Raw genomic sequence first — 56,903 nt, 5'->3', positions numbered from 1 at the left:
CCGTATCGAAGCGCCTCATTGATCTTTCCCTCCCCCGCTTGCGGTGGAGGTGGCGCGGTAATCCGCGACGGAGGGGGCGTGACGCACCATCTCCGTTGCCTTCCCCCTCCGTCAGCGTAAGACGCTGACACCTCCCCCGCGAACGGGGGAGGGACGGATCCAAGGCGATGGTCCCGCTCATTGCTGACGCCGGCCCATCTGGCTCGCGATGAAATCGGCGATGGCACTGATGTCGTTGCGGGCGAACCACGGCAGCGTGCTGTCTGGCGGGCGCTGGTCGGAGGCGATCGCGATGACACCATGCGCGACAACATCCATCGGTCGCGTATGGTCGGCCCGGACCTCGATCTTGGGATGGGAATCGCCCTTGAAGCCTTCGATCAGCACGAGGTCGGCCGGCGCGAGCCGCGGCAGCACGTCGGCCAGGGTGGGCTCGGGCTGCTCGCGCATGATGGCGTAGCGCTGGCCGCCGACCAGCGCGACCTCACTGGCGCCGGCCGCACGATGGCGCCAGGAATCGGTGCCGGGCCGGTCGATGTCGACGGCGTGGTGGGCATGCTTGATCGTGGCGATGCGCCAGCCGCGCCGCACGAACTCCGCGACCAGCCGCTCCGTAAGCGTCGTCTTGCCCGCGTTCTTCCACCCGGTGATGCCGAAAACGGCCTGCTCGCTCACGCCTCGATCCGCTCGCCGTGGGCATAGACGGTGAGCCGGTTGTCGCGCACGAAGGCGACCAGCGCCAGACCGGCCTGCTCGGCGGTCTCGATCGCGAGCGAGGTCGGCGCCGACACCGCAGCAATCGCCGCCGCGTCGATGGCCGCGGCCTTCTGCACCATCTCGTAGGAGCAGCGGCTTGTCACGACAACGAAGCCGCCCCTGCCCTCGAGATCGAGCTTGGCCAGCGCGCCGGCCAGCTTGTCGAGCGCGTTGTGCCGGCCGACATCCTCGCGCACCGCCAGCAAGGTGCCGTCGAGTGTTGCCCAGCCGGCGGCATGGGTGGCGCCGTTTTCGCGATTGATGTGCTGCTCGGGCGGCAGCGCAGCCATGGCGCGCACGATGGCTGCCCGCGACACTGCCGCGGTCGAGCGCGTCGCCGGCACCGGGCGCAACGCCGCGTCCAGGCTGTCGACGCCGCACAGGCCGCAGCCGGTGCGGCCCGCGAGCGTGCGCCGCCGCTCCTGGAGGGCGGCCATGCGCTGACCGGCGATCCGCAGCTGGACCTCGATGCCGCGGCCCATCGGTTCGGCCTCGATGTCGAAGATTTCCGACGGCTTGTCGACGATGTGCTCCGTCAGGGTAAAGCCGCGCGCAAAGTCCTCGATGTCACAGGGCGTCGCCATCATCACGGCATGGCTGATGCCGTTGTAGACAAGCGCCACTGCGACCTCTTCGGCGACGACTTCGTCTCGCGTCTCGGCGCCGGCCGGCGTGAGCCGGCGCGCGGCCCGGCGCACCGAGCCGCGCTTTTCCGGGCCGCCGTCGGGCACTTTACTTGACGAGCTTCAACGTTACCGCGGCCACGCCAGCGGCAACGTTCAGGCCGACACTGCCCTCGACGCTGACCGGCTGCAGGGCAACCTGCTTGTTGGAGCCGCCAACCAGCACGTTGGCGCCGAGACCGACGCCGAACGACGCACCCGCCGTTACGCCGCCGTAGTCACCGGCCAGCGCGCCGGGGCCGATGGCACCCGGTGCGAAGACCAGCCACACGATATGCGCTTCCTTGGTGAAGCCGATATCGACGCCGTAACGATTGATCGAGCCGGAATAGTGCTCGGCCTTGCCGTCGGTGCGCACCAGGAGGCAATCGAGATCCTTTGACGAGCCGAATATGAAGCCCATGCCGCCGGCCACCTTGCACTGCAGGGAGCCGACATTTACGCCGGACTGGTTCGCCGCCGGCGTTTGAGCCAGAGCGAGGGTCGAGATTGCCGTCAATGCCGTTGCGCCGAGAATGGCCATTACAATACGCCGCATGGATATGCTCCTTTCCTCATTCGAGGGAGGCGGACTTTATCGGCTGGGAAACAAAGGGCAACCCACGACGATCCTGGCGTCCTTATGGGGTAACAAGCATTGGCGTGGGCCCTTTGCCGCAGTGGTGGAAGGGCATATGGGCAGTCGCGACAAACACCCTAAGCCTTTGAAATATATACCCGTTTCAGTTTATCGGCACGCGGAGCCGCCGACGAAACCAACGATACGCGGCGGAAGCGCCCGATACCTGATAAAGTTGGTTGAGGTGCCACCAATCAGCTACATGTTCCGAACCTGAATTAGCGGAGCCTTTTGGCCAATGTCCGTCGAAGCCGAGCAAAAGACCGCCGTGGATCAAGGTCTTGCCGCCTTCGTCATGCTTGTGCGCTTTCAGGGCATGGCGGCAGATCCCGAGCAAATTCGCCACCGCATCGGCAGATCGTCGATGGCGGTGCCGGAAATGCTCCGGTGCGCCAAGGATCTGGGTCTCAGAGCACGGGCCTACAACTCGAATTGGCGGCGCCTGGTCAGCACGCCCTTGCCGGCGATCGCCCGCCTCAAGGACGGGGGCTTTCTCATTCTCGGCAAACTGGGCGACGACAAAATTCTCGTTCAGCCGCCTCTGGGAAACCGGCCTGCGCAGATGACGCGCGCGGAGTTCGAAGCCGTCTGGGACGGACACATCGTTCTCCTGACGCGCCGTGCCGGCCTGACCGACCTTTCACGCCGCTTCGATATCTCCTGGTTTCTCGGCGCCATTCACAAATATCGCCACATGCTCAGCGAGGTGCTGATCGCCTCGTTCTTCCTGCAGGTCTTCGCCCTCGTCTCCCCGCTGTTCTTCCAGATCGTGATCGACAAGGTGCTCGTGCATCGCAGCATGAGCACGCTGGACGTCCTGCTCATCGGCCTGGTGACCATCGCCGTCTTTGAAACGGTACTGGGAATCCTCCGGACCTACCTGTTCTCGCATACCACCAACCGGATCGACGTCGAATTGGGGGCACGCCTCTTCCGGCACCTTCTCGCGCTGCCGATCGCCTACTTCCAGTCGCGCCGCGTCGGCGATTCCGTCGCGCGAGTCCGCGAACTGGAGAATATCCGCAACTTCCTGACCAGCTCGGCGCTGACGCTCGCCATAGACTTGTTCTTCACGTCGGTCTTCCTGGCTGTGATGTTCCTCTACTCGCCGTTCCTGACGTGGATCGTGCTGGCTTCCTTTCCTTTCTACATCGGCATCTCTGCAGCGGCGACGCCCCTGTTCCGCAAGCGCCTCGACGAGAAGTTCCGGCGCGGTGCCGAGAATCAGGCCTTCCTGGTCGAGAGTGTGTCGGGCGTCGAGACGCTGAAGGCGATGGCCGTCGAGCCGCAGATGCAGCGCCGGTGGGAGGAGCAGCTCGCCGGCTACGTTGCCGCGAGCTTTCGCGTGCTCAATCTGGGCAATACGACGAGCCAGTGCGTCCAGCTCGTCAGCAAGCTGGTGACGGCGGCGATCCTGTTCTTCGGCGCCAAGGCGGTTATCGAAGGCAACCTCAGCATCGGCGAGCTCGTGGCTTTCAATATCTTCGCCGGCCGGGTGAGCCAGCCGGTCCTGCGGCTGGCCCAGGTCTGGCAGGACTTCCATCAGGCCCGGCTGTCGGTGGCGCGCCTGGGCGACATCCTCAACACCACTCCCGAGCCGACGTTCAACTCCGCCCGCACCGGGCTTCCGCCGATCCGCGGGGATGTCGCCTTCGAGCATGTGACGTTTCGCTACCGCATCGACGGGCCTGAAATCCTCCATGACGTCAATTTGCGGGTATCCGCGGGTCAGACCGTCGGGATCGTCGGCCAATCGGGTTCGGGCAAGAGCACGATCGCCAAGATCGTGCAGCGGCTCTACGTGCCGGAAAGCGGACGGGTGCTCATCGACGGCGTCGATATCGCCGTCTCCGATCCGACCTGGCTGCGGCGCCAGATCGGCGTAGTGCTTCAGGAGAACGTGCTCTTCAACACCTCGGTCCGCGAGAACATCGCGCTCGCCGATCCGTCGATGCCGATCGAGCGAGTCATGGCTGCAGCCGCGCTTGCAGGGGCGCATGATTTCATCCTCGAGCTGCCGGAAGGCTACGACACCGTCGTCCACGAACGCGGCAGCAGCCTGTCGGGCGGGCAGCGGCAGCGCATCGCCATCGCACGCGCCCTGGTCACCAATCCACGCATCCTGATCTTCGACGAGGCGACCAGTGCGCTCGACTATGAAAGCGAGCGGGTGATCCAGAAGAACATGCGGCAAATCTGCAAGGGTCGTACGGTCATCATCATCGCCCATCGGCTCTCGACGGTGCGCCATGCCGACCGCATCGTGACGGTCGAACGCGGCCGGATCATCGAGGACGGCACGCACGATACGCTGGTCGGCACCGGTGGCCGCTACGCAAGTCTCTGGCGGATGCAGGCTGGAATTCATGAAGTCGGTTAGTCCTGCCGTGGCGGTTCCCGCACCAACTCCGGCTCCGTCTCCCGCTCCCGCTCCGGCGCAGCCCCCCGGCCAGCCTCCCAAGAAGCCCAAGAGGAGCGCCGACGAGCTGGCGTTCCTGCCGGCGGCGCTCGAGATCGTCGAGACCCCGCCGTCGCCCATCGGACGGTCGATCGGCGCAACGATCATCCTGCTGTTCGTCCTGGCCCTCACCTGGGCATGCCTGGGTGAAATCGATATCGTCGCGTCGGCTCAGGGGAAGATCGTGCCCTCGGGTCGGACCAAGGTCATTCAGCCCCTCGAGATCGCGGTCGTTCGCGCCATTCGGGTCCAGGATGGACAAGCTGTGAAGGCCGGGGATGTGCTCATCGAGCTCGATCCGACCATCAACGCAGCGGAAGCCTCTCGCCTGAAGAGCGAGCTCATCGCGGCCCAAGTCAATGTTGCCCGCTTGAAGGCGGCCCTGGTCGAGAGCGACACGTTCCAGGCTCCGCCGGGAGCAAGCCAGGAATTGATCGCCACACAACGCAATTTCCTGCTGAGCCAGGTCGGCGAACACCGGGCGAAGCTGGGGCAATTGAGCCGTCAGGCGGAGCAGAAGGAAGCCGAAGCCGCGACATCGGCGGCGATGGTGGCCAAGCTGGAGGCGATCATTCCGGTGCTAAAGCAGCGGTTCGAGATTCGCCGCACGCTGGCCAACGCCGAGATCGGGTCGAAGCTGCAGTATCTCGAGATGCTCCAGGCCGTGACCGAGCAGGAACAGGAGCTTGCCGTGCAGAAGAGCCGGCTGCGCGAGGCCCAGGCGGCGGTCCGCACGCTGGTCGAGTCGCAAAAGCAGGTGAAGGCCGAGTATCAGAAGACGGTCCTCGACGACCTCAGCAAGAACGAACCGAGGGCGACCAGTCTCGAGCAGGAGCTGATCAAGGCCGAGCAGAAAACCAAGCTGCAGCTGCTGACGGCGCCCGTCGATGGCGTCGTCCAGCAGCTCGCGGTCCATACCGCCGGCGGTGTCGTGACGCCGGCACAGGCCCTGCTCGTCGTCGTGCCGACCGACAGTCGTCTGGAAGTCGAGGCGATGATATCCAATCGCGACATCGGCTTCATCGAGCCGGGGCAGCCAGCCGAGATCAAGGTCGACACCTTCAGCTTCACGAAATATGGGCTCATCCCGGGGCGCGTCGTCAGCATTTCGCAAGACTCCATCTCGCGCAACAAACAGGAGAGGCCGGGCGATAAAGCGCAAGGGGCCGAGATGAGCAGCAGCGAACCGAGCGGCCAGGAGTTGAACTATTCAGCACGTGTGGCGCTGGACCGAACCCAGATCCAGGTCGAGAACAAGCTGGTGAACCTGTCGCCCGGCATGGCCGTGACGGTCGAGATCAAGACGGGTTCCCGGACGGTGTTGAGCTATCTGCTGTCGCCCCTCCTCCGGTTCAAGCAGGAGAGCCTTCGGGAGAGATAGGGCGAGTGTTGCCGATCGCATTGGACAGGGCGATTGGCGGAAGAGAGTGGGAGTCGAACCCACTAAGAGCCGTCTGGCGACCCTCTCTGGCTTTGAAGGCCAGCCGCCCCACCGGGAGCGCTTCCCCTCCACGGGTGACTCTACCCGAATTCACTCACCGATGAAGCCCATTTGCCGCGCATGCGGAACGCGCCGGATCGCGCGATCAGCCATCGGTCGCTGCCGTGGATGGCGCGGGGCCATACTGACCCAGTTTTCGAGGCACCGTCCGCCGCAAGTCCCCGCGGCGGACGGTGATGCCGTGCCGGTCGAAGAATTCCAGAATCAGGATCGCGAGCTTGCGGCCGTTGTCGAGTTGGTCGCGGAACTGCGCCGCGGTGAAGTCGTCGCCCAGCCCATGCGCGAGGGCGATCATCTCGGCCACGACCGGCCGCAGGAAGAACTGATCGGGTGCGACCTCGACGAGGCGTCCCAGCCGCGCAAGCTGCCGCAGCAGCTTGCGCACGTTCGCTTCCGGCGTCGCATAGGCCTGGGCGAAGTCGCGCACCCGTGGCGGCTTGAAGCGGTCGCGAGCGAGGTCGCTCGATATTTTCTTCCACAGCGCCTCATCCTTTGTGCCGAGGGTCAGTGAATGTCCCGGCAAGCGCAGGAGCGATCCATCGATCGTAACGCTCTTGGCCGCCACCTCGAGATCGAGCAGGGCCGCAAACACTGCCGGCGGCCAGCGCTTCTTCAGCGTTATGCGTAGCCGTTCGGGAGGCAGGCCGAGCGCATCGGCATTTCCCTCGTGGAACGCCTTGAGGGTGCCCACGATGTCGGTGCGTGACACCGCAAGCGTTTCGGCGAGGAAGCCGAAGCCTGCCACCTTGGCGCCGCCGGCCTCGGCCAACAACCGCTCCACTTCGGCCGGACGGAGGTTCCGCGCGATGCCGAAACGCGCGAGATCGACGAAGCCGGTCTCTTCGCGCAGCAGGGCCGGCAGCACGCTGTCGTTCGGCTCGCGCAGCGCACGCAGCTCCGCGAGGCGCCGCGGCAGGCGCCGGTTGCGCGGCGGCCCGAACGGATCGACGATCCGCGCGCCTGCGATCGTGCGCGTGGCCGAGGGATCGCGCAGTATCACCCGGTCGCCCGCCAGGGCCCCAACTTTCTCCTCGAGAACGAGCTGCGCCAGGCTACTGCCGCCCGGCGCCAGCCTGTCGCCTTCCAGCAGCGCGACCCGGCCCATGACATGCGCCGCGCCGAGATGGATATGGACCGGCGCCCAGTGCCTGAGCGGGTCCTTCTCCGAGGCCAGCACCTTCAGCTCGACATCGATCCGGTCGGTCGGCGCCTGCAACTCCGGACTCACCACCCAGTCGCCGCGCTTAACGGCATCCTTCGACAGCCGCGCGCCGCTGAGATTGAGCGCGCAGCGTTCGCCGGCATGGCCGACCTCCGCCGCGCGATTCTGCGCGTGCAGCGAGCGCACCCGCGCCTCGAGCCCCGATGGCGCCAGCAGCAGGTGGTCACCGACCCTGATCTCGCCGGCATGCACCGTACCCGTGACAACGACGCCGGCGCCCGATAGCAGGAAGCTGCGGTCGACGGCGAGCCGCGCGTAGCCCGAGGCGCCCTTGCCGCTCTCGCCCAGCGCCAGCAGCTTGGCCTTGAGCTCGTCGACCCCGGCGCCGGTCATCGCCGAGACGGGAATGATCTCCGCGCCCTTGAGCGAAGTCGAGGACAACAACGTCTCGACCTCGGCCATGCGTTCGAGCAGCTCGTCGTCGTTCACGAGGTCGGATTTGGTGAGCGCCACGAGGCCGCGATCGAGGCCGAGCAGGTCCATGATCTGCAGATGCTCGACGGTCTGCGGCTTGATGCCTTCCGCCGCCGACACCACGAGCAGCGCCGCATCGATGCCGGTCGCGCCGGCCAGCATGTTGTGCACGAAGCGCTCGTGACCCGGGACGTCGACGAATCCGAGCTGGCGGCCGTCGCCCAGGTCGCTGTAGGCATAGCCGAGATCGATCGTGATACCGCGCGCCTTCTCCTCCTTCAGGCGGTCGGCATCGACGCCGGTCAGCGCCTTCACCAGCGCCGTCTTGCCGTGATCGATATGGCCCGCGGTACCGACGATCATCGCTCGAGCTCCGGCAATTGCGCGACGAAGGCAGCCTCGTCATCGAGCGTCCGGAGGTCGAACAGCAGCATGCCGTCCTGGATGCGGCCGATCACCGGGATCGGCAGGCTGCGGAACGCATCGGCCAGCCGGTCGAGGCCCTTGCCCGTTACCGCCACCGCGAATGACGGCAGAAGGTCGACCGGCAGCGCGCCCGAGCCGATCTGGCCGCGCACCGATTCGATGCCGACCTGCCAATTCGATCCAAGAGCGTGGGCGAAGGCCGGCATGAGACGCTCCGCCTGCGCCCGGATCTCGGCCGGCGTGCGCGCCAGCATGCGAATGGTCGGCAGGCGCTTCACCAGCTTCTCCGGATCGGCATAGAGCCGGAGCGTCGCTTCGAGTGCCGCGAGGCGCACCTTGTCGAGGCGCAGCGCGCGCTTCATCGGGTTCTTCGCGATGCGCTCGATGAAGGCCTTCTTGCCGACCAGCAGGCCGGCCTGCGGGCCGCCCAGCAGCTTGTCGCCGGAGAAGGTCACGACATCGATGCCGGCCGCAATCGCCTCGCGCGCCGTGGGTTCATGCGGCAGGCCCCAGGTCTCGAGATCGACCAAGGTGCCGCTGCCGAGATCCTCGATCACCGGCAGGCCCTTCTCCCGCGCCAGCGGCACCAGCTCGGCGGCGGACACGGTGCTGGTGAAGCCCTGCACGGCGTAGTTCGACGGATGGACCTTCATGATCGCCGCGGTGTCGGGGCCGATCGCGGCGGCATAGTCCTTGAGATGGGTGCGGTTGGTGGTCCCGACCTCGACCAGCCGGCAGCCGGCGCGCGCCATGATGTCGGGGATACGGAACGCGCCGCCGATCTCGATCAGCTCGCCACGCGAGACAATGACCTCGCGGCCCGCCGCCAGCGCGCTCAGCGCCAGCAGGACCGCGCCGGCATTATTGTTCACCGCGGTCGCCGCCTCCGCGCCGGTCAGGCGGCAGAGCCACGGCGCGATATGGTCGTCGCGCTCGCCGCGCGCGCCGCCCTCGAGATCGTACTCCAATGCCGCGGGCGAGCGCATGGCGGTGACCGCCGCCTCGATCGCCTCTTCCGCCATCAGCGCGCGGCCGAGATTGGTATGCAGGACGGTGCCGGTCAGGTTGAAAACACGGCGTAGCGACGAAGTTGCGAGGGGCGCCAGATGTTGCTCGCACCACGCGGCGCAGGCTGCGGGATCGGCGACCTCCGGCGTACCGCGCCTTGCCTCTACCCAGGCACGCAGCGTCTCGACCACGAGAGGCCGGCCAGCGCGCCCGATCAGCGATGCGAGGTTCGGCCAGTTGGCCATGCGGTCGATGGATGGCGGGCGGGAGTCTGGAGCGCGTTCAGCGCGGTCGGCACGCGACACTGTTTTTGTCCTGAGGCTGAAACTAGAGACTCGCAGGATGGCCCAGCCGATGCTCGCAATCAAACGGCGTGCTTCATCCCGCGCACTACTTCGCCTTCAGGTCCCAGGTCTTGGCGAGGTCGTCGGCGACGATCCTGGCCATCATCCGGTAGCCCTTGCTGTCGCCCTTTGCGTCGCGGATGAAATGGATGTCGTCGGCGTAGATCGTCTCCGGCACGTCCTTCAGCATGTCGCCGAGGTCGAAGACGGCCATGCCGCGGTCGCGCAGGGTCAGCATGCCGTCGACCATGCGCCGGTAGAGGACAGGGTCAGCGAGATTCCCGCCGGCTGCCCGCTTCTCCTCTTCCGTCAGCGTCTTGCCCCAGCTCGGGACGGGTTGAAGGAAGTAGGCGGTCTTGACGTTGTTGTCCTTCGCCACCGCCTCGATCGCCCGCGTATACTTCTGATAGAGCATCAGCTGCGTGGCGAACACCTTCTCGCCGTTGCCCTTGATGTCGGCCGGCAGGGCGAAAATGCTGTTCAGAGTCGTCTTCTTGTTCTTATCGGCCTTGAAGACGTCCTTGCCTTTGGCAGCCGCCTCGATGCCGCGCACGACCATGTATGCGGCATGGCTGTGACCGAGCAGCGGCATCTGCGCCAGGGTGCCGGCGATCCGGCCCATCACCCAGCCGATCGCAGCGTCGCCGAAGTTCTCGTCGGCGACGAACGGGTTGACGTCGGTGAAGTTGCTGAGCGGCCGCTCCAGCCGCTCCTCTGTGTAGGAGCGGAACAGGTAGTGCTCGTTGTAGCCGTCGAGGGTGAGCACCGCGTCGACCGATGTGGCGTACATCGAGAACAGGATGAAGGATTGCGGCTCCTTCCACGCGCCGTCGCCGCCGTTCAGCACCAGGAACGGCTTGCCGTTGGGGCTGACGAACCGCTTGTTCAGCTCCTCCTCGAGGAAGCGCGGCGCGGGCGCGGGCCAGTTCTGCGCGAGCTGGGATGAGACCGAGCCGCCGGTGATCAGCACGACATAGCGATCGGTCGGCTTGATCGTCGGAAAGTCGGTGTTCAGCAGGCCGATATTGTTGATGTTGGGCAGGCCGCACGGCGGATTTCCGTGATGCACGAACGCCAGGTAGGGGTGCGGGTAGAGCGTGTCGACGTAGCGGCAGTTCGTGCCCTTGGTCGCGTCGCGCACGTAGGTGTTCTGCGTGCGCTGGAACAGCGCCTCGGCCGAGACGTAGCGCCCCTCCTCGAGATAGAGCCAGGCGATGGCCGTCAGCTCGATGGCGGCGAGCGCCATCACGATACCAATGACGAGCGAGATCAGACCGAAGATGCGTTGCTTCATTGCTATGCCGCTTGCTTGCGGGCCTCCTGGATCGCCGTCCATACGCGCAGCGGCGTCGCCGGCATCTGGATGTTGCGGATGCCGAGCGGCCACAGCGCATCCATGATCGCGTTCATCACCGTCGGCGTCGAGCCGACCGCGCCCGACTCGCCCACGCCCTTGGCGCCGAGCGGGTTGGTCTTGGCCGGAACGCTGTCGTCGAGCTGGTTGTTGAAGGTCGGGAACAGCCCTGCACGCGGTATGGCATAATCCATGAACGACCCGGTGATCAGCTGGCCCGATTCCCGGTCGTAGACATTCTCCTCGATCAGCGCCTGGCCGATACCCTGAGCGCAGCCGCCATGGATTTGGCCAAACACGATCGGCCGGTGCAGCGGGCGGCCGACATCGTCGACGGTGGTGTAGCGCTTGAGCGTCACGTCGCCGGTCTCGGGATCGATCTCGACCTCGCCGACATGCGCACCGTTGGGCCAGGCGATGCCGTCGACCGTGTTCACGTTCTCGATGAAGATGCGCTTGTCCGGCTGCTTGGCCGCCAGCTCTCCGAGGCCGATGCCGCGGTCGGTGCCGGTGATCGTGAAGCGGCCACCGGCATAGACGATGTCGGCCGTGCTCGCTTCCAGCGCGTCGGCCGCCAGCTCCTTGCCCTTGTCGACCAGCTTCTCGCTACCGCTCAGCACCGCCGAGCCGCCGATATAGGCCGAGCGCGAGCCCATCGAGCCGACGCCGCCCACCTTGTCGGAATCGCCCATCGCGATCTCGATCTGCGAGGCATCGATGCCGAGCAGCTCTGAGGCGAGCTGGGTGAAGCTGGTCTGCAGCCCCTGCCCCATGCCCTGCGTTCCCATCCAGATCACGACCTTCCCATCGGCCTTGACCTCGTAATGGGCCATCTCGTTCATGACCATGGCGCTGGTCCATTCGACGTAGGACGCAAGCCCGCGGCCGTACAGCTTGCCACGCTTCTCGGCCTCGGCCTTACGGGCCGGAAAGCCGTCCCAATCAGCTGCTGCAAGCGTCTTGGTGAGGAACAGGTCGAAGTCGCCGGTGTCGTACTTCTCGCCCATCGCGGTGGTGTAGGGCATCTGCGCCGGGGTCACGAAGTTGCGGCGGCGCAGCTCGGCGGGATCGATGCCGATCTGGCGCGAGGCCGAGTCCATCAGCCGCTCCAGATCGAGCAGGCATTCCGGCCGGCCCGCGCCGCGATAGGCACCGACCGTCGCGGTGTTGGTGAGCACGCAGGTGATCTTGAAATCGACCAGCGACACGACGTAGGTACCGGTCGCGACCTTGGGTCCGACGAACAGCGGAATGGCAATTCCGGCGCCCGACGGATAGGCGCCGACATTGGCGAACGCCTCCATGCGCAGCGCCAGGATCCTGCCGTCCTTGTCGAGCGCCAGCGCCATCTTGTGCAGCTGGTCGCGGCCGGCGGTCGCCGAGGCGAATTCCTCGCTACGCTCGGCGCGCCACTTCACCGGGCGCTTCAGCACCTTGGCGACCCATACCGCGACCGATTCGTCGGGCTGGATGCCGGTCCGCATGCCGAAGCCGCCGCCGATGTCGCGCACCAGCACGCGCACCTTGTCCTTCGGCATCTTGAGGATGACGTCGCACAGGATGTCGCGCGTCGCCGAGGGGTTCTGGCTGCCGATATGCACGACCATGCGGTCGCCGTCCCATTCGGCCATGATCGCGCGCGGCTCCATCGCATTCACGATCAGCCGCTGATGAACGATGTCGATCTCGACCTTGTGAGCGGCGGCGGCGAAGGCGGCATCGGCCTTGGCGGCGTCGCCGAAGCGGTTGAAGCCCACACGGTTGCCCGGGGCGCCCTTCCAGACCTGCGGCGCGTCCGGCTTCAGCGCGTCTTCGATCTCGGTCACCGACGGCAGCTGCTCGTACTCGATGTCGACCAGCTCGGCGGCATCGGCAGCCTGCGCGCGCGTGTCGGCCACGACCGCCACGACCGGCTCACCGACATAGCGCACCACCTCATGGGCCAGCGGGCGGCGCGGCGTCATGTCCGGCTTCGTGCCGTCGGCGTTGGGGAACATCGCGGGCAGCACGAAGTAGCCGCTGCCTTCCTTCTCCATGTCGGCCCAGCTGTAGACGGCGACCACGCCCGGCGCCTTGCGGGCGGCCTCGGCATCGATCTTCACGATGCGTGCATGCGCCTGCGGCGAGCGTACCAGCACGACATGGACCTGGTTGGGCCGCGACAGGTTGTCGGAAAAGCCGCCATTGCCTGTCAGCAGCCGGTCATCCTCGACACGCTTGATGTACTGAGCCTTACCGAACACCGCCATACGCTACACTCCTCATCCGTCAGGCCTCGCGGCCTCCGGCGGAATATAGCCTTGCTGCGGGTGCGAACAAGGCGACCTGTTGGCCGGGTATGCCCGCGCTCAGTAGAGCTTGACGTTGTAGTTGAGCACGAGCCGGACCTCGTCGGTCGTGGTGCGCACGTTGTTCTGGTCGGTGTCCGAATGGCCGTAGCGCGCACTGAGCCACAATCCCTGGAACGGCTTCCACTCCGGGCGCCATTCGAGCCGGAAGTCCCATTCGCTCTCGACCAGCGGCCTGCCGGCCGCGGGGGCATTGGTCGCTCCGTTATAGTAGAAGACCGAGGCGGCGACGCCGGGCAGCCCGAGCGAGGTCAGCACCGAGGACAAGCCCAGCACCACGGTCTGCTCGCCGGCCCGCTGGAAGCCCTGAATCTGGGCATCGGTGTAAATCGGGTTGGAGCTCCACGGGGTTTGCATCGCGAAGCCGGGATTCACCGCGGAGAAGCCCACGGTCAGGATGGTATGCTGGAGTCCGAGCTGAAGGCGGGTGCCGAGCTGGCCGGTGGACCAATAATTCCCGCCATTCAGAAGGTTGGCGCCGGTGCTCCGCTGGTCGGCATACTGCAACGCCAGCACGGCGCGCAGGCCAAATGGCAACATCGCACCGTAAGTTCCTTCGCCGTAAGCGATATTGATCGTGTCCTGGCTGAAGTAGTTGATCGCCCCGACGGAGATCGGCCCCCATGTCAGCAGGCCTCCAGCCGATCCGACGCCGTTGGGGCGGTTCACGCCGGCGGCCTGCGCCATCGATTGGAAGTCGACGGCATCGCGCGGCTTGATGGCGGCAACATAGCCGCCGCCAAACCGCATCGAGGGCTTGCCGCTGTCCGGATCACCGAACGAGCCTTGCAGCACGTAGCCGTAGAAGGTGTTCGGCGTCATGCGGTTGTCGTGCGGGTTGAGAAAGGGTGTGGTCCAGCTGGTGCGGCCGGCGGTGACATGGATGTCGTCGGTCAACCTGAGGCGTCCGTAGAGCTCGCCCACCACCGTGTAGCCCTGCTGGTCGGGCAGCAGGAGCTGCGTGTTGCCGTACTGGTACGGGGCGTAGATCGGAAACGAGTTGTAGAGCGTGAAGCCGCCGGACACGCGGTCGAACAGCCGGCCGGTCTCGATACTGACCGACCCCGCGCCGCCACCCGCCCACGCCTCGTTGACCGTCGTCTTTGTGGGCGTGGTCTCGACGTTGTCCCGGTAATAACTTCGAACATTGAGGTCGACCTTCGAGTCCCGCAGGAAGGCCGGGGCATCCTTCATCTGCTCGCGCATCTGCGGGAACAGCGCCACGGACGGGGGCACCGGGAGCATGAAGGCCCGCTGGATCGCCGTCAGGCTGTCCTTGGGCGTGGCAGGGATCGGCAGGCCGTCGTTGGGCGATTGCGCATGCGCCTCAACGCCCAGACCTGCGACGCCGATGGCCACGACGCACAAGCCGCGTCTGATCCAAGACTGCACTAGACCTCTGCGACGACACATCGGTTCAACGCTCCGGAACGCGCACGCAAAGATATTGCATTTCAGACGCAAATAAAATGCCTTTGTTGGAGCGAGAAGGTGCCGACCGCGTCGTCACCTTTCGATGTTCGGGATGTTGAGAGCGTAGCGCGTGTGCCGCAGCGTGCCGCTTCGCCGGAGCGCCCCCTTCTCAACGAGATCCCGAAGGTCCCTCGTCGCCGTCGCGCGCGAGGTTCGCGTGATGCTGATGTAATTCTCGGCGCTCAAGCCGCCCTCGAAACCGTTGACGCCCTCCCGGAACAGTCGCGCGATCACCTTGGCCTGCCGTTCGTTCAGACGATCTCGCAAACGGTTATGAAAGCATGCCTTGGCGATGTAGAACTCCACCCTCCGGATCGTGTTGGCTTGCGCCTCCAACAGCACGTCGGCGAAGTAGGTGAGCCAGGCTGATATCTCGTTCCCCTTGTTGGCTCTCTCCAGCGCAAGATAGTAAGCGCGGCGCTTGCGTTCGATCGTGTAGGCGAGGGCGAGCAGGCTGGGCTGGCGCAGGCCCTGCGCCAAGGCCTTTTCGGAGAGCGCACGGGCGATGCGCCCGTTGCCGTCCTCGAACGGGTGAATGGAAACTAAATGGAGATGGACAATGCCCGCGCGGATCAGGCCTGGCAGGGGATGCCGCCCATCCGGGGCCGTGTCGTTGAACCACTTCACGAACACCTTCATCTCGCGCGCCACGGATCGCGACGGCGGCGCTTCGAAATGGATGGTCGGTTTGAGGGTGGAGCCCGACACCACCTGCATCGCCTCGGCATGCGTGCGATAGCCGCCGACGACCTCGATGGTCCGATTGCCGGCCAGCAGCATGCGATGCCAGTCGAATAGCGCTTTCTCGCCGAGCGGCGCGGCAAAGCTGCGATAGAGCTCAACCATCATCTGGGCGATGCCGCGCTCGGCAGCCTCGATGCGTGCACTCGGCCCCGCCAATCCGAACTGATGCAGGAGCGACGCCTGCACGCTCGCCCGATCCAGGATCTCGCCCTCGATCTCGGACGTCTTGAGCGCCTCGTCGCGCAACAGCTCGATCTTCAGGAGATCCCGATCGTCGTCGCCGATGTGGCGAACGGCGCCGAGAAAATCGCCGGATTGCAGCAGGAAGCGCTTTTCCCGCTCGGCAAGTGAACCGGCATCGTAGGTGAAGTCAGGCCAGCCGGGCTGTTGCCAGTTCCATTTCATGAGCTATAGGCATTCCGTCTATAGCTCATGAATGAGCCGATTCATGAGCTATAGCAAGAACGCTATCGCTCAGTGCCGGAGGCTCGGCAGGTCCGGCAGCGGGACGATCTTTATGCCCGCCGCCTCCAGCCCCTCGCGCACGGCCTTCGAGACTGTCACCGCCGTCGGGCCGTCGCCGTGGACGCAGATCGAATCGACCTGGCAGGGGATTCGCTTGCCCGAGGTCGAATAGATCGCCTGCTCGTCGACCATGCGGCGAACGTTGGCCACCGCCTGCGCCGGGTCCTTGATCATCGAGTTGGCTTCCTTGCGCGGCGTCAGCATGCCGGAGTCCGTATAGGTGCGATCGGCGAAGACCTCCTCCGCCGCGCGCAGGCCGTACTTGCGCGCCGCCTTGCCCTGCTCGGTGTTGGCCTGGCACAGGAAGATCAGGTCGCGGTCGACCGCCTTGGTCGCGCGCGCGATCGCCTCGGACATCTCGGCGCTGTCGGCCGACATGTTGGCCATCATGCCGTGCGGCTTCATGTGCGTGACCCTGGCGCCGTGCAGCGCGGCGATCGCCTGCAGCGCGCCGATCTGGTAGGCGATGTTGGCCTCCAGCTCCTTGACCGAGAGGTTGATCACACGGCGGCCGAAGCCCTGCAGGTCGGCGAAGCCCGGATGGGCGCCGATGCTGACGCCGTTGGCGGCGCAGAGCTTGACGGTGTCCATCATCACCACCGGGTCGCTAGCGTGGAACCCGCACGCGACATTGGCCGAGCGCACGATCTTCAGCACCTCGGCGTCGTTGCCCATCACCCACGGGCCGAAGCTCTCGCCGAGATCGGAGTTGATGTTGACCTGTCCGGTATTGGTGCCTGCGGCCATGGGAGACTCCTTGGAATGATGCCGTTATCCTAGCAGACGTGAGCGTTCGGTACCTCTCCTGCGGCGACACCGCCTTCACCGTCGAATTCGGCAACGAAATCTCGCCCCAGATCAACGGCCAGGTCATGGCGCTGCACGCCGCCATCGGCGAGGCCAAGGTGGCAGGTGGGCTCGGCGGCGTGGTCGAGACGGTGCCGACCATGCGGTCCCTCATGGTGACGTACGATCCGGCCAAGGCGACCCGCGCCGAACTGCAGCCGCAGATCGGCGCCCTGATCGCTCGCGGCCTGTCGGCCGATGCCGTCGGCCGGAAGGTCCGCATGCCGTGTTGCTACGACGGCGAGGACTTCGCGCCCGACCTGGTCGAGGTCGCCGAGCGGACGAAAAAGACGCCGGAGCAGGTGATCGCCGCCCACCTCTCCTCGCCCTTCAAGGTCTATGTGCTGGGCTTCATGCCGGGGCTGGCCTACATCGCCGGCCTCGAGCCCTCGCTCTACCTGCCGCGCCGCAGCCAGCCCCGGGTGCGCCTGCCACGCTCGACCGTGGCCATCGCCATGGACATGACGACGATCTATCCGTTCGAGAGCCCGGGCGGCTGGCACCTGATCGGCCGCACCCCGCTCTGGATGTTCGACCAACGCCGCGAGCAGCCGGTTTTCCTGGCGCCCGGCGACCAGCTCACCTTCGAGCGGATCGGCCGCGCCGAGTTCGACGCGATCGCGCGGAAGGTCGAGGCGGGCACCCTCGACTGGTCGGAACTGATCACGCCATGAGCGCCGACCTGAAGGTCGTCCGGGCCGGGCTGTTCGACACGCTGCAGGATCTCGGGCGCATCGGCTTCATGGCGCTCGGCATGCCGACCGCCGGCGCGATGGACCGGATCGGGCTCACGCTCGCCAACGCGCTGGCCGGCAATCCGGCGAACACGGCCGGGCTCGAGATCGGCGTCATGGGTCCCGACCTGCTGGTCGAAACCGACTCCGTGCGCGTGGCACTCGTCGGCCCGCTGTCGCCGTCCCTGATCGAAAGCGAGGGCGCATCGCCCAAGCCGCTCGAGACGGACCGCTCGCACCTGCTGAAGCGCGGACAGGTGCTGCGAGTCGGGATGATCGAGGGCGCGAGCACCGCCTATCTCGCCGTCTCAGGGGGTTTCGCCCTCCTGCCCTTCATGGGCAGCCTCTCGACCTACTCCCGCGCCGGCATCGGCGGCTTCGACGGCCGCAAGCTCGCGGCCGGCGACGCACTGCCGCTCGCGCTCGAGCACGCGCCGGCCGGCGACGACCGCAAGCTCGGCGGTCCGTTCGATTACGGCAGCGGCCCGATCCGCGTCGTGTGGGGACCGCAGGACGATTACTTTACGGAGGCCGGCCGCCAGACCTTCGTGACCGCCGAATACAAGGTCTCCAAGGAAGCCGACCGCATGGGCATCCGCTTCGAGGGCCCGACGATCGAGCATGCGAAGGGCGCCGACATCATCTCCGACGGCATCGGCCCGGGCGCGATCCAGGTACCGGGCGCGGGCCTGCCGATTGTCCTGCTGGCCGACCGCCAGACCGTCGGCGGCTATTCAAAGATCGCCACGGTGGCCTCGGTCGACCTGCCGCGGCTCGGCCGCCTTTTGCCAGGCCGCACGGTCCGCTTCGCCGCCGTCACCGTCGAGGAAGCCGAAGCCCTGCGCCGCGAGCAGGAGACCCGCCTCGCCCGCGCCATCGCCAACTTCCAGGTCGCCCGCCCGGCCGGCGGCATCGACCTCGCACGGCTCTACGAAGAGAACCTGATCGACGGCATCGTATTTGAGTAGCGGCTTGACAGTAACGAGCCGCACGCCACATGCGGCACCGCCATGGGCCAACATTCGACAAGAGAGTGTCCGACGCAAGTTTCGGCCTGTTCTCTCACTCTCACATAGGGTTGGCCCGCTCCCGGCCTCGAGTGATCGTCAGCCACCCGGTGTTGTACCTTGCCGGCACCCGGCCCGTTCGATGTCAGTTTGCCGGCGCCCAATTCACGTCCCGGCAAAGCAATCCGCGCAGGATGCATCCGCGCGTGGTCAAGCTGCCGCGGCCGACAACCACCGTTATGGCATACGTCCTGTCTCGTTTCGGATCATAGGCGGTTCCCGCAAGCTTGGACTCGGACTTGCGATCGAGCGACATGATGAGACGGTCACCAACCTCCTCGCCCTTGCTCGTGTCCTTGATCCATAGATTTGTCGCGCAAAGTTCCGATCCGCACGGCGCAATTTGCACGCGCGCATTTCCATCGTCACGCACCCAAATCCCATCCGGGCTAAGCGCCTGAGCAGCAACGGCACTGCAGCCTGCAATCGAGATTGCATAGATCGCCGCAGCACATCGAATCATAACTCGCGCTCCCGGGAACCATAATTTGTCGATTTCATACGCAGCCCGCGGGTGTCCGGATCACGTTCTACCGGTCGTATCTGTTTCGGAACCCTGGCATTGACATACCCGCGGCAGAGTGATCCGGCCATCTCGCCGGAACGTAATAACTTCAGCGTCGACGCGGGAAAGGAAACTCTTTTGAAAGCCTATGGCGTCGCCTATATCGCGACAGGTCTGGTGTTTCTCGCAATAGACGCGATCTGGCTGACGCTCGCGGCGCCACGGCTTTACCGACCGCTGATGGGCGATATGCTGCTCGAAAGCTTCCGGCTGGTGCCCGCAATGCTCTTCTATCTGATTTACGTTGCGGGAATCGTGGTGTTTGCCGTCGCCCCGGCTCTTGCCAGTGAGCGTTGGACAACGGCCATGCTCTACGGTGCCATTCTCGGATTAGTTGCCTATGCGACCTACGACCTGACGAACCAGGCGACCCTGCGCAACTGGCCCGTGGCCGTGACGATCGCAGATTTATGCTGGGGAACGTTCCTGACGGCCTCTGCCGCAACTGCCGGCTTCATGATCACACGCGCTTTCACATCTGCACGATGACGAGCCTAAGCGCGCCGGCTTAATATTCCCGAGGCGACAAGTCCGACGAATACGGTGAGAGTGCCGGCGCTCAGGGCGTTCAACCGAAGAAAGGCCTGGTGCTCGGAAGCCGAATAAAAGTGTGCCGGGAAGCCATATGCGCCGTCCAGTGCCAGGTAGACTACGATCGCCAACCCGATGATGGCAAAAGAGATCAATCTTTCCGAAGCTCGAAAGAACGTCGCGGCGATCAGCGCGCAGGGGATGAGAAAGATCTCCACGCCCGACGCCTGACCAAATGCCTTAGAGCTCAAAACCGTGTTGGCGATACCAGCAAGGGGAAGAAGCGCACGGCCCGCAGTCGGCGATCGTCTGGCCAACGCGGGCACTGCCAGGAAAACCGGCGTCGACAAGAACGTGAAGAAGGTCGGCCAAATGTGTTCGCTGACGGCCCAATGGACATACAACGGATAGAATGGCTGGTTAAAGGCGACAACAAGCGCGATCAAGTTGCAGGCTGCGACCATCGGATCGTCGTGATGGGCGTAAGCCGCAACTCGCTGCCAGAGTTTTCGAGCCACGGTTACCGACACCTTGCGCTTATGCCGGGCGCAATAGGTAGTGACTCACACCCCATTCCTCGCCGGCGGCATGCCCGAACAGCCCTGCCGTCGCCAGGTAGAAGAGCCGCCAGCGCCGACGCCAGAGCGCCGCGTCCGGTCCGTAGACCTCGCTCAGAATCCGATCGATGTGCGGGCGGTTTGCATCGAAGCGGGCCAGCCAGTGCATCGCTGTCTTCCGATAATGAAGCCCATTCCAGCGCCAGTCCTCTTCGACCGTGAAGCAATCGGGGAAATGTCGGATGAGACCGTGACTCGGCATTATGCCGCCGGTGAAGAAGTGCTGGGCGATCCAGTCGGCCTCGTTCTTGTGATCGAACCGATAGGGACTGCGTTTGTGGCTGAAGACGTGGATGAACACTCTGCCTTGCGGCGCAAGCCATCTCCTGATCCGCCAAAGCAGAGCGCGCCAATTGGACATGTGCTCAAACATTTCGACCGACACGATCCGGTCGTAAGTCCTGTCAGCCTCAAAGGCGTTCATGTCGGCGGTGATGACGCGAATGTTGCTCAAACTAAGGGCGGCGGCCTGTGCCTCGATATGAATCCGCTGCGGCAAAGAATTCGAGATTGCGGTGATTTCCGAACGCGGAAACCGCTGCGCCATGCACAATGTCAGCGATCCCCAGCCGCAGCCCAGCTCGAGGATTCTCTGTCCGTCCGAAAGGCGGGCGTGTGCGACCGTTTCCTCGAGAGCCAGTCGCTCGGCGCCGGCCAACGTTTCGTGACCCGTCGAATAGAAGCAGCAGGAATATTTTCGCTGCGGCCCAAGGGTGAGCGCGAAGAACTCGGGCGGGAGTTCGTAGTGCTGCTCGTTGGCGGTATCGGCATGCTCGGCGATCGGGTGCTCGGTCATGGTGCAAGCGAAATCACCTTCCTCGCAATCCAAGCTCGCACGGAGTTTTCTTCTTGTGCGTCCGACCATGTACTCGATGCCCACGCAAGCCAACGGATCCGGAAGCGGGGTGCGTTCCGCAACACGTATCACCGAGGAAATCAGGCTCATCGCGGATCCTCATTTCGAGCGGCGGCGCTCACGCCGCCCTGCAGGCAGGGCCAGAACGCGTTGACCCGTTGTTGGTACTCTCGGAAATCCTTGCCGCGCGAGCGCAGCATGTGCGCTTCAAGAGGGGGGATGCCGGAGGCGTGGACGAGGAGCCAATACATCAGCAATGGCCCGGCGAGGGCCAGCCAGCCCCATGGATACGAGCCTGTCAGATCGATGGCGATGACGGGGTATGCGAGCCACCCGAGCCATTCGAAGAAATAGTTCGGATGGCGTGACATCGCCCAAAGACCGACGTCGCAGACCAGGCCCTTGTTTTTGGGATCCGAACGAAAGACGGAGAGCTGGCGATCGGCGATCGCTTCTCCGGCGACCGCCGCGATCAGGACGGCGATGCCGAGCCAGTCGAGCGCCGTGAGACCAGGCGCCGGGTTGTGCGCCGCGATCATGATCGAGAGGGCGAGCACCAACGCAGCAAAGGCCTGGACTTGAAGAAACCAGAACAGGCGAGTCTTGAAGGCGCTTCCCCACTGTGTGCGCAATTGCCGGTAGCGAGGATCTTCGCCGCCGCGGGCGGTGCGTGCTGCGATGTGAAGGCCGAGACGCAGCGACCACGAGAGCGCCAGCAATGCCACGAGGATCTGACGTGGCGTGATTTCATCCCCATCGAAGACGAGGAGCGCCCCCGCCGCACCGAAAACGCCGGTGGCGAACGACCAGATCGCGTCGATCCACCCCGATCGGCCCGTCCGGAGCGCGACCAGCCACGCCCCCGCCATGGTCAGTGCAAAGCAGATCGCGAGCACAACGACTGCGACGGCGGGCATCATGCGATCCAACGCCTTCGTCGTGCACCGATGCCAGGGACTCGCAGCGATCGGGCGAAAGCGCAGATCACTTTTCAGTGCTCGAGGCGATGGTAGCGCCTGGCCTCGGCCCGCCTGCCAAGAAATCGCATTTGTCCGGCCGCTTGGACCGCAGTGCCGGCCTTCGGTCAAATGCCAGAGACGCGCCGCTATGGGCCAGTCGCACCCCGATCACGACTCAAAATCCCACGATCGGCCGCAGGAGGCGCCCGAGAATGCCATGAAGGCGCGTGTCACCTTCTAGCGCCGCGAGACAGACGCAGTCCGATTCCTGTCCCACGACCGGCCGGTGATCGACGCCGTCATCGGCTTCGTCGAGATCGCCCGGCAAGTATCGCCCCCGCTCATCCGACAACGATCCCGACAGGATCTGCGTGAACTCCAGGCCGGTATGTCCATGACCCGGCAGATGAAGGCCCGCCTTGCCCTTGAGCAACATGACCTTGGCTTCCGGGCTGCCGGCAATCTTGACCTTGCTCCACTGGAAGCCCGGCCCGAGCCATTTCCAAGGTCCGACTTCACACCCCTGCATCGTTTGTGGAAGTTCTATTCCCAATGCCGGCCGCGGCTTCATGACCGGTCCCCTCGCAGGCAGGGGCTGGGCAACATCAAGGCGTTCCATGGTGCGTCCGAACAAGTCCGGCGCCAGCAGAGACGGTGGCATCTCATCCAGGATGGCGCCACCAACCGCCTCGAAATGGGCCAAATGATCGCGGCAAACGGCACATCCTTCCAGATGGACGGACAAGACCAGAGCCGGCCCGGCGCCCAACACTCCGGCCGCGAGGCGCATCAGCGATTCGTCGCTGGGATGATGGTTGATCGTCATATGTCGCTGTCCAATACGGTCCGCAGACGGCTCAATGCCAGCCGAACACGCGATTTTACGGTACCGAGCGGGATTCCCAGCTCTCGGGCGATCTCCGCATGCGGCTTTTCGGAAAAGAAGGACAGCCTCACGATGGTCGCCTGCTCGTTTGGCAGCGTCGCCAACGCTTTGCGCACCCCTTCTTCACGCTCCGCCATTATCGCAATATCTTCGCCCGACGGTGGGGGGGCGGCTTCGTCGCTCAAATCCACGAGACTGTCCGCTGTTCGGGAGCGTGCACGACGCAACCGGTCGATCCTCTGATTGCGGGCAATCGTGAACACCCATGTCGAGGCGCCCCCGCGGCTCGGATCGAAACAGGACGCCTTTCGCCATACTGCGATCATGACTTCCTGTGTCACTTCCTCGGCAGCGCCGGCGGCGAGGCCGGTCCGAATGAAGAAACTTTTCAGGCGTGGCGCGAAATAGGCGAAGAGCTGTGCGAACGCCTTCCGATCCTGCGCCTGAGCAACGGCATTCAGGAGACGGATCAAGTCTTCCGGAGACGGCGGCACCTCTTTTTGCATGGCCTCATTCAAGACAATGAGCCTCGCTGCCGGACCGACCCGCCACTCGCTGCCACCGGTATGTAAGCTTGCCGCATCCATTTGCCCTTCATACGCTTGGCGCCCGAAATCGGATCACGCCTCGGCTGATCTAGAGCGCGCCGGCTCCCGTAAGTATTGGCAGCTTGGCGTCTGGAGGAAATCCTGTGACGGGAACGATTGCTGCCCGCGATAGAACGAATATTAATAGCCCCATGGTGGCACCCGCGGGAAGCCTCGAGATCGCCGTTGTCGGGAGCGGCATTTCGGGCCTCTCCGCCGCCTGGCTGCTTTCCAAACGGCATCGGGTTGTCCTTTATGAGGCTGATGACCGCCTGGGAGGGCACAGCCACACAGTCGACGCCGCCGGGCTTGCTGTCGATACTGGCTTCATCGTCTTCAACGACGCCACCTATCCAAACCTGACTGCACTCCTCGCGTGCATCGGCGTCGCCACGAAGCGCTCCGATATGTCATTTGCCGTCTCGCTCGACGATGGCAGGCTTGAGTATTCCGGGACCAACCTTCTGGGCCTGTTTGCGCAGGGTCGGAACGCGGTCAGCCCGCGATTCTGGCGAATGCTGCGCGACCTGGTTCGCTTCTATCGCGAGGCGCCGCGCAATGTGGCGGCGTTGGGCATCATAACATTGGACGAATACCTTGATGCCGCCGGCTACGGTGAAGGGTTCCGCAACGACCATCTCTATCCGATGGCAGCGGCCATCTGGTCCACGCCTGCCGCGAAGATCGGAGCCTATCCAGCGGCTTCGTTCATCAAATTCTGCGAAACCCACGGTCTCCTGAAGCTCTCTGGGCGCCCCGCCTGGCAAACCGTGGCCGGCGGCAGCAGGTCCTACGTGCGCCTGCTCGCCGACGCCATACCCGAAGTGGTTTCCGGTTATCCGGTCAAGACGGTCGTTCGCACCAGGAACGGAACCGAAATCGTCGGCCATGACGGTCATCGCCGCCGTTTCGATCAGGTGGTGATCGCCACCCACGCGCGACAGGCCCTGGAAATGCTCGCTGATCCGAGCAGCGAGGAACGGCGACTTCTCGGCGCGTTCGACTATATCGACAACGATGCAGTCCTTCACTCGGATCCCCGCTTGATGCCGCGCCGCCGCCGGGTCTGGTCAAGCTGGAACTACATGACCAGGGACGACGTCGACGGTCGCAAGCTCGCCGTGACCTATTGGATGAACCGCCTTCAAGGCATCGAAAGCGACAGGCCGCTGTTCGTGACGCTCAATCCTCACCGGGAGATCGCGCCTGGCGCAATTCTCAGGCATATGCGCTACAGCCATCCCCGTTTCGATGCCCGGACGACGCAAGCGCAGAAAGAGCTTTGGGCGCTGCAGGGCAGGCAGAACACATGGTTTTGCGGCGCCTATTTCGGCGCCGGCTTTCACGAAGACGGTCTGCAGGCCGGCCTCGCGGTCGCCGAAGCCATCGGCGGGGTGCGGCGGCCCTGGACGGTCGCCGACGAGTCCGGCCGCATCAGTGTTCATGAGACCGCGCCGGCCAGAGCCGAGGCCGAGGCGGCCTGATGTCGGGCTTCCGCTCAGCGCTCTACACCGGCTCGGTGATGCATCACCGGTTGCGGCCCAGAGAGCACCGCCTGCGCTACAGCATCTTCTACCTGCTGCTCGACCTCGACGAAGTCGATGTGCTGGCAGAAAGGTTACGTCTTTTTTCGCACAATCGCCTCAACCTCTTCAGCTTTTACGATCGAGATCACGGCGAGGGAACGAGCACGTCGCCGCGCGAGAGAATCGAGCGGCATTTGCACGAAGCCAGGATCGATTCCGGCGGCCCGATCCGGCTGCTCACAATGCCGCGCATCCTGGGATACGCCTTCAACCCGCTCAGCATCTATTTCTGTCATCGGCGGGACAACTCGCTTTCGGCGATTCTCTATGAGGTCAACAACACGTTCGGCCAGCGTCACAGCTACCTCATTCCCGTCGCCTCCGACGCGAAAGGCGCCATCCGTCAGGAAAGCCGAAAGTCCTTCTACGTCTCCCCCTTCATGAGCACGAACATGGTCTATTCCTTCTCCGTCGTGCCTCCGGGCCAGGATTTGGCGGTTTCGGTCATCGGCCGCGATACGGCGGGGCCGCTGATCATCGCCAAGCTCGCCGCAACCCGCCAGGACCTGTCCGACGCTGCGCTGATGCGCGCCTTTTGCGCCTATCCGTTGCTGACGCTGAAAGTGATCGCCGGCATTTACTGGGAAGCGCTGCTGATCCGGCTCAAGGGTGTCCGCATGCACTATCGGCCGTCTCCGCCCGATCGGCCCGTCACACTCGGCCGCGATATCGCCTGCCGTCCGCTCGCCACCCCGAGCAGCCCGAACGACGACATGGCTTACGAGCGCGACGCCGTCGGGCCATAGGTCTCGATATCGAAGCCCTCGTCCGCCGAGGGCGGCACGAAGTAGCTCGTGAACAGATCGAACTCCGCGTCGGTCGCATTGAAGGCGTGCGTGCCGGCAGCATTACGCGCTCGCAGCCGCGCTTTGCAGATTTCGTCGGGAACGTCGAGGAAGTGAAGCCGGTGACCGACGCCCGCGCGCTCGAACAGGCTGCGCATCCAGTCCCGGCTGGTTGGCGTATTGGCGGGAAAGTCCAGCACAACCGACAGGCCGGCCTGCAGCAACTGCACGATATGATCGCCCATTACCGCGCGCAGTCGACGGGAATTGCGCACATAGTCCTCGATTGTCTTCTGTTCACCCTCATAGAGGCAGGACAGCCAGGCATCCTCGCTGATCCGGATCGTCGCCGGCAGCGCCGCGAGCCCGGCGGCGAGCGTCGACTTCCCGGCGGCGATCTTGCCGCAAATCATGTGGAGCGTCGCACTCGCCCCGCCTGCCGTTTCGTCCATCGGTCAACTCTCCCCACCCGACCGCTTTCAGTGTAGCCGGTCCGGGCCTTGGTTGGTACGAACCGAAGGGCTGGAAACGTTGGAACAACTGACCGGGGATGCACCGAGATGAGCTGGCAACCGGAGATGGACGAGCTGCGGCGGCGCCAGGCGATGACGCGGCAGATGGGCGGCGCCGACAAGGTCAAGCGCCAGCATGACGGCGGCCGCCTCACCGTGCGTGAGCGCATCGACCGGCTGGTCGACAAGGAGTCGTTCCGCGAGATCGGCAGCGTCGCCGGCAAGGCCGAGTATGACGGCAACAACGACCTGGTTCATCTGATGCCGGCCAACGCGGTAATGGGCCGGGCCAAGATCGACGGCCGCAACGTCGCCGTCACCGGCGACGACTTCACGGTGCGCGGCGGCTCGGCCGACGCCACCATCAAGGAGAAGGACCTCTTCATCGAGCGCTACGCCAACCAGTATCGCGTGCCGCTGATCCGCATGATCGAGGGCTCGGGCGGCGGCGGTTCGGTCAAGACGATCGAGACCACCGGCCGCGCCAACGTGCCGGGCGTGCGAGGCTGGGAGATGGTGGTGCAGAACATGGCGACCGTTCCGACGGTCGGGCTGGGCCTTGGCTCGGTCGCCGGCCTCGGTGCGGCGCGGCTTGCCGCCACGCACTACTCGGTGATGGTGAAGGAGGTCTCGGCGATGTTCGTGGCCGGCCCGCCGGTCGTCAATCGGCTGAGCGCCAAGCAATACGACAAGCAGGAGCTGGGCGGCTGGGAGATCCAGCTGCGCGCCGGCGCGATCGACGAGGCGACCGACAGCGAGGACGAGGCGTTCGCCGCGGCCCGACGCTTCCTCTCCTATCTGCCCTCCTCGGTCTACGATGTGCCGGCGCGCGGGCCGATCACCGACTCGGTCGACCGCCGGGAGGAGTCGCTGTTCGACGCCATCCCGCGCGACATCCGCAAGGTCTATCGCATCCGCCCGATCATCGAGAAGATCGTCGACCAGGGCAGCTTCTTCGAGATGGGCCGGCTGTACGGCCGATCGGTGGTCACCGGCTTCGCCCGGGTCGACGGCTGGCCGATCGCGGTGATGGCGAGCGACCCGATGTTCTATGGCGGCGGCTGGACGGCCGATGCCTGCCAGAAGGTGGTGCGCTTCGTCGACATGGCCGAAACCTTCCATATGCCGGTGGTCTATTTCTGCGACTGCCCCGGCTTCCTGATCGGCCTCGAGGCCGAGAAGAGCGGCGTTATCCGCCAGGGCGTGCGCGCCATGTCGGCGATGTTCCAGACCACCGTGCCGTGGTGCAGCTTCATCATCCGCAACGCCTTCGGCGTCGCGGGCGCCGCGCACCAGAATGGCGGGCGGCTGAACTGGCGCTACGCCTGGCCGTCGGGCCGCTGGGGCTCACTGCCGCTCGAGGGCGGCATCGAGGCGGCCTATCGCGCCGACATCGCCGGGGCCGACGATCCCAAGGCCAAGATGGCCGAAATCGAAGACCGGCTGAACAAGCTGCGCTCGCCGTTCCGAAGCGCCGAAACCTTCTGGATCGAGGAGATCATCGACCCGCGCGACACCCGCAGGATCCTATGCGAGTTCGTCGAGCTGGCCGCCCCGGTGCGCGGGTCGGGCCCGAGCCGGTTCGGGATGAGGCCTTAGCGCGCGAGAGCACGCACGGTGCGGAAAGAGCGGCGCCGCTTAACGCCAGCGGAAGCCCACGAGCGCCGGCACTGTGCCGCATGACGGGTCGAACGGTGGATTGGACTTGTAGTCGTTGCGGGTGACGACGATCGCCTGTCCGGGCGCGCTGCGCACGAGCACGCTGAGCGCAGGATAGGTCCAGTCCTGCGCGAACAGGCGTTGGGGCCATTGCCGCATCGGCAGCTCGTCGGCATAGACCAGTCCCGTCCGCGTAGTCACGATGCCGCGAAACCATGCGAGGTAGTCGCTCCAGTAGCGCGACAGAGCAACATCGGGCACGGCGCCGGCGAGCACCAGCACGAACATCGCGGTTGCCAGGCGCCGCGCGACCATCGGCCGATGCAGCATCGCCAGCAATCGCCAGCGCGCCTCCGGCCAGGCGACGTGCAGCCACATCGCCGAGAGCAGGACGGCCAGCAGCCCGCCGGCCGCCGACCGGGCAAGATAATGCGCCGGCGGAAATATCATGGACTCTGGATTGACGAGCTGGCGGAACCACGGTGTGGACACCAGCACCGCGCCGGTGACCAGCGCGGCCACGACCGGACCACGCCCCGCCAGCCACGACGGCGAGACGAGCGCGACAACGGCGATGAGCGCGAATCCGGCCAGCACGACGAGAAATTGCAGGTTCTGCCAGAATTGCCAGACCCTCCCGCGCACCTCGACAAAGTGCTCGTGGTTCCAGTATTCGACGACGGTGCTGCCCGAGACCACGGTCGCACCGAGGAAGGCGAGCGCGGCCGCGACCGCGAGCAGGCGCCCGAACGGCTCGCGGCTGCGGCGCGCGGACCAGGCGATCACGGCGGCGCTGAGCGGCCCGAGGTAGATCATCGCCTCGTAGGAGGCGATGCAGGTCAGGCCGAGCGCCAGCAGCATCGCGCCATCGCGCCAGCTTGTTCTGTCCCCGGTGAGGGCGATGGCGAAGACCGCGGTCACCGCGGCATAGGCGATATTGTATTCGCCGACGATGAAGAATCCGGTCGGCATGTACACTGTCCCGATCACGGCGATCACCGCGGCGAGCAGGGCGCCCTTCTGGCGCACCCTCGCCAGCGAGAGATGGTAGAGCGCGGCCGGTACCGCGAGCAGCGTCGCGGAGAAGACCATCGCCAGCAGATGCGTATCGCGGACCCCGGCGCGGACCAGGAGCAGCACCGGCCATTGCGTCAGCCAGGCGATGTGAGCGCGAGCAGGATAGAAGTCGTGGAAACCCTGCGTCTCCAGCATGTTCGCCAGAAACGAGGCGCCGTCCCAGAACAGGCCGCGGCAGGTGAACGCGTTCCACGCCGCCAGCCCCCATAGCAGCAGCACGGTGCCTCGATAGGCGATGGTCGGCGACATGCCGCGCTAGTCGCGCCAACGGAAGCGGCCCATGTTCGGCAGCTCCTCCGGCGGGAAAGGTACCCATTGGTTCATGTAGGCGCGAGATGGCGCCAGTACGCCGTCGCTCGGCTTGACGCGCAGCACCACGCTCTGGGTGGTGAGCACCCAATCCTCGACGAACAGCGAATAGGGGGGACGCGCGAGCGGCGTATCCTCGACCGGGATGATGCCGCTGCGCGACTGGACGGTGGTGCGGATGGCATCGAGGTAGCCGACCCAGGTCTGGGTGAGGTGCAGGTCGGCGGGAAGCCCCGCCAACAGCATGACGAAGGAAAAGGACAGGAACCGCCGGGCGGCGTCGGGCCGCCGCAGCACCTCGAAAACCGGCAGGCGCAGGGCCGGCGTGGCGCGATAGGCCACGCACACCACGACCATCGTTGCAATGATGAGCCCGCTCACGGTGCGTGCAACGTACTGCGACTTGGCGAGCGGACGAACCAGCCCGTCGGTCAAGGCGAGCAGCGGCGAAAGCGCCAGCAGCGCCAGGAACACCCCGGCGTAGGCATAGGGACGATTGCGCGCCAGATCGGCCGGCTTGACCAGGGCCCAGGCCACGACCACCACCGTCGCGCCGAGGGCGAGGTCGAACTGGAGATTCTGCCAGAAATTGATCGCCCACAGCCAGACTTCCTCGAGATGCGACGGCTGATGGGGATGGGTCACCGAGTAGATCGCGACCGTCATGCCGCGGATCGCGAACGCCGCAGCCAGGAGATAGAGGACCGTTGCAATGACCGGTCGCGACGGGGCTCGCCATACCCTCCACAGCATGATGAGGCAAAGCAGCGGGCCGAGATAGATCATGGTCTCGTAGATGCGGATCGACAGCAGCGCGAGCAGTGCGAGCGCCAGCCCGTCCGGGATCGTCAGGCGTTCGGCGGTGGCAAGCCGGACCCCCATCAGTGTCACGAGGGCGTAGAGCGTATTGTACTCGCCGACGATGAAGAAGGACGTGGTCATGAACACCAGCCCGATCGCGGCAATGACGATCGCCAGCAGGATCGGGTCGTCCTTCGCGCGGTGCAGGGCGAGCGTGTAGAAGAGGGTCGGCAGGCCGAACAGGCCGAGCGACAGCAGGCGTGCGAGCAGTTGCAGGTCCGTGCTGCCCAGCGTCACCGCGATCATGATCGGGATCTGGCCTGCGACCATGGCGTAGCGGCGCGGATCGTAGAAGTCGAAAAAGTCTTCCTGGCGCACGACATGCACCAGGAAATTCGCACCATCGACGAACAGGCCACGGGAAGTCCAGCTATGCCAGAGTGCCAGCGCCCAGATCAGTGCGACGGTCGCCCGATATGCCGTGGTCCTGGAAATCATGCCGCAGCCTCGGCATCTACAGGACCGGTCCGGGGCAAGCAAGCCGAGAGACCTTGCAGCGTCAATACGGCACTGTTAGCAAGGCAGACGATGACGCTCACTTGGCAAAAGGTCGACGCGATACCCGGATGGTTCGGCGCGCATTCGTATGCCCTGTGGCGCAGCCTCCTCGATTTCCAGGCGGAAAACGTGCGGGGCAACCTGTTCGAGATCGGTGTCTGGCGCGGCCGTTCGGCCTCGGTACTGGCCTCTTATTGCCGCGACGACGAGACTCTCTACCTCTGCGATATCCAGGTCGATGCGCCGGCCCTCGGTACGGCGTTCGAGAGCGTTGGGGCAAAGGGCCGGAACATCGTGACCATCGCGGCGCCGTCCAGCGAGCTGCCGGGCCGCCTCGATCTGCGGGCCATGCACCAGACGGTGCGCTGGATGCATATCGACGGCGAGCATACCGGCTCGGCGGTCTATAGCGAGCTCGAGCTCGCCAACCAGATCGTCCGCTCCGATGGCCTGGTCGTGGTCGACGACTTCTTCTCGCCGCGCTACCCGGCCAATACCACCGAGGCGGTGCGTTACCTGGAGAAGAACCCGTTCCACTTCCGGCTCCTGGCGGTAGCCTTCAATCGCGGCTACTTCTGCCGGCCCGAGAGCCTGCCACGCTACATGGACTATATCGCTGGCGGCCTGTCGCGCGCATTGCACGCCTACGACTGTCCCAGCACGATCTTCAAGACCACCGGCCCGTGGGACACCGACGCCGTCGGCATCACCTCGTTCATGCCGGAGGCAGGCTCGATCGCCGGGCCCGACAACCAGCCGCACCGCTGGCACATGATGGGCGCCCGCAACGTCTGGTCGCCATGGCGCCACATCCAGAACGGGTTCAGGATGTTCTTCGGGCGATAGGGCTCTTGTCATAGGAGCGCGCCGCTCCAATGGCGCTCTTTGATCCGCTGGGAGCGCGGCTCTCCAGAGCCGCTCTTCTTCGCGTTGCTACATCCCATGAGCGGCTCTGGAGAGCCGCGCTCCCAGCTAACCGAGCGGACGCTCCTATGATTCTCTAGGCCGGCTTTGCAATTTTCATCTGCTCGTCGAGGTCGTCGGCGATGAAGTGGCGCACGACCTCGTCGAGATCCTTGTCGATCTCGAAGCCGAGCCGCCGCGAGCGCGCCGAGTCGATGCCCTGGGGCCAGCCGTCGCAGATCTTCTGGATCGCGGGATCGTGCTGCCACACGACCTTGCCCACCTTGCGGTTTCCGGCATGGCGACCGACCGCCTGCTCGAGGTCACTGGCCGTCACGTTGATGCCGTTCAGCAGCAGGGTGCGGCCAGGTCCGAAGGCGTCGGGCGGCAGGTCGTGCAAGCGGACGAAGGCCTCTACCGTCTTGCGCGGGCTCAGCACCACCATGATCGTCTCCGGTGTCACCGGGCAGACGACATCGACGCCGGTCAGCGGCTCGCGCACCACCGAGCTCGCCCAGGTCGAGGCCGCCTTGTTGGGCAGGCCGGTGCGCACGCAGATCGTCGGCAGCCTGACGGCCGTTCCGCGCAGGAAGCCCTTGCGGGTGTAGTCCCGGATCAGGAATTCGCCGATCGACTTCTGGGCACCGTAGGAGGTCTGCGGGGTGAGCGGCGTATCGTCGGTGACGGCCGGCGGCAGGTCGCCGCCGTAGGCCGCGAGCGAAGAGGTGAAGACGACACGCGGGTTGGTGCCGAGCGCGCGGCAGGCTTCGAGCACATTCCGCGTACCGTCGAGATTGACCCGGTAGCCCAGGTCGAAGTCGGCCTCGGCGCCGGCGCTGACCACTGCGGCAAAATGGAACACGGTCGAGGCGCCCTGCACGATCGACTGCACCGTGGCGAAATTGGCGATGTCGCCGGCGATTGCCTTGACCCGCGGATCGTCGAGACCGGGGCCGCTCGCCACGCCGACATCGAACAGCAGCAGCTCGTTGACCTTTTGCTGCTTGCCGTCGGCATTCGCCAGGGTGCCCTGCTGCAGGATGCGCCGAGCCAGCTTCTTGCCGAGGAAACCGCCGCCGCCGGTGATCAACACCTTCATGTTCGTTCCGTCCCGAATTTTATGTGGCCCGGAGTGTGCACAGAACGTTGCCTGCAGTCTATGTTGGGCCGGGATGCGGGTGATCAGCTGGAACTTGTTGCGGCTCGAAGGGGCCGCTATAGGGGATGTCGCCGAGCTGCTCGAGCGCGAGCGGCCGGACGTGCTGCTCATGCAGGAAGTGACGCAGCACATGGACATGCTGCCCGCCAGGATGCCCGGCCACTATCATCGCCTGCCCTGGCCCGGCCGCATCCATGGCCTCGCTGTCTGGAGTCGGCACAATTTCGCGACGCCCCAGGTGCTGCCCCTGCCGGCGTCCGCCCTGCCCGGCCGCGTGCCGCGCCGGCGCAGCCAGATCGTGCAGATCGGCGAGATCACCTTCGCCAACGTCCATCTCTCGCACGGCCAGCTCCTGAACCGCCGCCAGCTCCTGCGCATCGCAGCGGCATTGCACGGCAAGCCCTCGGCGATCATCGGCGACTACAATGCGGTGGGACCGAGCCTCATCCCCGGTTTCGCCGATGTCGGCCCGCGCGAAGTGACGCATTTCGGCGGCAACGTCGTGCCCTTTCGCCTGGACCGTTGCCTGGCGCACGGCCTCGCCTGCACCTTCGCAGGCACGCTCGACTTCGGACCGTCCGACCACAGGCCCATCGTGCTCGACCTGCAGGTCGCCGAAGCGCGGGTGAGGCGCCACCCACTGCAGCGCGCCCGCCGCCGCCTGGTGAAGATCCGCGCGGCGTTCCGCTGACTGTTCGCTGGGAGCGCGGCTCTCCAGAGCCGCTCATATGCGTTGGGTGCAACATTCCATGAGCGGCTCAGGAGAGCCGCGCTCCCAGCCTCAGAGATACGGCTGCAGCAGGCGGGCGGCGTTGTCGCGCAGCCTCTGGATCAGGGAAGCGCTTTCGACTTCGGCCAGGGTGAGCAGCCGGCCGTTCGAGGCCACCTCGGCCAAGGTCCGGGCGAAGGCCTCGTCCTGGATCTCGACATTGAGCTCGAAGTTGAGCCGGAAGCTCCGGATATCCCAGTTGGCGCTGCCGATCAGCGACCAGGCTTCGTCGATCATCATCAGCTTGGAATGGTCGAACGGCGCCGGCAGCAGCCAGACACGACAGCCGGCTTCGAGCAGGATGCGCAGCGGAACACCGCGCGCCCAGTCGAGGAGCGTATGGTTGGAATTCTCCGGCACCACGACGTCGACGGTGACGCCGCGCATGGCCGCGAGGCCGAGCGCCGTGGTCAGCATGTCAGGCGGCAGGAAATACGGCGTCACGACGCGGATCGAGCGGCGCGCGCAGCTGATGGCGTGCAGCATCACGAACTCAATCTGCTCGAGGTCCTCGTCGGGGCCGGACGTGACCACGCGCGCGACCGCTGTGCCGACCGGGTGGAGGTCGGGGAACCACGCGTCGTCCAGCAGCCTCTCGCCGGTCTCGTACAGCCAGTCGTCGGCGAAGGCCTCGGTGAGCTGCTCGACGATCGGGCCATCGAGACGGAAATGCGTGTCGCGCACCGGATGCGCCGGATTGGTCGCCAGCAGGTTCTCGTGGCCGATATTGATGCCGCCTGTGAAAGCGGTGCGGCCGTCGACCACCATCAGCTTGCGATGGTTGCGGAGGTTGAGGAACGGTGTCTTCCAGGGCACGTAGGAGTGCAGGAAACGGTCGACCGGCACACCGGCCTCATGCAGGCGGATGTAGGTGCCCGACCGGAAATAGCCGCCGCCGATGCCGTCGATCAGCACCCGCACCTGCACGCCGCGGCGATGGGCGCGGATCAGCGCCTCGATGAAGGGCAACCCCGCCTCGTCGTCGCGGAAGATGTAGCTGCACAGCCCGACGCTTTTTTCCGCCGCGTCGATCGCCGCCAGCATGGCGGGATAGGCGTTGTCGCCGTTGCGGATCAGCTCGATCCTGTTGCCCGGCTCGGCCGACAGGCCGGTGAGCCGGCCGATGGCATATTCCAGCGGCGTCAGCGGCCCGGCCTCGGGCGCGTCGGGCGCCACCTCGTCGACCAGGAACATGTGGGTGCGCTCTCGCCGCAGGCGCAAGGCCCGCCGCTTCACCCGGTTCACGCCGAACGCGTAATAGAGCACGCCACCGACGAACGGCGACAGCCAGGCGATCCCCATCCAGGAGATCGAGGTGCCGACGTTGCGCTTGTTCAGAAGGACATGCACGGTGACGCCGGCCGCGATGACGATATGCGCCAGCGCGGCCAGCTCACCGAGGAACCAGGCGAAGTCTCGAGTGACTGTCACATGCCGCTAGGCGACGGCCTTGATCGTCTGTGCCGTGATGTCGATGATCTCGTCGATCTGGGCCTTCTCGATCACCAGCGGCGGGGACATCGCGATCGCGTCACCCGACTGGCGCACCATCAGACCGAGCTCGAAGGCCTTGGTGAAGGCCTTGAAGCCGCGCGTGCCGGCGACGGCTTCCGGCGCGAGGTCGATGCCGGCCGCGAGGCCGAGGTTACGGATGTCGGTGACGTTGGGCAGGCCCTTCAGCGAGTGCACGCCCTCTTCCCAATAGGTCGACAGCTCTGCCGAGCGCTGGAACAGCGCCTCGTCCTTGTAGATGTCGAGTACGGCCGAGGCCGCGGCGACCGCCAGCGGGTGCGCCGAGTAGGTGTAGCCGTGGAACAGGTCGATCGCGCCCTCCGGCCCCTGCATTAGCCCGTCGAAGACGTGCTTGCGCACGAACACGCCGCCCATCGGCACAGTCGCGTTGGAGATGCCCTTGGCGACGGTCATCAGGTCGGGGATCACGCCGAACTTCTCGGCTGCGAAGCTGGTGCCGAGGCGGCCGAAGCCGGTGATGACCTCGTCGAAGATCAGCAGGATGCCGTGCTTGTCGCAGATCTGGCGCAGCCGCTCGAGATAGCCCTTCGGCGGCGGCAGGTAGCCGGTCGAGCCGGCGCAGGGCTCGACGATGACGGCGGCGATGTTCGAGGCATCATGCAGGCCGACGATGCCCTCAAGCGCGTCGGCAAGATGCGCGCCGTGCTCGGGCTGGCCCTTGGAGAAGGCGTTCTGCGGCAGGTGGGTGTGCGGCAGGTGATCGACACCCGGCAGCATCGCGCCGAACCACTTGCGGTTGTTGACCATGCCGCCGACCGAGATGCCGCCGAAGCCGACCCCATGATAGCCGCGCTCGCGGCCGACGAAGCGGGTGCGCGTGCCCTGGCCGTTGGCGCGGTGATAGGCGAGCGCGATCTTGAGCGCCGAATCGACCGCCTCCGAGCCCGAGTTGCAGTAGAAGGCGTGGTTCAGGTCGCCCGGCAGGAGCGCGGCGTGGCGCGCCGCCAGCTCGAACGCCTTGGGATGACCCATCTGGAAGGACGGCGCGTAGTCCATCTCCTCGAGCTGCTGGGCGATCGCCGCCTTGATCTCCTCGCGGCCATGGCCCGCATTCACGCACCACAGGCCGGCCGTTCCGTCGATGATCTTGCGGCCTTCCGGCGTCCAGTAGTGCACGCCCTTGGCCTTCGCCAGCATGCGCGGGTTGGCCTTGAACTGCCGGTTCGCGGTGAACGGCATGAAGAAGGCGTCGAGGTTATTGGCAACGGGCGCGGATTTCGGCGGGGTCATGAGAGGCAGGTTCCCTGGACGGCGATGAAGTGTGATCACAACCCTATCATTTGTTCACGCCACCAGCCACGCACCTCCGTATCGTTCCCTTGAGGATTTTTTGGGCCGCTGGGAGCGCGGCTCTCCAGAGCCGCTCTTCTTCGCGTCGTCACATCTCATGAGCGGCTCTGGAGAACCGCGCTCCCAGCAAGCCGCCGATGAGTGACGCGCCACGGCGGACTCCCCTCGGGAAGGATCACCGGCTCACGTCGACGACCACGCGGCCGCGAATCTCGCCCTTGAGGATCTTCGGCGCCAACCCCGGCAGGTCGCCCAACCCCGCCTCGCTGACCGTCGAATCGAGCTTGTCGAGTGGCAGATCGGTGCCGAGCCGCTTCCAGGCCTCCTCGCGGGGTGCCTTGGGCAGCATCACCGAATCGATGCCGTAGACCGACACGCTGCGCAGGATGAAGGGCAGGATCGAGCCGGGGAACGCCGGCCCGCCGGCCAGGCCGCACACGGCGGCCGCGCCGCCGTATTTCACCTGGGCGAGGGCGCGGGCGAACATGACACCCGACACGGTATCGACCACGCCGGCATAGCGCTCCGACAGGAGCGGGCGATCTGGGGCCTCGGTGAGCTCCTTGCGGTCGAGGATCGTCGCGGCGCCGAGCCCCTTGAGATACTCGCTTTCCTGCGGCCGGCCGGTGGCGGCAACCACCTGGTAGCCGAGCCGGGCCAGGATCGCGACGGCGACCGAGCCGACACCGCCCGCCGCGCCGGTCACCAGCACCTCGCCCGATTCCGGCCGCACGCCATGCTTCTGCAGCGCCATCACGCAGAGCATCGAGGTGTAGCCCGCGGTGCCGATCGCCATGGCGCGTTTGGTCGAGATCGCGGCCGGCAGCTTGACCAGCCAGTCGCCCTTCACCCGCGCCTTTGTGGCATAGCCACCCCAGTGCAGCTCGCCGACGCGCCAGCCGTTCAGCACGACCTTGTCGCCCGGCTTGAAACTGGGATTGTCCGACGCCTCGACCGTGCCGGCAAAGTCGATGCCGCCGACATGCGGCCAGGCCTTGACCAGCCCGCCGCCGCTCGTCAGCACCAGCCCGTCCTTGTAATTCAGCGTCGAGTATTCGATCGCGACGATGACGTCGCCCGCCGGCAGCTTGCTGTCGTCGAGCGTCTCGACGGTGCCGCTCACCTTGCGGTCGGCTCCTTGGGTCAGCACCAGCGCGCGAAATGACATGATCTCTCCTGTTACCTCTTGGAATCAAGGGCGCTCGATCTTAGCCGCGCGGATTGCGGAAGACGATGCAGGCACCGCCCGCGGCCCGCAGCCTCGCACACAGGGCGTTCGCGTCCGCGCGGCTCTGTTCCGAAACCCGGACGAGGAAGGCGGCCCCCGTGCCCCGGCGTGCGTTGAGCACCAGGGGCAGGCGGTCGCCGAGAACGGCACCGAACTTGCGGCGCAGCCGCTCGTAGCTGGCGAGGACAGCGCCTTCCGACCAATGGCCGGCAAGCTGGACGCCCCACGGCCCCCACGCTGGATTGGACATGAGCGGGAGGCGACGACGCGGATTCTCGCGCATCTGCTTGGCGAGCTCGGCGCAGCGCGCGCCGGTCGGTGCGGTCGAGGATTCCATCTGCGGCAGCGGCTTCAAGGTCCAGGCTTCCGCCGCATAGCCGGTGACGATGCGGACGTAGGCCTGGGTCTCGAACGGCAGGTATTGACGGCCGGCGAGCCAGGCGTCGACCTGGCCGGGGCCGGCATTGTAGGCGGCCGCGGCAAGACCAAGGTTGCCACGGAACGTCATGCGCAGCTCGCGCAGGTAGCTCGCCGATTCGCGCAGCGCCTGCAGCGGCTCGAACGCATTGATGAGCCCGCGCATCGCGGCGGTCTGCGGCATGAACTGCGCGATGCCCTGCGCACCCGCCGGGCTGACCGCCATCGGGTCGAAGCGGCTTTCCTGCCAGATCAGGCGGGTGAAGAATTCCTCGGGGAGGCCGTTGTCGGCCGCCGCCTGCGCCAGCGTGCGGCAGATTTCGCCGACGGCGGGAGGCGAACCCGTCGCCGCCGCCTCGGTCGTCGCGGTTTTCGCAGCCTCGTCGTTCGCGGCGCTGGTCGGTTCGACTTGCGGTTCGGCCCGCACCGGCGCCCATTGCGACAGGGCGGCGGCGAGCACCATGCCGGCTGCCGTGAGGCGCAGCGCCAACGCCCACCGGAGCATCGCGTGCTTCATCGGATGAAATGCCGTCACACCGGCCGTTGTATCAGGACGATCCCGTGCGAGCGACATCGGCGGCGATGGCACGGGCGAGCGACTGCAACCGCCTTCCAAAGCGCTGGCCCACTTCGGTCTCGCTCATGGCCGAGCGCGGAAAGCGCATCGACAGGCTCCCAAGCATCCGCGCGCTGCTGCGGACCGGCACCGCGATGCCCTGCAGCCGGGTCGGCCGCGGCGGCTGCGTGAAGGCGTAACCGTCGCGCCGCACCCGTTCCAGCACGGCGTCGAGCACCGCCTCCTGGCGCGGCGTCAACCCGCCGATATCGCGCAGGATGGCGCGGCGATCCGCGTCCGGACAGAAGGCCAGCCACGCCCGGCCAAGCGCGCTGATCAGGACCGGCCGGCGGGCGTTGAGCCCTGCGCCCTCGAAGGCCATCGGGCTCTCGGGCGCGGTCGAGTGACGGATGATGATCGCGCCCTGGCTGAGGCTGGCGAGATAGAGCGGCCAGCCATGGTCCTCGGTAAAGCGGCGCATATGCGGGATGGCCGCGTCCACCAGATGGTCGACGAAGCGGATCGATTCGGAGAGGCCGAGCACGCGGTCGGTCAGCCGGTAGCCCTGCGCGCGCGACACGCGCGCGGCATAGCCGAGCGCGATCAGCGTGTGCAGCAGGCGCACCACCGTGGGTCGCGGCAGGCCGGTCTCGCCGGTCAGAACGGCAAGCGTCGAGGTGCGCCGGTGGCTGAGCGCCTCCAGCACCGCGAAGCTGCGGCGCACGGGCTCGATGACGGTTGCGGACATCACGCCTCCCGACACCCCGAGCGCTGCGCGTCGCCGAAGATGCAGGCGAATGCACCGGCCGGCTGCGGTCGGAGTGATGACCGCATATTAGTCCGCATTACGGACTTTGTCGACTTTACCCGCGCGCCGGGTGGAGCGAAGCGTATGGTTCGGGCCAACGGAGGAAACAAGCAATGGCCTATCAATCGATCGAAGTGCGCAAGCTGACGCCCGCCATCGGCGCGGAGATCTTCGGCGTCGACCTCGCCAAGCCGCTCGGCAACCAGCAGTTCCAGGAAGTGCACGACGCGCTGATGGACAACCTGGTGATCTTCTTTCGCGACCAGAAGATGACCATCGACCAGCACAAGGATTTCGGTCGCCGCTTCGGCCCGCTGCATGTCCATCCCAACGCGCCGATCGAAATTCCCGAGCATCCCGAGATCCTGGTGATCAAGGCCAACGAGAAGTCCAAGCGCGTCGCCGGCGAAGAATGGCATTCCGACGTGTCGTGCGACGTCGAGCCGCCGATGGGCTCGATCCTCTATCTCACCGAGGTGCCGCCCGACGGCGGCGGCGACACGCTGTTCGCCAACATGTACCGCGCCTACGAGACGCTGTCGGACCCGATCAAGCAGATGCTGCAGGGCCTGACCGCGCTGCACGACAGCACCAAGGCGCACTACTACCGAACCAGGGCGACCGACCGGGAGGAGATGAAGTTCCCCAACGCCGAGCACCCCGTCGTGCGCACCCATCCGGTGACAGGCAGGCAGGGCCTGTACGTCAATCGCGGCTTCACGCTGCGCATCCCGCAGCTGCGCAAGCACGAGAGCGATGCGCTGCTCGAGATGCTCTACCGCCACATCGAGACGCCGGAGTTCCAGTGCCGCTTCCAGTGGCGGCCCAACTCGGTCGCCTTCTGGGACAACCGCTGCGCCCAGCACCACGCGATGTTCGACTACTTCCCGCACCGCCGCTACGGCCATCGCGTGACGGTGTGCGGCGACAAGCCGTTCTATCGAGCCTAGCCTCTCGTCCAGAGCGAAGCGAAGGTCGACAAAGAAAGTGGCATGATCAGACGCCGTCTCCTCCTGGGCGCAACTCTCGTCGCACCGTTCGCCGCGCGCGCCCAGACATACCCGAGCAAGCCGATTCGGGTGATCCTCCCCGGACCGGTCGGCGGACTGATCGACATCGCCGGCCGGGCCATCTCCGACGCCATGCAGCGCGAGCTCGGCCAGCCCTGGATGATCGATCCGCGGCCGGGCGCCAACGGCATCATGGCCGGGCAGATGTTCCTGTCGGCGCCGTCCGACGGCTACACGCTGTTCTTCACCGTGTCCGGCATCATGGCGCTGCCCTTCATCATGAAGGTGCCGTTCGACACCGTCACCGATTTCAAGCCGATCGCTATGGTCGGCATCAGCACGGCCCTGCTCTGCGTGCCGCCGCAATCACCGGCCGGCACGGTCGCGGAGTTCGTAGCCTACGCGAAGAAGAATCCCGGCAAGCTCAACTACCTCAACTCGGGCAACGGCACGGGCGCGCACCTTCTGCCCGAGCTGCTCAAGATCAAGTACGGCCTCGACGTCACCTCGATCTCCTACAAGGGCCTGCCGCCCGGCGTGCAGGACCTGCTCGCCGACCGGCTCGATCTCGGGATGGTGAGCACGACGCTGGTGATGCAGCACGTCAAGGCCGGCCGCCTGAAGGCGCTCGCCGTGATCGGCCCCGAGCGTCTGGCGGAGCTGCCGGACGTCGCGACCATGGCCGAGCAGGGCGTCGGCGACATCGAGGTGCGCTCCTCGTTGCCGCTCTACGGGCAGAAAGACCTGCCGACACCGATCGTCGAGCGCCTGAACAAGGCGGTGGCGGCGACGCTGGCCGATCCCGACACGCGCAAGCGCCTGGAGGCGGCCTTCATCCAGCCACTGTCCATGACGCCCGCCGAAGCGGCCGAGGCGATGAAGCGCGAATACGAGCGCCTCGGCGCGCTGATCAAGCAGCTCGGCATCAAGGCCGACGGATCCTGACACATCGAGGCGTTGACGCCGGCCGGGATACGCGTCTCACTGCACGCAGGGAGAAGTGAGTCCGGCTCAACGGACCACACCGGCAGTTGCCGGGGAACGCCAAGGAAGGAAGGCCGTCATGGTACGCGTCTTGTCCGTGCGTGCGTTTGGTTTGTCAGCGTGCTTGCGTTTGATCGGGATCGTGATCCTGATGGGAGCCATGCTCCCGTCCGGCGGCGCATGGGCGCAGAAGCAGGGCGGCGTGTTGCGCGTTGCCCATCGCGACAGCCCCGCCAGCATGTCGATCCACGAGGAAGGCACCGTCTCGGTGGTCGTGCCGGCGATGGGCGTGTTCAACAACCTCGTCGTGTTCGATCCGAAGATCCGGCAGAACAGCCTCGAGGGCATCGTGCCCGACCTCGCCACCAAATGGACCTGGAGCGAGGACGGCAAGACCCTGACGTTCGCGCTGCGCGAGGGCGTGACCTGGCACGACGGCAAGCCGTTCACGGCGGCCGACGTCAAATGCACCTTCGAGCTTCTGGCGGGTACGGCGCCGGACAACTTCAAGGTCAACTTCCGCAAGGGCTGGTACGCCAACGTCGAGAGGGTGACGACCAACGGCGACTTCGAGGCCGTCGTCCATCTCAAGACGCCGCAGCCCGCGCTGCTGGCGCTGCTCGCCTCGGGCTTCACGCCGGTCTATCCGTGCCACGTCCCGCCGGCCGAGATGCGCCGCGCGCCGATCGGCACCGGGCCGTTCAAGTTCGTCGAGTACAAGCCGAACCAGAGCATCAAGGTGGTGCGCAACCCGAACTACTGGAAGCCGGGGCGGCCCTATCTCGACGGCATCGAGTACACCATCATCGCCAACCGCTCCACAGCGCTCCTGTCCTTCGTCTCGGGAAAGTTCGACATGACCTTCCCGTTCGAGATCACCGTGCCGCTGATCAACGACGTGAAGGCGCAGATGCCCACGGCGCAGTGCGACATGTCGCCGATGAATGTCGCGGCGAACCTGCTGATGAACCCGGTGCCGCCGTTCGACAACCTCGAGATCCGCCGCGCCGTAGCCATGGCGATCGACCGCAAGGCCTTCGTCGACATCATGACCCAGGGCCAGGGCGACGCGGGCAGCGCCATGCAGCCCGGCCCCGAAGGACGCTGGGGCCTGCCGCCCGAGATTCTGCGCGAGATGCCGGGCTACGATCCCGACGTCGCCAAGAGTCGGGAGAAGGCGCGCGCCATCATGGCGGCGCACGGCTATGGGCCGAGCAAGCCGATCAAGCTCAAGCTCTCGACCCGCAACCTGCCGACCTATCGCGATGCGTCGGTCATCCTGATCAGCCAGCTCAAGGAGATCTGGATCGACGCCGAGTTGCAGATCGTCGAGACGGCGCAATGGGTGCCTAAGCTGATCCGGCGCGACTACCAGTTCGGCCTGAGCCAGGTCGGCAACGGCGTCGACGACCCCGACCAGACCTATCCGGAGAACTATGCCTGCGGGTCGCGCACCTACATGGACTACTGCAACAAGGAGATCGACGCGATGATCGCCCAGCAGTCGGCCGAGCGCGACCAGGAGAAGCGCCGCAAGATCGCCTGGGCGATCGACCGCAAGCTGACCGACGAGGCAGTGCGGCCGATGCTCTACTACATGCGCGGCGGCACCTGCTGGCGGCCGGAGGTGAAGAACCTCAGCATCATGGTCAACAGCATCTACAACGGCTGGCGCATGGAGGATGTCTGGCTCGATCGCTGACGGCCCATAACCTGTGAGAATGAAGACAGGGAGGAAAGGAATTTCTCCGCTTCCGGCCCGGGCGGCATAGTCGCCGGAAGGGAGATTGCGTCATGCCGCTTCAGGACTTCGCCGGCCGTACCGTCGCCGGGATCGTCGACGCCTTCACCTCCGGCAAGGTGGCGGCGCGCGACATCATCGAAGGGGTGCTGGCGCGCGCCGATCGGGCCAAGCCGTTCAATCCGATCGCCACGCTCGACGCGGACGGCGCTCGCGCAGCCGCAGATACCCTCGACACGCGCCACAAGCGCGGCACAGAATTCGGCAGGCTGGCCGCGGTGCCGGTTTCGGCCAAGGACCTGATCCTGACCAAGGGGCTGCGGACGGCGTTCGCCTCGCTCACCATGAAGGACAACGTGCCGGCGAGCGACGCCGACGCCATTGCCCAGTGGCGCGCCGCAGATGCCGTACTCTTCGCCAAGACGACGACACCGGAATACGGCCATAAGGTGCTGACCGACAGCCGCCTGCACGGCGTCACGCGCAACCCCTGGAATCCCGACCATACGTCGGGCGGCTCGAGCGGCGGCGCGGCCGTCTCGATCGCACTGGGCCTCGGCCCGATCGCGATGTCGACCGACGGCGCGGGCTCCGGCCGCATTCCCGCGGCGTGCTGCGGAGTCTACGGCCTGAAAGCAACGCTCGGACGCGTGCCGCACGAGGTGCCGCCCGACCAGTTCGGCCAGCTCACCTATCTCGGAGTCATGGCGCGCCATCCCGCCGATCTGGGCGCCGGCCTGGCCTCGATGTCCCGCGGCCATCGCGACGATCCCTGGAGCGCCGCGATCGGGCGAACGCCGTTTGCCTGGCCGTCGACCGGCGTCGCCGATCCGATCGCCGGCAAGCGCATTACCGTCATCCGCCGCATGACCGGCGGCTACCTCGATCCCGAGGTCGAGGCCCGGCTCGAGGCGGCGCTCGCCTTCCTTGACGCGCGCGGCGCGCGCATCACGGAAATGGACGGTCGCGAGGTCGACTGGAAGCTCGATGTCGCGCGCATCATCCTGCGCGCCAACCAGATCGAGCGTTTCGGCGAAATCCTGAAGACACGCCGCGGCGAGCTCGATCCCTCCTTCGCCAGGACGCTCGACGAGGGCGATGCCATCGACGTCGTGGCGCTGCGTCGCGCATTGACGGATCGAACGCTCGCCTACCGCTCGGTTCAGAAGCTTTTCGGCGATGCCGACCTGCTGCTGACGCCGACGGTCGCGACGCCGGCGCCGCTTGCCTCACAGGACCAGTTCGCGCCGCTGGTGGTCGACGGCAAGCCGATCGGCGACCTGCGCGCCGCCTGGTATACTTACACCATCCCCTTCAACATGACCGGCCATCCGGCGATCAGCATTCCCTTCGGTCAGTCGAAGGCCGGCCTGCCGATCGGCATCCATTTCGTGGCACCGTGGTACGAGGAGGCGGGGCTGATCGCCCTCGCCGAGGCCTTCGACTCCGAGACCCGCGCTTCCACCCTGTTCCCGCCCGGCTTCGCCCCCGGCAGCTGACCTTCAATCCACGCCGATGGCGCGCAGATGTGCTTTCATCGCGTCGAGGAAAGCGTCGGCCAGCCGCGACGGCTTGCGAAAGCGCGGCCGCAGCGCGTGGAACAGATAGCGGATGCGCGGCTCGAACGGCACGACGGCAAGACCATCGCGCTTGTAGTCGCGCGCCGTGAAGGGCTCGACGATCGCCACGCCGAGCCCGCGCGCCGCCAGGGCGCAGGCATCGGCGGAGGAGTAGACGTCGACCTGCAGCTTGCGTTCGATGTGCTCCTGCTCGAACACGGCGTCGATCAGGTGGCGCATGCGGCCGTCGAGCGGGAACGACAGGAAGCGCTCGCCACGCAGGTCGGCCGGCCGGATCACCTTGCGCCGCGCGAGCCGATGATCGCCGGGCAGCACGCAGACGGCAGCCGCGCGGCTCAGCTCCTCGCTCACGATCGAGGGGTGCTCGAACGGCATCATCGAGAATCCGAGATCGAGCTGCTGATCGACCATCTTCTGATGGATATAGGTCGAGCTCCTGACGTGAAACACGACATGCGCCCTGGCGTGGCGCTCGATGAATGCCGCCATCACATCGGGCAGCACGGTGCGGCCGAGCGAGTAGGTCGAGCAGATCACGAGGTCGCCGACTTGCCGGTCGCGGATTGCGCGCGCCACCTCATTGACCTGCTCGAGGCTGTGGTAGAGCCGTGCGACTTCCGCCGCCAGCAGGTGCGCCTCGCTGGTCGGCGCCAGCCGCCGCTTGATGCGGGTGAACAGCGGATAGCCGATCTCGAGCTCGAGCCCGGCCAGGATTTTGCTGACCGCGGGCTGCGACACGCCCAGCCGTTCGGCCGCGGCCGTCACGCTGCCGCGCTCCATGATGGCGCGGAAGGCGTCGAGCTGGCGCGGCGATATCATCATAACTCCAGGGAATTGATTGCCGCCGACAATGACTTTGACCCTCTCCGCCAGCAAGACGAGAGTGCATCGCGACGGCCTCTGAGGAGCAGACGCGTTCATGCCTGAGCGGGACGACCGGATCTTCGCCGGCGACTACAAGGAGGAGCCCTACTGGTGGGAAGCCTTCCGGCCGCGGGCCATCGAAGCGCCTGCCCTGCCGCGTCGGACCGATGTCGTGGTGGTGGGCGGCGGCTATGCCGGTTTGTCCACCGCCCGCGCGCTGGCCGACGGCGGCATCGAAAGCGTCGTTGTCGACGCCGGCGACTTCGGCTCGGGGGCCAGCACGCGCAGCGGCGGTGCGATCAGCGCCGGTCTCAGCATCGGCAAGAGCTTCACCGGCAAGACGCTGGCCTACGAACCCACCTTCGTCCGCGAGGTGGTGGGCTGGTCGATCGCCGCCTATCGCTCATTGCACGAACTGGTCGCGAGCGAGAAGATCGACTGCCATCTCGAGCAGCGCGGCCGCTTCCTCGGCGCCTGCGCCAGCTCGCACTACGATGCCCTGCGCGTGCGCCATGAGAAGCTGCGGGCCGGCGGCGCCACCGACTGCCACCTCGTCAGCCGCCAAGAGCAGCGCGCCGAGATCGGCAGCGACTACTATCACGGCGGGCTGGTGCTCGAGACCGCCGGCAAGCTGCACCCAGCGCTGTTCTACGGCGGGCTGCTCGCCGCGGTGAGACGGCGGAACTCGATCACCCTGGCCGGGCAAACCCGCGCCTCGAAGCTCGAACGCAGCGGCGCCGGCTGGAGAGTAGTCACCTCGGCCGGCGAGATCACGGCGAAGCACGTCGTCGTCGCAACCAATGGCTATACGGGCGCGCTCACGCCGCACCTGCAGCGCCGCCTCGTGCCGATTGCGAGCCATGTCATCGCGACCGAGGAACTGCCCGAGGGGATGGCACTCAAGCTCTGCCCGAAGGGGCGGACCTTCTCCGAAACGCGCCGCGTGCTGAACTACTACCGACTGTCGCCCGACGGAAAGCGCGTGATCTTCGGCGGCCGCGCCCGCTTCACCGAGATCGACGGGCGACAGCGTGCAAGACTCCTGCGGCGCTCGCTGCTCCAGCGCTTTCCCGAGATGGCGGGCACGCGGATCACCCATAGCTGGCAGGGCAACGTCGCCTTCACCTATGACGCCCTGCCCCACGCCGGCTGTTTCGACGGGCTTCACTTCGTCGTTGGCTGCAACGGCAGCGGCGTATCGATGATGCCCTATCTCGGCGATTCCATGGGCCGCGCGCTGGCCGGCCGCCTGCACGGCAGGCTGCCATTTGCGGACGTGCCGTTGCCTTCCATCCCGCTCTATTCCGGCAAGCCATGGTTCCTGCCGGCGATCGGCGGCGCCTTCCGCGCCCTCGACTATTTCGACGAAAGGATCCGATGAGCGCCGCGTACTTCTCCGAGACCTACGCACAGGCCCGACGGCGCTTCCTCGAGGCAGCGCGCGAGCGGTCGGCCGAAATCGATTCCTATCGCCATGCTCGCCAAGGCGCCGAGGGCGAGGAGCTTGCGCTGGACACCGCCCTGCTCGGCGCGTCCGACGCGGACCGGCTGTTCATCATCAGCTCGGGCACGCATGGACCCGAGGGCTTCTCGGGCTCGGCCTGCCAGCTCGCGTTGCTGAACGACGAGCTCTCGCGCCGCGCCGGCGAGAGCGGCATCGGGCTGCTTCTGGTCCATGCGGTGAATCCGTTCGGCTTCTCGCACCTGACGCGGACCAACGAGGACAACATCGACCTCAACCGCAACTTCAACGACTTCGGCCGGCCCTATCCGCCAAATCCGGTCTATGAGGAAATCCACTCCCTGCTGATACCGCCATCCTGGCCGCCGAGCGAAGACAACGAAGCGGCTCTCGCCCTGGCGATGACCCGCCTCGCGGGCCAGCGCTCGCCGGGCGTCTCGAGCGGACAGAACCGCCATCCCGATGGCCTTTTCTATGCCGGCACCGGGCCAAGCTGGAGCAACCGCACGATCCGCTCGATCCTACAGCGCTACGGGCGCAACCGCCGTCACATCGCCTGGATCGACATTCACACCGGCCTCGGCCCATACGGGCATGGCGAAAAGATCTTCGGCCGGCACGGCGCCGAGACGACGGCTCGTGCCAAGGCCTGGTGGGGCGCCGACCTCATCGTGAGCACGGCGGCGGAGTCGGTGTCTCCGCGCACTGCCGGCTACATGATGGCGTGTTGCCGGGAAGAGTGTCCGGGTATCGCGATCACCCATTCGACAATGGAATACGGCACCCTGCCATCGCCGCAGGTTCGGCATGCGCTGCGGGGAGAGGCCTGGCTCGCCGGGCATCCCGATGCACCGGACGACATTGCCGGGGCGATTCGCCGGGCCGCGCGCGACGCGTTCTTTGTCGATGCCGACGACTGGAAGGGAATGATCCTCGGCCAGTTCCGCGCCTTTGCACTTCAGACCATCAACGGATTGAGCACCTCATGAAAATCCATCGCCTTCTTCTCGCGCTCGCCGGCATGGTGCTTGCGGCGCCGGTCTCGGCGCAATCGACGATCAGGATCGTCATGCATTCGGACCTCAAGATCGTCGATCCGATCTGGGCCTCGACCCAGATCAGCCGCACGCACGGCTACATGGTCTACGACACCCTGTTCGGACTGGACGAGCAGTTGAGGCCGCAGCCGCAGATGGTCGGCTCCTGGACTGTCGATGCCGCGGGCCTCGTCTACGACTTCGTCCTGCGCGATGGACTCACGTGGCACGACGGCGCGCCAGTCACGGCGGAAGATTGCATCGCCTCCCTGAAACGCTGGGGCGGCCGCGATCCGATGGGCCTGAAGCTCTTTGCCTATGTCAAGGAACTCTCGGCGCCCGACGCGAAGACGATCAGGCTCGAGCTCAAGCAGCGCTACGGCATGGTGCTGGAGTCGCTCGCCAAGCCGGCCGGCATCGTGCCCTTCATGATGCCCAAGCGTGTCGCCGACACACCGTTCACGCAGCAGATCAAGGATCCGACCGGCTCCGGCCCGTTCATCTTCAAGGCCGACGAATGGCGGCCGGGCGAGAAGGTCGTCTATGTGAAGAACCCGAAGTACGTGCCGCGCGCCGAGCCGCCGTCGGCTTTCGCCGGCGGCAAGACGGTGAAGGTCGATCGGGTCGAATGGCCGTCGATCAGCGATCCGCAGACCGCGGTGAGCGCGCTGCAGAACGGCGAGATCGACGCTGTCGAATCGCTGTCGCACGACCTCATGCCGTTGTTGGCAAAGGACAAGGGGATCACCGTCGCGCGCGGTGCCTATCCCAGCCAGTACGCCCTGCGACCGAACTGGCTGCATCCGCCGTTCGACAATCCGAAGCTCCGCCGCGCACTCGCCTACGGGCTTGACCAGAAGGAGTTCCTCCAGTCGGCGGTCGGCGATCCGGCCTTCTGGCGGCTGTGCAAGACCTATTTCGGCTGCGGCACGCCGCTGGCGACCGACGTCGGCACTGCGGGCCTCCTCGAAGGCAACGTGGCGCGTGCCCGCGAGCTGGTGAAGGAGGGAGGCTACGACGGAACACCGGTCGTGCTGCTGCACATCACCGACATCGCCGTGCTGTCGAATCTCGCGCCGGTCGCCAAGGCCCAGCTCGAGCGGATGGGGTTCAAGGTCGACATGGTCTCGTCCGACTGGCAGACGCACATCGCGCGCGTGATGCGTCGCGAGCCACCGGCGCAGCGCGGCTGGAACGTGACGCTGTCAAGCACCGGCATCATCGACGTCGTGAATCCGGTGACCTCGCTTTTCCTCAATTCCGCCTGCGAGAAGGCCTCGGCAGGCTGGCCATGCGACGCCGAGATGGAGAAGCTCCGGGACGCCTTCGCCCGCGAGCCAGATCCCACCAAGCGAAAGGCCCTGTCCGACGAGATCCAGGTGCGCGGCCTGCAGATCGGCACCCACTACCCTCTGGGCGAATGGTACTCGGCGTCAGCCGTCAGCAGCCGTACGACCGGCTGGCTGCGGCCGCCGTCGGCCTCGGTGTTCTGGGGCGTCGAGCGAACGGGTCGCTAGCGTCTTGCCAAGGGCGGGGCCACGCCCCAATTCTTCGGCATGGTCTCACTCCAGTACAGTTTGCTGCCCCACCGCAGTGTCATCGGCATTGCCGGCCCCGATCGCGTCGAGTTCCTCCAGGGGCTGATCTCCAACGACACGACCAAGGTCGGCCCCGGCCAGGCGATCTGGGCGGCGTTGCTGACGCCGCAGGGGCGCTTCCTCAACGACATGTTCGTGGTCGAGGACGGCAGCGGCACGTTCCTGATGGAAACCGAGCGTGACCGGGCGCCGGCGCTCGCCCGGAAGCTCAAGATGTACACGCTTCGCTCCAAGGTCACTGTCGAGGATCGCTCGGCAGCGATGGAGGTGGCAGTCGTGTTCGGGCCAGACGCCGGCAGGATCCTGCCCGTCGCCGGGGCGACCGCGTTCGTCGATCCGCGCCTCCCAGAGCTCGGCGTGCGGGTGCTGGCGCCCGTGGGCCAGACCGCTGCGCTGCTCGGGCTGACCGAGGCGCCGGTCACCGACTACGAAGCGATGCGGCTTCGGCTCGGCGTGCCGGACGGCAGCCGGGACCTGCCGGTCGAGAAGGCGCTGCTTCTGGAGAGCGGCTTCGACGAGCTGCACGGCGTCGACTGGAAGAAGGGCTGCTACATGGGCCAGGAACTGACGGCCCGCACCAAGTATCGCGGCCTGATCAAGCGCCGGCTGTTCCCGGTGCGGATCGAGGGTCCCCTGCCCGCCTCGGGTGCACCGGTCCATCGCGACGGCAAGGAGGTCGGCGAGATCCGCTCGGGCCAGGGCGACCGCGCGCTCGCCATGCTGCAGATCGACGCCGCCAACGGGGCGCTGACCGCCGACGGAGCGACGCTTTTCCCGGAGCGGCCTGCCTGGATGCAGATCCCCGATCCCAAACAGGTGTGACGCGCCAGACACTTGCGATACCATTATCCCTGCATTGGGCAACGCCGCTGCCCAGGGAAGGGGAACCGTGTCGCAATTCGTCAGCACCGAAGCCGAGCTCGAGGCGATCTATGGCCTGCCGGCCGGCGCAGCGGTGATCAAGGAGATCGATCACATCTCCGATCATTATCGCCGCTTCATCGAGACCTCGCCCTTCGTCGTTCTCGCCACGTCGGGCCCGGAAGGGCTGGATTGCACGCCGCGCGGCGATCCGCGCGGCTTCGTCCGCGTGGCCGACAGCCGGACCGTCATGCTGCCCGACCGGCGCGGCAACAACAGGATCGACACGCTGCGCAACATCGTCCGCGACCCGCGCATCGCGCTCCTGTTCCTGATCCCCGGCATCGGCCGGACGCTGCGCATCAATGGCCGCGCCGCGATCAGCATCGACCCGGAACTCTGTGAGTCCTTCACCCTCGAAGGCAAGGTGCCGCGCAGCGTCATCGTCGTCACCGCGGAAAGCGTCTACACGCAGTGTCCCAAGGCGCTGGTTCGTTCCCGGCTGTGGGATCCCTCACTGCATCTCGACGAGAGCAGCCTGCCGAGCAGCGGCACGATCATGAAGGCGCTGCAGCAGGGCTTCGACGGCGACACCTACGATCGCGAGTACCCGCAGCGGCTCAAGGAGACGATCTACTGAGTCGCCCGCTGGCGAACCCGCTTCCCCGGGCTTAAGGTCTCCTCCGGATTTTTGCACGCCCCGGAGGCAGGCCTTGAAGCTGATCAATCCCAATCCCTTCACCACCCGGCCGGAGATCACCGGCACGTTCGGCGTCGTGACCTCGACGCACTGGATCGCCACGGCCGTCGGCATGGGCATCCTGGAGCGCGGCGGCAATGCCTTCGACGCGGCGGTGGCGACCGCCTTCACCCTGCAGGTGGTCGAGCCGCATCTCTGCGGCCCGGGCGGCGACGCCCCGCTGGTCTTCCACGCGGTGAAGAAGGGCAAGACCGAGATCCTGTGCGGCCAGGGCGTGATGCCGGCCAAGGCGACCATCGCGCACTTCAAGGGGCTGGACCTCGACCTGATTCCCGGCACCGGCCTGTTGCCGGCCGCCGTGCCCGGCACCTTCGACGCCTACATGCTGATGCTGCGCGACTACGGCACGATGCGGCTCAGCGACGTGCTGGCGCCCGCCATCGGCTATCTTATGAACGGCCATCCGATCGTCGAGCGCGCGGCCGCGACCATCGACACGGTGAAGCAGAACTTCCGCGACAACTGGCCGACCTCCGCGGCCGTTTATTTGCCGGGCAACAAGGTGCCGATGCCGGGCTCGCTATTCGCCAACCCCGCGGTCGGCAATACCTACCTGCGCATCATCAAGGAAGCCGAGGCGGGTGGCGGCGGCCGCGAAGCCGAGCTCGAGCGGGCGCGCAAGGTCTGGAGCCAGGGCTTCGTCGCCGAGGCGATCGACCGCTTCTACACCCATGAGGAAATCATGGACGTGTCGGGCAAGCGCAACAAAGGCCTGCTGCGCGGCGACGACATGGCGAAGTGGCAGGCGACCATCGAGGCGCCGCTGACCTATGAATACGGCCGCTACACGGTCTGCAAGGCGGGTCCCTGGGCGCAGAGCCCGGTGACCCTGCAGCAACTCGCGCTGCTCAAGGGCTTCGACCTCGACGGCGCCGATCCGACCAGCGCCGACTTCATCCATACCGTAGTCGAGGCGAGCAAGCTCGCCTTCGCCGACCGCGAAGCCTTCTACGGCGATCCGAAGTTCGTCGACGTGCCGATGCAGACCCTGCTGTCGGACGCCTACAACGCCGACCGGCGCAAGCTGATCGATCCGGCGCACGCGTCGCTCGACCAGCGGCCGGGCAAGGTCGACGGCTACGGCGGCGTGGTGAAGCTGCGCAAGGCCGACGGCTCGCGTGCCGCGGTGGCGGCGAGCGGCGCCGGCGAGCCGACGGTGGGCCGCATGGGGCAGATGAGCGGCGACACGGTGCATTTCGACATCGTCGACAAGGACGGCAACATGGTATCGGCCACGCCCTCGGGCGGCTGGCTGCATGGCTCGCCGGTCGTGCCGGAACTCGGCTTCCCGGTCGGCACCCGCGGCCAGATCTGCTGGCTCGAGGAAGGCCAGCCCTCCTCGCTCGCACCGGGCAAGCGGCCGCGCACCACCCTCACGCCGACCCTCGCCCATCGCGACGGCGAGCCGTACATGTGCTGGGGTTCACCGGGCGGTGACCAGCAGGAACAGTGGATCACGCAGATGTTCCTGCGCCACGTCCATTGCGGCATGAACCTGCAGGAGTCGATCGACGCACCGGCCTGGCACAGCGAGCATTTCCCCTCTTCGTTCTGGCCGCGCACCGCCCGTCCGGGCGTGCTCGTGCTGGAAGGGCGCGTGCCGGCCGAAACGGTCCAGGAATTGCGTAAGCGGGGCCATGAGGTCGAGATGAACGACGACTGGTCCGAGGGCCGCCTGACCGCCGCCAGCCGGGAGGATCCGTGGCGCAAGGCCGCCGCCAATCCGCGCGGCATGCAGGGCTACGCGGCTGGGCGATAAGGAATGGCTTCGCTGGGACCGCGCCACTCCGTGGCGCTCATGATCATGATTCTGAGCGCCACGGAGTGGCGCGGTCCCAGCGCATGACGTGGTCGATCATTTTCAGGGAGCGCGATAGCGGGCGCATCGCCATCGCGGTGGCGACCAAGTTCTTCGCGGTCGGCGCGCGTGTGCCGTACATCGAGGCCCGGAAGGGCGCCGTCGCTACCCAGGCACTGGTCAATCCGCTCTATGGAATCGACGGGCTCAAGCTGATCCGCGACGGCGTCGGTGCCGCCGACGTGATCCGCATCCTCACCGCCCGCGATGACGGCCGCGAGCACCGCCAACTGCACGTGCTGGCCTCCGATGGCCAGTTTGCTGCCTATACCGGCGCCGAATGCGTGCCGTGGTGCGGCCATTGGACCGGCGAGGATTTCTCGGTGGCGGGCAACATGCTGGCCGGGCCGCAAGTCGTGTCCGAAACCGTGCGCGTGCTGCGCGAGCGCTCGGATCTCGAGCTGCCGCGACGGCTGATCGCGGCCCTCAAGGCCGGCGAGAAGGTCGGTGGCGACAAGCGCGGCAAGCAATCGGCCGCGCTGGTGATCTACGGCAACGACGAGCAGTCCGAGCTCGACCTTCGGGTCGACGACCATGTCGAGCCGTTGCTCGAGCTGGCGCGGCTGGAATCGGTGAGCCGGGAGCTCTGGACGAATATCCGGCCCTTCCTGCCGACGCGGCAGAATCCGGCCGGTATCTACGATCGCGCCCTGATCGATGCCGAGGTCGAGAAGAGCTGGGCCGCGGTGCGCGCCAAAGCGGCCGAATGACTGCACCGCTGCTGGAACTCAGGCGGCTGGCCGTCAGCTTCGCGACCGACGACGGCACCGTGCAGGCCGTCGACGGCATCGACCTCGCCCTGCAGCGCGGCCGCACGCTTGGCCTGGTCGGCGAGTCGGGCTGCGGCAAGAGCGTCACTTCGCTCGCCGTGATGGGCCTGCTCCCGCCGGAGAATTCCCGGGTAAGCGGCGAGGTCCATTTCGAGGGCCGCGACCTGCTGAAGATCGCGCCGAACGAGCTGCGCGACCTGCGCGGCGCGCGGCTGGCGATGATCTTCCAGGAACCGATGACCTCGCTCAATCCCGCCTATACGATCGGCAACCAGATCGTCGAGGCGATCCAGCGCCACCAGGGCCTGAACGCGGCGGATGCACGGGCACGGGCGATTGCGGTGCTGAAGCTGGTGCGCATCTCGAACCCCGAGAAACGAGTCGACGACTATCCGCACAAGCTCTCCGGCGGCATGCGCCAGCGCGCCATGATCGCCATGGCGCTGGCCTGCGGGCCGCAGCTGCTGATCGCAGACGAGCCGACGACCGCGCTCGACGTCACCATCCAGGCGCAGATCCTCGACCTGATGCGCGGCCTGCGTCGCGACACCGGCACCGCGATCATCCTGATCACGCACGATCTCGGGGTGGTGGCCGAGATGGCCGACGATGTTGCGGTGATGTACGCCGGGCAGATCGTCGAGCGCGCGCCGGTTCAATCGCTGTTCGCGCGGCCCGAGCATCCCTACACGGTCGGCCTGCTGGGCTCGATCCCCAAGCTCGACCAGAAGCGCGAGCGCCTGCCCTCGATCGAAGGCCGCGTGCCCGACATGGCCCATCCGCCCGAAGGCTGCCGCTTCGCCGCCCGCTGCCCCTTCGTCGAGCCGGCCTGCCGCGCGGCCGTGCCGCCGCTGGTCGAGGTGGCGCCCGACCATCTCAGCCGCTGCCGCCGCGCCCCGCTCAGCGGAGTGCTGTCGTGACTGCGCTGGAACTGTGCTGGGAGCGCGGCTCTCCAGAGCCGCTCATGGCATGTGGCAGCCGAAAGAAAGAGCGGCTCTGGAGAGCCGCGCTCCCAGCTTGGTCCCAACCATGAGCGCGTTGCTCGAGGTCGAGGGGCTGGCCAAGCACTTTCCGGTGAAGAGCGGCATGTTCGGTCGCACCTCGGCGCATGTTCGTGCGGTCGACGGTGTCGACTTCCATGTCGAGGAAGGCGAGACGCTCGCCGTGGTGGGCGAATCGGGCTGCGGCAAGTCGACGGTCGGCCGGCTCGTGCTGCGCCTGATCGAGCCGAGTGCCGGGCAGGTTCGCTTCGAAGGCGACGACCTGCTGGCGCTCGACCAGGACCAGATGCGCGCGCGCCGGCGCCGCCTGCAGGTGATCTTCCAGGACCCGTATGCCAGCCTCAATCCGCGGATGACGGTCGGCGCCATGCTGGGCGAGCCGCTGTTCCTCCATCGTCTCGTCGGCAACGAGGCGCAGCGACGGGCCCGGGTCGGCGAGCTGCTCGAGCTGGTCGGCCTCAGGCCCGAGCACGCGCGGCGCTATCCGCACGAATTCTCCGGCGGCCAGCGCCAGCGCCTCGCCATCGCGCGCGCCCTCGCGGTCGAGCCGCGGCTGATCGTGGCCGACGAACCGGTGTCGGCGCTCGACGTGTCGATCCAGGCGCAGGTCATCAACCTGATGCGCTCCCTGCAGCAGCGCTTCGGCCTCGCCTACATCTTCATCAGCCACGATCTCGCGGTCGTGAAGCACATCGCCGACCGCATCGCCGTAATGTACCTCGGCAAGATCGTGGAGACCGCGACGACCGACGAGCTGTTCCGCAACCCACGCCATCCCTACACGCGCGCGCTCTTGTCCGCCGTGCCGCTGCCCGACCCGACGGCGGTGCGCGAGCGGGCGCTGCTCGAAGGCGACATCCCGAGCGCGATGAACCCGCCGTCAGGCTGCCGCTTCCACACCCGCTGCCCGTTCGTGCGCGAGAGTTGCCGGAGCGACGTCCCGGTGCTGGCCGACGACGGCACAGGACATGCCACGGCCTGCCCGTGGTGGCCCGAGCTCCCGCCGGCCGCGGCGTTGATTGCCACGACCATGCCGGACCAGGATCGGCGAAGACTAGACCGCCTGCAGGCGGCATTCGTGTCACAGACGGAGGAAACATGAAAAGACTGGCGCACTGTCTCTCCCTGGCGCTGACGCTCACCGCTGCGATGGCCGGCGGCGCGCTCGCCCAGACCAACCTGCGGATCGGCCTCGCCGAGGATCCCGACGTGCTCGATCCGACTCTGGCGCGAACCTACGTCGGACGCATCGTCTTCGCCTCGATCTGCGACAAGCTGTTCGACATCGACGAGAAGCTGGCGATCGTGCCGCAGCTCGCCCTGAGCCACGAGACTTCGGCCGACGGCAAGACCGTCACCATCAAGCTGCGCCCCAACGTGAAGTTCCACGACGGCGAGCCGCTCACCGCCGAGGCCGCGAAGTACAGCCTCGACCGCCATCTCACGATGAAGGGCTCGTTCCGCAAGCCCGAGCTCGGCTCGGTCGACAAGGTCGAGGTCGTCGATCCGCTGACCATCAAGCTCTCGCTGAAGGAGCCGTTCTCGCCGCTGCTCGCCCAGCTCACCGACCGCGCCGGCATGATGGTGTCGCCCAAGGCCGCGGAAGCCGCCGGGGACAAGTTCGGCCTGAAGCCGGTCTGCGCCGGCCCCTACAAGTTCGTCGAGCGGGTCCAGCAGGACCGTATCGTGGTCGAGAAGTTCGCCGACTACTGGAACAAGGACCAGGTCTTCATCGACAAGATCACCTACCTGCCGATCGTCGACGGCACGGTGCGTCTGGCGAACCTGCGCTCCGGCGGCCTCGACCTGATCGAGCGCGTGCTGGCGACCGACATCAAGAGCGTGCGCGACAATCCCAAGCTCAGGCTCAGCAAGGCGGTGTCGCTGGGCTACACCGGGCTCAC

The 56,903-nt window shown here is 66.3% G+C and carries 50 protein-coding genes and 1 tRNA gene (1 of these 51 only partly in view); 24 read left to right on the top strand and 27 right to left on the bottom strand.

Annotation, left to right across the window (positions count from 1 at the left end):
* Window positions 1–177: 177 nt before the first annotated feature.
* From mobB to ACQY8M_RS14955, 3 genes are read right to left on the bottom strand one after another with little or no spacing between them, the layout of a single operon-like run.
* Window positions 178–675: a molybdopterin-guanine dinucleotide biosynthesis protein B gene (gene mobB / locus ACQY8M_RS14965; protein WP_428673492.1), complete on the bottom strand. Its 498-nt coding sequence runs from the start codon at window positions 673–675 to the stop codon at window positions 178–180.
* The gene (gene fdhD / locus ACQY8M_RS14960) at window positions 672–1,487 is read right to left on the bottom strand and encodes a formate dehydrogenase accessory sulfurtransferase FdhD (RefSeq protein WP_428673489.1); all 816 of its coding nucleotides are present in this window, start codon (window positions 1,485–1,487) and stop codon (window positions 672–674) included. Before fdhD ends, mobB begins: the two co-directional genes overlap by 4 nt.
* Window position 1,488: 1 nt before the next feature.
* A complete protein-coding gene (locus ACQY8M_RS14955; RefSeq protein ID WP_428673486.1) occupies window positions 1,489–1,977 on the bottom strand; it encodes a DUF992 domain-containing protein in 489 nt (162 codons plus the stop codon).
* A 319-nt stretch (window positions 1,978–2,296) separates the two neighbouring features.
* Here ACQY8M_RS14955 and ACQY8M_RS14950 point away from each other — a divergent pair, with 319 nt between their 5' ends.
* Window positions 2,297–4,438, top strand: a complete 2,142-nt coding sequence (locus tag ACQY8M_RS14950; RefSeq protein WP_428673483.1) for a type I secretion system permease/ATPase — start codon at window positions 2,297–2,299, stop codon at window positions 4,436–4,438.
* A gap of 7 nt (window positions 4,439–4,445) precedes the next feature.
* The gene (locus tag ACQY8M_RS14945) at window positions 4,446–5,897 is read left to right on the top strand and encodes an HlyD family type I secretion periplasmic adaptor subunit (RefSeq protein WP_428673480.1); all 1,452 of its coding nucleotides are present in this window, start codon (window positions 4,446–4,448) and stop codon (window positions 5,895–5,897) included.
* 34 nt (window positions 5,898–5,931) lie between these two features.
* Here ACQY8M_RS14945 and ACQY8M_RS14940 read toward each other — a convergent pair.
* The 8 genes from ACQY8M_RS14940 to ACQY8M_RS14905 form a co-directional block, all read right to left on the bottom strand.
* Window positions 5,932–6,027, bottom strand: a tRNA-Sec gene (locus ACQY8M_RS14940).
* Between the two features lie 75 nt (window positions 6,028–6,102).
* Window positions 6,103–8,016 (bottom strand): selenocysteine-specific translation elongation factor, encoded by a 1,914-nt coding sequence (gene selB, locus ACQY8M_RS14935; RefSeq protein WP_428673477.1) that lies wholly within the window; start codon window positions 8,014–8,016, stop codon window positions 6,103–6,105.
* Window positions 8,013–9,332: an L-seryl-tRNA(Sec) selenium transferase gene (selA, locus tag ACQY8M_RS14930; protein ID WP_428673474.1), complete on the bottom strand. Its 1,320-nt coding sequence runs from the start codon at window positions 9,330–9,332 to the stop codon at window positions 8,013–8,015. The genes selB and selA overlap by 4 nt, the downstream gene beginning before the upstream one ends.
* Before the next feature lie 145 nt (window positions 9,333–9,477).
* The gene (locus ACQY8M_RS14925; protein ID WP_428673471.1) at window positions 9,478–10,725 is read right to left on the bottom strand and encodes a hypothetical protein; all 1,248 of its coding nucleotides are present in this window, start codon (window positions 10,723–10,725) and stop codon (window positions 9,478–9,480) included.
* A gap of 2 nt (window positions 10,726–10,727) precedes the next feature.
* A complete protein-coding gene (locus ACQY8M_RS14920) occupies window positions 10,728–13,034 on the bottom strand; it encodes a xanthine dehydrogenase family protein molybdopterin-binding subunit (protein WP_428673468.1) in 2,307 nt (768 codons plus the stop codon).
* A gap of 99 nt (window positions 13,035–13,133) precedes the next feature.
* Window positions 13,134–14,492 (bottom strand): OprD family outer membrane porin, encoded by a 1,359-nt coding sequence (locus ACQY8M_RS14915; RefSeq protein WP_428675367.1) that lies wholly within the window; start codon window positions 14,490–14,492, stop codon window positions 13,134–13,136.
* A 147-nt stretch (window positions 14,493–14,639) separates the two neighbouring features.
* Window positions 14,640–15,755: a Fic family protein gene (locus ACQY8M_RS14910; protein WP_428673465.1), complete on the bottom strand. Its 1,116-nt coding sequence runs from the start codon at window positions 15,753–15,755 to the stop codon at window positions 14,640–14,642.
* A gap of 69 nt (window positions 15,756–15,824) precedes the next feature.
* A complete protein-coding gene (locus tag ACQY8M_RS14905) occupies window positions 15,825–16,622 on the bottom strand; it encodes a LamB/YcsF family protein (RefSeq protein ID WP_428673462.1) in 798 nt (265 codons plus the stop codon).
* 38 nt (window positions 16,623–16,660) lie between these two features.
* On the opposite strand from ACQY8M_RS14905, the gene pxpB reads away from it, so the two are divergent.
* Complete coding sequence (gene pxpB, locus ACQY8M_RS14900) at window positions 16,661–17,395, top strand: 5-oxoprolinase subunit PxpB (protein WP_428673459.1); 735 nt, start codon at window positions 16,661–16,663, stop codon at window positions 17,393–17,395.
* The gene (locus ACQY8M_RS14895) at window positions 17,392–18,423 is read left to right on the top strand and encodes a biotin-dependent carboxyltransferase family protein (RefSeq protein WP_428673456.1); all 1,032 of its coding nucleotides are present in this window, start codon (window positions 17,392–17,394) and stop codon (window positions 18,421–18,423) included. The genes pxpB and ACQY8M_RS14895 overlap by 4 nt, the downstream gene beginning before the upstream one ends.
* A gap of 184 nt (window positions 18,424–18,607) precedes the next feature.
* Here the strand turns inward: ACQY8M_RS14895 and ACQY8M_RS14890 are convergent, their stop codons facing one another.
* Window positions 18,608–18,895: a DUF2147 domain-containing protein gene (locus tag ACQY8M_RS14890; RefSeq protein ID WP_428673453.1), complete on the bottom strand. Its 288-nt coding sequence runs from the start codon at window positions 18,893–18,895 to the stop codon at window positions 18,608–18,610.
* Window positions 18,896–19,165: 270 nt separating this feature from the next.
* Between ACQY8M_RS14890 and ACQY8M_RS14885 the strand changes: the two genes are divergently transcribed.
* Window positions 19,166–19,576 (top strand): DUF2177 family protein, encoded by a 411-nt coding sequence (locus tag ACQY8M_RS14885; RefSeq protein ID WP_428675366.1) that lies wholly within the window; start codon window positions 19,166–19,168, stop codon window positions 19,574–19,576.
* Between the two features lie 5 nt (window positions 19,577–19,581).
* Here ACQY8M_RS14885 and ACQY8M_RS14880 read toward each other — a convergent pair whose 3' ends face one another.
* From ACQY8M_RS14880 to ACQY8M_RS14860, 5 genes are all read right to left on the bottom strand, one after another.
* Window positions 19,582–20,148: a hypothetical protein gene (locus ACQY8M_RS14880; RefSeq protein WP_428673450.1), complete on the bottom strand. Its 567-nt coding sequence runs from the start codon at window positions 20,146–20,148 to the stop codon at window positions 19,582–19,584.
* A gap of 7 nt (window positions 20,149–20,155) precedes the next feature.
* Window positions 20,156–21,181, bottom strand: coding sequence for an SAM-dependent methyltransferase (locus tag ACQY8M_RS14875; RefSeq protein ID WP_428673447.1), 1,026 nt, complete (start codon window positions 21,179–21,181; stop codon window positions 20,156–20,158).
* Window positions 21,178–22,011, bottom strand: coding sequence for a DUF1295 domain-containing protein (locus tag ACQY8M_RS14870; protein ID WP_428673444.1), 834 nt, complete (start codon window positions 22,009–22,011; stop codon window positions 21,178–21,180). The genes ACQY8M_RS14875 and ACQY8M_RS14870 overlap by 4 nt, the downstream gene beginning before the upstream one ends.
* 214 nt (window positions 22,012–22,225) lie before the next feature.
* On the bottom strand, window positions 22,226–22,876 hold the full coding sequence (locus ACQY8M_RS14865; RefSeq protein WP_428673441.1) for a ChrR family anti-sigma-E factor: 651 nt from the start codon (window positions 22,874–22,876) through the stop codon (window positions 22,226–22,228).
* Window positions 22,873–23,523 (bottom strand): sigma-70 family RNA polymerase sigma factor, encoded by a 651-nt coding sequence (locus tag ACQY8M_RS14860; RefSeq protein ID WP_428673438.1) that lies wholly within the window; start codon window positions 23,521–23,523, stop codon window positions 22,873–22,875. The genes ACQY8M_RS14865 and ACQY8M_RS14860 overlap by 4 nt, the downstream gene beginning before the upstream one ends.
* A 152-nt stretch (window positions 23,524–23,675) precedes the next feature.
* On the opposite strand from ACQY8M_RS14860, the gene ACQY8M_RS14855 reads away from it, so the two are divergent.
* Both ACQY8M_RS14855 and ACQY8M_RS14850 read left to right on the top strand, forming a co-directional pair.
* On the top strand, window positions 23,676–25,007 hold the full coding sequence (locus tag ACQY8M_RS14855; protein WP_428675365.1) for an NAD(P)/FAD-dependent oxidoreductase: 1,332 nt from the start codon (window positions 23,676–23,678) through the stop codon (window positions 25,005–25,007).
* Window positions 25,004–25,855, top strand: coding sequence for a DUF1365 domain-containing protein (locus tag ACQY8M_RS14850; protein WP_428675364.1), 852 nt, complete (start codon window positions 25,004–25,006; stop codon window positions 25,853–25,855). Before ACQY8M_RS14855 ends, ACQY8M_RS14850 begins: the two co-directional genes overlap by 4 nt.
* On the opposite strand, the gene ACQY8M_RS14845 is transcribed toward ACQY8M_RS14850, so the two are convergent.
* Window positions 25,828–26,346, bottom strand: coding sequence for an AAA family ATPase (locus ACQY8M_RS14845; protein WP_428673435.1), 519 nt, complete (start codon window positions 26,344–26,346; stop codon window positions 25,828–25,830). The two genes, ACQY8M_RS14850 and ACQY8M_RS14845, sit on opposite strands and share 28 nt — an antisense overlap.
* A gap of 108 nt (window positions 26,347–26,454) precedes the next feature.
* Here ACQY8M_RS14845 and ACQY8M_RS14840 point away from each other — a divergent pair, with 108 nt between their 5' ends.
* Entirely contained in the window at window positions 26,455–28,005 is a 1,551-nt protein-coding gene (locus ACQY8M_RS14840) for an acyl-CoA carboxylase subunit beta (protein ID WP_428673432.1), read from the top strand.
* Window positions 28,006–28,044: 39 nt separating this feature from the next.
* On the opposite strand, the gene ACQY8M_RS14835 is transcribed toward ACQY8M_RS14840, so the two are convergent.
* Both ACQY8M_RS14835 and ACQY8M_RS14830 read right to left on the bottom strand, forming a co-directional pair.
* Window positions 28,045–29,391 (bottom strand): hypothetical protein, encoded by a 1,347-nt coding sequence (locus ACQY8M_RS14835; RefSeq protein WP_428673429.1) that lies wholly within the window; start codon window positions 29,389–29,391, stop codon window positions 28,045–28,047.
* Between the two features lie 6 nt (window positions 29,392–29,397).
* Entirely contained in the window at window positions 29,398–30,750 is a 1,353-nt protein-coding gene (locus ACQY8M_RS14830) for a hypothetical protein (protein WP_428673426.1), read from the bottom strand.
* Between the two features lie 90 nt (window positions 30,751–30,840).
* Between ACQY8M_RS14830 and ACQY8M_RS14825 the strand changes: the two genes are divergently transcribed.
* Window positions 30,841–31,656 (top strand): class I SAM-dependent methyltransferase, encoded by an 816-nt coding sequence (locus tag ACQY8M_RS14825; protein ID WP_428673423.1) that lies wholly within the window; start codon window positions 30,841–30,843, stop codon window positions 31,654–31,656.
* Between the two features lie 154 nt (window positions 31,657–31,810).
* On the opposite strand, the gene denD is transcribed toward ACQY8M_RS14825, so the two are convergent.
* The gene (gene denD, locus ACQY8M_RS14820; protein ID WP_428673420.1) at window positions 31,811–32,812 is read right to left on the bottom strand and encodes a D-erythronate dehydrogenase; all 1,002 of its coding nucleotides are present in this window, start codon (window positions 32,810–32,812) and stop codon (window positions 31,811–31,813) included.
* Between the two features lie 79 nt (window positions 32,813–32,891).
* Between denD and ACQY8M_RS14815 the strand changes: the two genes are divergently transcribed.
* Window positions 32,892–33,563 (top strand): endonuclease/exonuclease/phosphatase family protein, encoded by a 672-nt coding sequence (locus ACQY8M_RS14815; protein ID WP_428673417.1) that lies wholly within the window; start codon window positions 32,892–32,894, stop codon window positions 33,561–33,563.
* 90 nt (window positions 33,564–33,653) lie between these two features.
* On the opposite strand, the gene ACQY8M_RS14810 is transcribed toward ACQY8M_RS14815, so the two are convergent.
* The 5 genes from ACQY8M_RS14810 to ACQY8M_RS14790 form a co-directional block, all read right to left on the bottom strand.
* Window positions 33,654–35,072: a phospholipase D-like domain-containing protein gene (locus tag ACQY8M_RS14810; RefSeq protein ID WP_428673414.1), complete on the bottom strand. Its 1,419-nt coding sequence runs from the start codon at window positions 35,070–35,072 to the stop codon at window positions 33,654–33,656.
* 6 nt (window positions 35,073–35,078) lie between these two features.
* Window positions 35,079–36,404: an aspartate aminotransferase family protein gene (locus ACQY8M_RS14805; RefSeq protein WP_428673411.1), complete on the bottom strand. Its 1,326-nt coding sequence runs from the start codon at window positions 36,402–36,404 to the stop codon at window positions 35,079–35,081.
* 235 nt (window positions 36,405–36,639) lie between these two features.
* A complete protein-coding gene (locus ACQY8M_RS14800) occupies window positions 36,640–37,632 on the bottom strand; it encodes an MDR family oxidoreductase (RefSeq protein WP_428673408.1) in 993 nt (330 codons plus the stop codon).
* Window positions 37,633–37,672: 40 nt separating this feature from the next.
* Window positions 37,673–38,614, bottom strand: a complete 942-nt coding sequence (locus ACQY8M_RS14795; RefSeq protein WP_428673405.1) for a lytic transglycosylase domain-containing protein — start codon at window positions 38,612–38,614, stop codon at window positions 37,673–37,675.
* Between the two features lie 43 nt (window positions 38,615–38,657).
* Window positions 38,658–39,413 (bottom strand): IclR family transcriptional regulator domain-containing protein, encoded by a 756-nt coding sequence (locus ACQY8M_RS14790; protein WP_428673402.1) that lies wholly within the window; start codon window positions 39,411–39,413, stop codon window positions 38,658–38,660.
* 173 nt (window positions 39,414–39,586) lie between these two features.
* On the opposite strand from ACQY8M_RS14790, the gene ACQY8M_RS14785 reads away from it, so the two are divergent.
* The 4 genes from ACQY8M_RS14785 to ACQY8M_RS14770 all read left to right on the top strand — a co-directional run bounded on the left by ACQY8M_RS14785 (window position 39,587) and on the right by ACQY8M_RS14770 (window position 44,707).
* Window positions 39,587–40,423 (top strand): TauD/TfdA dioxygenase family protein, encoded by an 837-nt coding sequence (locus tag ACQY8M_RS14785; protein WP_428673399.1) that lies wholly within the window; start codon window positions 39,587–39,589, stop codon window positions 40,421–40,423.
* A 42-nt stretch (window positions 40,424–40,465) separates the two neighbouring features.
* Complete coding sequence (locus tag ACQY8M_RS14780) at window positions 40,466–41,428, top strand: Bug family tripartite tricarboxylate transporter substrate binding protein (protein ID WP_428673396.1); 963 nt, start codon at window positions 40,466–40,468, stop codon at window positions 41,426–41,428.
* Between the two features lie 190 nt (window positions 41,429–41,618).
* A complete protein-coding gene (locus ACQY8M_RS14775; protein ID WP_428673393.1) occupies window positions 41,619–43,169 on the top strand; it encodes an ABC transporter substrate-binding protein in 1,551 nt (516 codons plus the stop codon).
* Between the two features lie 92 nt (window positions 43,170–43,261).
* Window positions 43,262–44,707, top strand: coding sequence for an amidase (locus ACQY8M_RS14770; RefSeq protein ID WP_428673390.1), 1,446 nt, complete (start codon window positions 43,262–43,264; stop codon window positions 44,705–44,707).
* A gap of 3 nt (window positions 44,708–44,710) precedes the next feature.
* On the opposite strand, the gene ACQY8M_RS14765 is transcribed toward ACQY8M_RS14770, so the two are convergent.
* A complete protein-coding gene (locus ACQY8M_RS14765) occupies window positions 44,711–45,607 on the bottom strand; it encodes a LysR family transcriptional regulator (protein WP_428673387.1) in 897 nt (298 codons plus the stop codon).
* A gap of 100 nt (window positions 45,608–45,707) precedes the next feature.
* Between ACQY8M_RS14765 and ACQY8M_RS14760 the strand changes: the two genes are divergently transcribed.
* The 10 genes from ACQY8M_RS14760 to ACQY8M_RS14715 all read left to right on the top strand — a co-directional run.
* A complete protein-coding gene (locus ACQY8M_RS14760) occupies window positions 45,708–47,033 on the top strand; it encodes an NAD(P)/FAD-dependent oxidoreductase (protein ID WP_428673384.1) in 1,326 nt (441 codons plus the stop codon).
* Window positions 47,030–48,103 (top strand): M14 family metallopeptidase, encoded by a 1,074-nt coding sequence (locus tag ACQY8M_RS14755; RefSeq protein WP_428673381.1) that lies wholly within the window; start codon window positions 47,030–47,032, stop codon window positions 48,101–48,103. The genes ACQY8M_RS14760 and ACQY8M_RS14755 overlap by 4 nt, the downstream gene beginning before the upstream one ends.
* A complete protein-coding gene (locus tag ACQY8M_RS14750; protein ID WP_428673378.1) occupies window positions 48,100–49,668 on the top strand; it encodes an ABC transporter substrate-binding protein in 1,569 nt (522 codons plus the stop codon). The genes ACQY8M_RS14755 and ACQY8M_RS14750 overlap by 4 nt, the downstream gene beginning before the upstream one ends.
* Before the next feature lie 39 nt (window positions 49,669–49,707).
* The gene (locus tag ACQY8M_RS14745; protein ID WP_428673375.1) at window positions 49,708–50,571 is read left to right on the top strand and encodes a YgfZ/GcvT domain-containing protein; all 864 of its coding nucleotides are present in this window, start codon (window positions 49,708–49,710) and stop codon (window positions 50,569–50,571) included.
* A 67-nt stretch (window positions 50,572–50,638) separates the two neighbouring features.
* Entirely contained in the window at window positions 50,639–51,250 is a 612-nt protein-coding gene (locus ACQY8M_RS14740) for a pyridoxamine 5'-phosphate oxidase family protein (protein ID WP_428673372.1), read from the top strand.
* A gap of 73 nt (window positions 51,251–51,323) precedes the next feature.
* On the top strand, window positions 51,324–53,129 hold the full coding sequence (locus ACQY8M_RS14735; protein WP_428673369.1) for a gamma-glutamyltransferase family protein: 1,806 nt from the start codon (window positions 51,324–51,326) through the stop codon (window positions 53,127–53,129).
* Window positions 53,130–53,212: 83 nt separating this feature from the next.
* Window positions 53,213–53,938 carry a DUF1028 domain-containing protein gene (locus tag ACQY8M_RS14730; protein WP_428673366.1) on the top strand — a complete coding sequence of 242 codons (726 nt, stop codon included), beginning with the start codon at window positions 53,213–53,215 and terminating at the stop codon, window positions 53,936–53,938.
* The gene (locus ACQY8M_RS14725) at window positions 53,935–54,918 is read left to right on the top strand and encodes an ABC transporter ATP-binding protein (protein WP_428673363.1); all 984 of its coding nucleotides are present in this window, start codon (window positions 53,935–53,937) and stop codon (window positions 54,916–54,918) included. Before ACQY8M_RS14730 ends, ACQY8M_RS14725 begins: the two co-directional genes overlap by 4 nt.
* Before the next feature lie 109 nt (window positions 54,919–55,027).
* Window positions 55,028–56,101: an ABC transporter ATP-binding protein gene (locus ACQY8M_RS14720; protein WP_428673360.1), complete on the top strand. Its 1,074-nt coding sequence runs from the start codon at window positions 55,028–55,030 to the stop codon at window positions 56,099–56,101.
* Window positions 56,098–56,903, top strand: the 5' portion of a protein-coding gene (locus ACQY8M_RS14715) for an ABC transporter substrate-binding protein (RefSeq protein WP_428673357.1). Its footprint extends 712 nt past the window's final position; only the first 806 of its 1,518 coding nucleotides appear in the window; the start codon lies at window positions 56,098–56,100; its stop codon lies beyond the right edge, outside the window. The genes ACQY8M_RS14720 and ACQY8M_RS14715 overlap by 4 nt, the downstream gene beginning before the upstream one ends.

It is taken from the genome of Reyranella sp. (assembly GCF_965279465.1).
Lineage (GTDB): Bacteria > Pseudomonadota > Alphaproteobacteria > Reyranellales > Reyranellaceae > Reyranella.
Note: the sequence above shows the minus strand (reverse complement) of the source record. Positions and strands in the feature narration are given on the sequence as shown.

What these genes read in the sequence shown, in the direction of transcription:
- ACQY8M_RS14855 (WP_428675365.1), top strand. Translation starts at nt 23,676, where the DNA reads ATGGTGGCACCCGCGGGAAGCCTCGAGATCGCCGTTGTCGGGAGCGGC.
- ACQY8M_RS14730 (WP_428673366.1), top strand. Translation starts at nt 53,213, where the DNA reads ATGACGTGGTCGATCATTTTCAGGGAGCGCGATAGCGGGCGCATCGCC.
- ACQY8M_RS14795 (WP_428673405.1), bottom strand. Translation starts at nt 38,614, where the DNA reads ATGCTCCGGTGGGCGTTGGCGCTGCGCCTCACGGCAGCCGGCATGGTG.
- ACQY8M_RS14725 (WP_428673363.1), top strand. Translation starts at nt 53,935, where the DNA reads ATGACTGCACCGCTGCTGGAACTCAGGCGGCTGGCCGTCAGCTTCGCG.
- ACQY8M_RS14800 (WP_428673408.1), bottom strand. Translation starts at nt 37,632, where the DNA reads ATGTCATTTCGCGCGCTGGTGCTGACCCAAGGAGCCGACCGCAAGGTG.
- ACQY8M_RS14755 (WP_428673381.1), top strand. Translation starts at nt 47,030, where the DNA reads ATGAGCGCCGCGTACTTCTCCGAGACCTACGCACAGGCCCGACGGCGC.
- ACQY8M_RS14875 (WP_428673447.1), bottom strand. Translation starts at nt 21,181, where the DNA reads ATGAGCCTGATTTCCTCGGTGATACGTGTTGCGGAACGCACCCCGCTT.
- ACQY8M_RS14835 (WP_428673429.1), bottom strand. Translation starts at nt 29,391, where the DNA reads ATGTCGCCGACCATCGCCTATCGAGGCACCGTGCTGCTGCTATGGGGG.
- ACQY8M_RS14895 (WP_428673456.1), top strand. Translation starts at nt 17,392, where the DNA reads ATGAGCGCCGACCTGAAGGTCGTCCGGGCCGGGCTGTTCGACACGCTG.
- ACQY8M_RS14760 (WP_428673384.1), top strand. Translation starts at nt 45,708, where the DNA reads ATGCCTGAGCGGGACGACCGGATCTTCGCCGGCGACTACAAGGAGGAG.
- ACQY8M_RS14955 (WP_428673486.1), bottom strand. Translation starts at nt 1,977, where the DNA reads ATGCGGCGTATTGTAATGGCCATTCTCGGCGCAACGGCATTGACGGCA.
- ACQY8M_RS14745 (WP_428673375.1), top strand. Translation starts at nt 49,708, where the DNA reads ATGGTCTCACTCCAGTACAGTTTGCTGCCCCACCGCAGTGTCATCGGC.
- ACQY8M_RS14865 (WP_428673441.1), bottom strand. Translation starts at nt 22,876, where the DNA reads ATGACGATCAACCATCATCCCAGCGACGAATCGCTGATGCGCCTCGCG.
- ACQY8M_RS14950 (WP_428673483.1), top strand. Translation starts at nt 2,297, where the DNA reads ATGTCCGTCGAAGCCGAGCAAAAGACCGCCGTGGATCAAGGTCTTGCC.
- ACQY8M_RS14750 (WP_428673378.1), top strand. Translation starts at nt 48,100, where the DNA reads ATGAAAATCCATCGCCTTCTTCTCGCGCTCGCCGGCATGGTGCTTGCG.
- ACQY8M_RS14775 (WP_428673393.1), top strand. Translation starts at nt 41,619, where the DNA reads ATGGGAGCCATGCTCCCGTCCGGCGGCGCATGGGCGCAGAAGCAGGGC.
- ACQY8M_RS14870 (WP_428673444.1), bottom strand. Translation starts at nt 22,011, where the DNA reads ATGATGCCCGCCGTCGCAGTCGTTGTGCTCGCGATCTGCTTTGCACTG.
- ACQY8M_RS14860 (WP_428673438.1), bottom strand. Translation starts at nt 23,523, where the DNA reads ATGGATGCGGCAAGCTTACATACCGGTGGCAGCGAGTGGCGGGTCGGT.
- ACQY8M_RS14905 (WP_428673462.1), bottom strand. Translation starts at nt 16,622, where the DNA reads ATGGCCGCAGGCACCAATACCGGACAGGTCAACATCAACTCCGATCTC.
- denD (WP_428673420.1), bottom strand. Translation starts at nt 32,812, where the DNA reads ATGAAGGTGTTGATCACCGGCGGCGGCGGTTTCCTCGGCAAGAAGCTG.
- ACQY8M_RS14765 (WP_428673387.1), bottom strand. Translation starts at nt 45,607, where the DNA reads ATGATATCGCCGCGCCAGCTCGACGCCTTCCGCGCCATCATGGAGCGC.
- ACQY8M_RS14910 (WP_428673465.1), bottom strand. Translation starts at nt 15,755, where the DNA reads ATGAAATGGAACTGGCAACAGCCCGGCTGGCCTGACTTCACCTACGAT.
- ACQY8M_RS14845 (WP_428673435.1), bottom strand. Translation starts at nt 26,346, where the DNA reads ATGGACGAAACGGCAGGCGGGGCGAGTGCGACGCTCCACATGATTTGC.
- selB (WP_428673477.1), bottom strand. Translation starts at nt 8,016, where the DNA reads ATGATCGTCGGTACCGCGGGCCATATCGATCACGGCAAGACGGCGCTG.
- ACQY8M_RS14790 (WP_428673402.1), bottom strand. Translation starts at nt 39,413, where the DNA reads ATGTCCGCAACCGTCATCGAGCCCGTGCGCCGCAGCTTCGCGGTGCTG.
- ACQY8M_RS14785 (WP_428673399.1), top strand. Translation starts at nt 39,587, where the DNA reads ATGGCCTATCAATCGATCGAAGTGCGCAAGCTGACGCCCGCCATCGGC.
- ACQY8M_RS14830 (WP_428673426.1), bottom strand. Translation starts at nt 30,750, where the DNA reads ATGATTTCCAGGACCACGGCATATCGGGCGACCGTCGCACTGATCTGG.
- ACQY8M_RS14805 (WP_428673411.1), bottom strand. Translation starts at nt 36,404, where the DNA reads ATGACCCCGCCGAAATCCGCGCCCGTTGCCAATAACCTCGACGCCTTC.
- ACQY8M_RS14925 (WP_428673471.1), bottom strand. Translation starts at nt 10,725, where the DNA reads ATGAAGCAACGCATCTTCGGTCTGATCTCGCTCGTCATTGGTATCGTG.
- ACQY8M_RS14840 (WP_428673432.1), top strand. Translation starts at nt 26,455, where the DNA reads ATGAGCTGGCAACCGGAGATGGACGAGCTGCGGCGGCGCCAGGCGATG.
- ACQY8M_RS14770 (WP_428673390.1), top strand. Translation starts at nt 43,262, where the DNA reads ATGCCGCTTCAGGACTTCGCCGGCCGTACCGTCGCCGGGATCGTCGAC.
- ACQY8M_RS14780 (WP_428673396.1), top strand. Translation starts at nt 40,466, where the DNA reads ATGATCAGACGCCGTCTCCTCCTGGGCGCAACTCTCGTCGCACCGTTC.
- ACQY8M_RS14825 (WP_428673423.1), top strand. Translation starts at nt 30,841, where the DNA reads ATGACGCTCACTTGGCAAAAGGTCGACGCGATACCCGGATGGTTCGGC.
- selA (WP_428673474.1), bottom strand. Translation starts at nt 9,332, where the DNA reads ATGGCCAACTGGCCGAACCTCGCATCGCTGATCGGGCGCGCTGGCCGG.
- ACQY8M_RS14720 (WP_428673360.1), top strand. Translation starts at nt 55,028, where the DNA reads ATGAGCGCGTTGCTCGAGGTCGAGGGGCTGGCCAAGCACTTTCCGGTG.
- ACQY8M_RS14920 (WP_428673468.1), bottom strand. Translation starts at nt 13,034, where the DNA reads ATGGCGGTGTTCGGTAAGGCTCAGTACATCAAGCGTGTCGAGGATGAC.